The sequence below is a fragment of the Sediminibacterium goheungense genome (assembly GCF_004361915.1).
In the GTDB taxonomy this organism is placed as follows: Bacteria; Bacteroidota; Bacteroidia; order Chitinophagales; family Chitinophagaceae; genus Sediminibacterium; species Sediminibacterium goheungense.
In genome coordinates this window covers 115,344-160,268 of record NZ_SNWP01000014.1, presented here as the reverse complement: position 1 = coordinate 160,268, position 44,925 = coordinate 115,344, and the positions used below count along the sequence as shown (strand labels likewise).

The following is a 44,925-nucleotide window of genomic DNA, read 5'->3' as shown; positions in this document are numbered from 1 at the left end:
CATTGACCATTGACCATTGACCATTGACCATTGACCATTGACCATTGACCATTGACCATTGACCATTGACCATTGACCATTGACCATTGACCATTAACTATTTGCTCTCCGTCCTGTAAACCCCCACTGCATAACTGGCTACTTTTTTAAATCGTAGCCTTTCTTCTTTTACTGAGGCGCGGGAGAGGGGTTTAAAATTGCCTTTTTTATCCATAAACCCAAGCGTGCAGGAAAAGGGGCTACTGTCTTTTTGAATCTGTACGGTTGGTTCAATACCGAAATTGGGTACCATGATGGAATCTGTTATTCGGAGCTCTTTGTACTGCATTCTGACGATGTAATGAAATCTTCGTTTTGTTTCATACACACTTATCGCAAACACCCAGTTATTAAGTTCGTCAGGTACTTTTTCGGCATAAACGGCTACAGGCTCTTTTTTTACGATGGTTCGTTCTGCGGGAATGGTATCAGCACGTATTACCATCGTGGTGGTATCTGTAGCGGTTTTCGTTGTTTCTGTATTACTGTTTTGGCATCCGGCAGTGATACTTATGAATAAAAGGATCAGGTATGTACGATGACTCACGACTATTCGGTATTTTGAAATATAAAATAGTAAAATAATGTGTTTTGCTTGTAAAACACAAAAAAGCTATCTACATTTATACATCCCCCAATGATTAGGCCAGAATATCCCCCCTCACTGGCTTTATTCACTTAGTGATTACACCTATTATTAAGTTATAAATCTTTCTCTTATGACAAAGAAAGTGGGCATTTATATACCTGGGCTTGGAGAAACGTATCGGAAAGAGTCAGCTGAAAAATATGCCCGCCGTTTTATGAATCAGATGAACTACAACCGAATAGACAGCAGTGTTCAATACAGTTGTACAGTTGAGAAAATTGTGTATGACGAAAAAAACGGGTTGTCTACGCAACAAATAATCATCTGGGAAAATAAATTGGATGAAAAGACAGCAGTCTATCGTTTTTATGAATATCAGTATACGGATGTGCTCATTGCTGATTTCGAGAAGAAAAATGTGTTAAGTAAATCGGTAACCCTATTCGGGCATGTAATAGTGAAACTACCTTTAATTTTTTACAGGTTGTTTTATGTTGGAAAGTCAATTGGCTACAATCCACGTTATAGGGGTGAAGCACTTTTTGTATTTCTTCTCTTTTTGCTAATGTCATCAGCTATCCTCTTTTTATTTCCTGTAGCAGTTGCGCTAATTATTCATGCGATGAATGAAAGTGCCAATCTTACCGAACTGCTGAATAAATTAAGTATATCTCCTGAAAAGTTGGAAAAATATTCACAGGTGGCTTTGAATATTACAGCAGTTATACTCATTTTATTACCCGGTGTAAATACCATCATTACCTCATTGGCAACAGAGTTTTCCTGTGCTACCGGATATCTTAACAGCGGTGAACGGAAACAAAAAATTCATGGTCAGTTAGATCAGTTACTCGAATACATCTGCGAAAAGGAAGGTGATGATATTGATGTATGTATGCATACCTATAGTTTTGGTTCCATCATTGCATTGGATTATATTTTTCCTTTTGGCATACCTGCATCCACACGGATACAAAAAAATGTGAAAGGGCTGATTACCATTGGTTGCCCATATGATTTTATCCAGGTATACTTTGGTTCATTTTTTCATGGAAGAGATAGTACACTTTCCAAATCAATATATTGGATCAATGTTTATTCACTTGCTGATGCCTTGGCAAGTAATCTGCGTAAAACCAATACAAAAGGCGATGCAGAATATGGAATACCCGGCAGTTCATTATTACCGGTAAACCTTAACTATGAAGTTACCAATATCAAACCCAACGTATTGTATCAGTTATTCACTTTGTATTCCGTTCGAACACATACCTGTTATTGGGATAAAGATGATGATGCGCAAAGCTGTTTGAGTCTGGTGATAAAACAGTTGCAAAAACAAAATATTATTCATGCATAAAACCATACAGCCATGGCAGTATTTTATAAAAACGAAGAAACCTACCAGTCTGGCACAGGCAATCTGTTTCTTTTTCTGAAAGTAGGAATGGGACAGTATTATAATGCCTTTGTAAAAATCGGTAAAAAAAAGCTGGTTTTTGGCCAGTTTGAAGTAATCCTGATTGGAACAGTCGAGGATTGTCATGGAAAAAAGTTATTTGTAGAAATTAATGCTACCGATGTAAATCCTCATACAGATAATGTTCCGGTAAATATTATCCTGAAAGATGACCAGCAGGAAACTGTATATGACTATTCAGTAGATGCAGATAAAAATGGAGGTACTATATTATTTGAAATAGAATTTACAATTAAATAGCAATTCATGCGTAATATTTACCTTGCCTTGATAGTATTATCCAGTGTCAGTCATACTGTTTTTGCCCAGTCAGACACCATAAAACTGGATCATTTCAGACTACCCACTACACCTGCTGCATCAGTATTAAATCTGGGGGCCTACAGTATAGCACGCCCCACCACACCGCAAGCTGTGGCCACTTCTCTTATCTCAGGTCTGGGAGGAGCTACTTTGAATCCGAATGTAAGCCTTGAATTTTCGCCTTACTGGCTAAAACCAAGAAAGGATATTGATTTTTATGAGTATTACGGTATCAACAGGCGTTTCGGGGATATACCTGTAGCTGATGTTTGGGGCAATATGATGAAAACACTCGCAGTATCAGTCGCTACCAGTAAGCTCAATGATCAACGGGATACACTCACGGGTACCCGACTGGCAATTGGTTTGCGTACGCAATTGTTTTCAGGGAAAATACCCCAACAACTGAAACTGAATATGCGTTTGTATGTGGCCAAAATTGATATGAAAGATCTGATCCAACGTGCAGTTAAAGAAATACTGGACGATAACAGTAAATCTGCCTCATTGAAAAATAAAATAGCTGCAGAAAATGGTATTTTCAATGAGCTTGACAATGCGATGACAGAGTATTTTAAATTAATGAAACAGCAAGAGCCCAATAAATCAGATTCTATTTTAACCCTGGCTCAGGATTTTGTAAAAGAATACCTGGCAATTGCCAGGAAAACGGATTATACAGTGGAAACTGTTTTGCAAAACCTCAGAAAAACGGTACTTGATAAAAGTGCGGAGGCACTTGCACTTCAAAAGATAAAGTCCGAGAACAAAGATAAAGTCGGGTTCATTTGGGAAATAGCCATGGCAGGTGTACAATATTTTCCTGAGAATCAATTTGGAAAATCATTGTATCAGAAAACTGGCATATGGTCTACCATGAGCCACCGTACAACTGATCAGAAATCTGAATTTTCTTTTTTAACAAGATATACTTTTTCAAAAGCCGATTCGGTAAGTAGCAATTTTGATCTGGGTGTAAGTGCCAATAGAATTGTTGATAAAGGATTTAATTACGGACTGGAAATTATTTATCGTTTTTATGATTACAGGTATCCTACAAAAGATATCAGCGGAAACAATATACAGGCCATTCGCTCAGGTTCTACTTTTAGAATGGCCTTGAATATGGAGTATAAAATCAGTGAAGTAATATCACTCAATGCATCTTTAGGCAAAGATTATAATACGCCCTTTGTTGTTAACAGTAATTTACTGGCATTAATTGGAGCTAATATTTCATTACCATCGCTGGCAGGACTGGTCGTTCAACGATGAATAGACAGGATAAAATAAAAAGGGTTGATGCAATATCAACCCTTTTATTTATTGTATCTGTAAGCTTATTTCTTCTCTTCCGTAAGATCCACTTTAATATTCAGTTTTTCTTTACCATCGAGGTATTTAGAAAACTGAGCGGCAACTTCTGCTGAAAGTTCCTGACCATTCACAACAATCTTACCTTCTTTAATTTCTACTGAAACTTTATCACCGGTAGCCAGACCTGCATTTTTCAATTCAGCCACCAACTGATCCATATTCGCGTCGGCACCATTCAGGGTGATACTGGCTGTTTCTCCGCTATTAGTTGCTTTGATTTCAATTCTTTTTTCTACTGTATGATCAGCAGATGCACCATGTAACTGTGCCAGTGTTGGCGCGATAACAAGCGATACGATTGACATCAGTTTAATCAGGATATTCATAGATGGACCTGATGTATCTTTAAATGGATCACCCACCGTATCACCTGTTACAGATGCTTTATGTGGTTCTGATTTTTTGTAGAACATTTCGCCATTGATCTCCACGCCTTTTTCGAATGATTTTTTGGCGTTATCCCATGCACCACCGGCATTGTTCTGGAACATACCCATTAATACACCACTTACCGTAGCACCTGCCAGAAAACCACCCAATGCTTCAGGGCCTAAAAGGAAACCAATAATCAAAGGAGATACAATGGCAATAGCACCTGGCAACATCATTTTCTTGATAGATGCCTCAGTAGAAATGGCCACACATTTATCATACTCTGGTTTACCTGTTCCTTCCATAATACCAGGAATGGTACGGAACTGACGGCGCACTTCCTCCACCATCGACATAGCAGCCTGTCCTACCGCACGAATAGCCAGCGAAGAGAAGATAAAAGGAATCATGGCACCTACAAAAAGAGAGGCCAGTACTTTTGCTTTATAAATATCAATACCCTCTATACCTGCTACACCCACGAAAGCAGCAAACAGTGCCAATGCCGTTAAGGCGGCAGAAGCAATAGCAAAACCTTTACCGGTAGCAGCAGTGGTATTACCTACAGCATCCAGTACATCTGTTTTCTCACGAACTTCTTTAGGTAATTCACTCATTTCAGCAATACCACCGGCATTATCAGCAATTGGACCAAAAGCGTCGATCGCTAACTGCATAGCAGTGGTAGCCATCATACCGGCTGCAGCAATGGCCACACCATATAAACCGGCACACTCATAAGAACCCCAGATACCACCTGCCAGTACCAGAATAGGCAGGAAGGTTGATTCCATACCTACAGCCAGACCACCAATTACGTTGGTAGCATGACCTGTTGATGATTGTCGGATAATTGACATTACAGGACGTTTACCCATTGCAGTATAATATTCTGTAATAATACTCATCAAAGTACCTACGGCCAGTCCTACCACAATCGCACCTAAAACACCATCGCGGGTAAAATCGTGCCCACGGAGAGTCATGGTTTCGGGTAAAATATAATATACCAGACCCGCACAGGCTCCGGCTGTAAGAATAATAGAACCCCAGTTACCCATGTTCAGCGCTTTCTGTACGTTGGCCGTATTGATACCGGCGGCATCGCTAACACGGACAAACCAGGTGCCCACAATAGAGAAAAGAATACCCACACCTGCAATCAGCATAGGCAGCAGGATAGGTGCATATCCACCAAAATTATCAGAAGAAATGGTTTCCTGACCCAATACCATGGTAGCGAGTACAGTAGCCACATATGAACCAAATAAATCGGCACCCATACCTGCCACATCGCCCACATTATCACCTACGTTATCGGCAATGGTAGCCGGGTTACGCGGATCATCTTCAGGAATGCCTGCTTCCACTTTACCCACAAGGTCAGCACCTACATCGGCAGCTTTTGTATAGATACCACCACCCACACGGGCAAATAAAGCGATAGACTCGGCACCCAATGAGAAACCTGTTAATACCTCAATCGTACGCAGCATTTCTTCCGAATTCGCAGCGGCTTCCGGAGCAAACAATTGCTTCAGGATCAGGTAAACACCACCCAGACCCAGTACTGCCAAACCGGCAACACCCAGTCCCATAACAGCACCACCGGTGAATGAAACATTCAATGCTTTAGAAAGACTTGTTCTGGCTGCCTGTGCTGTACGAACATTGGCCTTGGTAGCCACTTTCATGCCAATATAACCTGCAACGGCACTGCAAACAGCACCCAATACAAACGCCAGTGAAATGGACCAGTGCGAATGCGGGTTGCTGCTGGCCATTACACCCAGTAAAAGCGCAACAATTACCACGAAATAAGTCAGTATTCTCCACTCAGCTTTTAAAAAAGCCATAGCGCCCTCAGCAATATATGTGCTGATCTCTTTCATGCGGTCATTACCCGCATCCTGTTTAGATACCCAGTTAAACTTTAAAAAAGTGTAGAGAAGACCTACAACTCCCATTGCCGGAACGGCATAAAACAAGATTTTGTCCATAATCAGTGTGTGTCTGGTAAAGTTTATATTAAAAGTCTGCAAAAATAGGGGTAAAAGGCTAAAAACAGCCTGTCTGATACCGCCCATCTAAAACTATTCTGGAGGCTTATTCTTCCAGCTCTGTACTATCTGTTCTACCGGTAAAGGCAACAGATAGCTTTTTGGCCTGATATATATTGCGGTTATAGCGGTTGCCAAGAACAATGATAGTAGCTGTATCCTTTATAAAACGGGTGAAAACAGTATTATTGCCATGCCACCAGCCATTGTGGTACACAATTTCTTCCGTTGGCGAGTTTAGCAGGCGCCAACCCAAACCATAGTTATGAAAGGATTTAGTTTCAAAACTATAGGGCTGATAAGCAAGTACTTGTGAGTTTTGATTCACATAAGTTCCTTCATGGAGGGCCTTGTCCCAGAGAAACATATCCCTTACTGTCGAGTACACGTTTTTATCACCATAAATACAATCCAGCTTTTCAAGGCCATAGGGCGCATTATTGTATTTATAGGAAGGTATATACCTGGCCGTATCCGCTATACTGAACACATAGCTGTCTGTCATACCCAATGGAGTAAACAAACTGTCTTTCATATATTTTGGATAGGAAAGTCCGGTAACTTTTTCAATAATAAGGGCCAGCATGGCGTAATTGGTATTACTGTAACGGAAAGCCCTGTCGGGTGCAAATAAAGGAGCTGGCTTATATTGAACCATATAATCCAATACATCCTGGTTACTAAGTAATCCCGGCTTTAAAGGGGGCATTTTGATGGTACGTGTTCTGCGTACCCAGCGACCTTTTTTGGTTTTTACCCGGTATGTTTCCACTTTACGGTCTACCATGAAATAAACATAATTGTTCAAACCGCTTCTATGATTCAATAATAGCTGTACAGTTATATTGGGATAGGGAAAAGAAGGAAAGAAATCGGTAACCAAATCATCGAGCTTCAGTTTACCCTGCTCCCGCAACCTCATAATGGCCATGCCGGTAAAAGTTTTCGATACCGATGCAAGGTGAAAAGGCGTATTGGGCGTAATAGGTTCCTTTGTTTTGAAATTGATATATCCCTGATAGTCTTCAAATAAAATTTCTCCATTTTTGGCCACCAGAATACTTCCATTGAAACCACGGTTACCTAACAATTGTTTGTATTGCTTTTCAATTTCTGCACTGTACATAGCTTTATTGGCAGAAGGTATTGGCGCATACGTTTCTACCGATCCTTTTTCAGTAGCCGGTTGTGCAGAACAGGACTGAAACAAACCCATCAAAATAGCGATACTAAAGGCTCTTACGATCATCTGTTAGTTTTTCTTCGCGGCGAAAATAAAAAACAATGTGTTACCGTAATGGTTAAAAAGCGAAAGGTTATGCAGAAAATAAAAACATTATTTTCGCTACATGAGCAAGCAGGCTATTACCAGTTATCCAAAAGAGAGGATTCACATTTTATTCCTTGAAAATATCAGCGACAAAGCAGTTCAGTATTTCAAGCAACAGGGCTATACCAATGTACGTAAACTCAGTGGTGCCCTTAGTGAAGAAGAACTGATAAAAGAAGTAAAAGATGTTCACCTCATCGGTATCCGTTCCAAAACGCAGATAACAGCGAAAGTACTGGATGCCGCAAAAAAATTACAGGCCATTGGTTGCTTTTGCATCGGCGTAAACCAGGTTGATCTGAAATATGCCGGTAAAAAGGGAGTGGTTGTTTTCAATGCGCCTTACAGTAATACCAGAAGTGTGGCTGAACTTGTGATAGGCATATCGGTAATGCTGATCAGAAAAATATCGGATAAAAATATCGCAGCACATAAAGGTATCTGGATGAAAGATGCCAAAGGCAGTTATGAACTTCGTGGTAAAACCCTCGGATTGATAGGTTACGGAAATATTGGTTCTCAGGTAAGTGTGCTTGCAGAAGCACTGGGTATGAAAGTATTGTTTTATGATACTGAAACCAAATTGCCATTAGGTAATGCGATCGCTGCTAAATCGATGAAAGAAGTATTGGGTAACAGTGATATCATTTCACTGCATGTACCCGAAACGCCGCAGACCAAAAACCTGATCAATAAAAACAATATTAAACATTTTAAAAAAGGCGCCATCTTACTGAATTACGCAAGGGGAGAAGTGGTTGATCTCAAAGCCCTGAGTGAAGCGTTGAAAGAGGGTAGTATTGCAGGTGCCGGTATCGATGTATATCCATGGGAGCCGGAAAAAAACGGTGATCGTTTTGAAACACCACTTCAGGGTTTACCCAATGTTATACTAACGCCACATATCGGAGGCTCTACAGAAGAGGCACAGCAGAATATCGGAGAAGACGTAAGTGTAAAATTATTTCAATACCTCGAGCGCGGTATTACCAATGGTTCGCATAGTGTTCCTGCCATTGGATTACCACCGGTTGATGGAGCTCATCGTATTCTGCATATACACAGAAATGTACCGGGTGTTTTAAGTGCGATCAATACCGCCTTATCCAAAAATAACATCAATATAGTTGGTCAATACCTCAAAACCAATGAAGAGATAGGTTATGTTGTTCTCGATGTAGACAAAAAACTCTCTAAAAAAGCTGTTGAATTGCTGAAAGAAGTAAAGGAAACGATTAAGGTGAGAATGCTATATTAAAATGTAGGATATCTGATGGCTGATGTCGGATTTAATCATATCCGACATCAGCCATCAGACATCAGCCATCAGACATCAGCCATCAGCCATTGCTTTCAATATTTTCCTACCCCTGCTTTTGAAAGCCGCTGTTTCCGTATCCCATCTTTCTTCGATGATAAGTTTTAACTCTTGTTTTATTTCAGGGTATTGCTGGGAAAGATTGAATAAGACGGTTAGTGAAAATGCTTTAATAGCAGCGGGCGTTACAGGATTTTCAATAAAGGCAAAACAACTGTTCATCACTTCTCCATGAAAGGATTCCGGTATTTCAATATCTTCAAGTACCCTTACTGCATTGCGTATAACAGCATCATGAACACCTTTTTCCTGTAATCTTTTTACAAGTACCGGTATATAGGGCGCTATCATTTCAGGGTTATTTTTTGCTGCCCAGCTTACACTCCATGCGGCCCTTTGCGATAAACGATAGTCCTCGTCAGTGTAACAGTCCATCAGCTCCCTGAACTTTTTTTTATTTTGAACCGCATAGTTAGCGATGCGAAGCGCCTGTTCTTTGGAATGTTCTCTTGCCAGTTCTTCTCTGATATTCATTTGTAAACTTCGGAAATAAGGTGACTCGAGTTACTGACTCAATATTTTTTTGAGTGTTGCGATTTCTGTTTCGTCTGTAAAATCCTGACTGAAATCTTCCGGTATCAGTGGATTCATATATTCAGTAGTAGAAGGTCGTAATACTCTGGCGGAAGTATGAAATTCTTTGGCGCCGGTGTAATCGATCATTTCTTTGAGATTACGGCTATTAATGCCACTTCCCGGCATAATAATAATTCTATCGTCAGCCTGCTCCACCAGTTGCCGGATAAGTTCTTTTCCATCGGGTGCTTTAGGATGTTGTCCACTGGTGAGTATTCTTGTACATCCACAAGCGATAATGGTCTCAAGAGATGCTAATGGATCTTTACATCGATCAAATGCACGATGAAAGGTAACATCCAGCGGATAGGCAAGCTCAACCAGTCGGGCTGTGTTTTCTTTGTCGATAGAGCCATCTCTGTTCAATAAGCCAAATACTACACCTTCAAACCCCAGTTCTTTACAGAGTGCAATATCTTTTGCAATGATTTCTATTTCTTCGGGTCGATGAAAATAATCACCACCTCTTGGACGTATCATTGGAAAAACAGGGATGCTGATTTTTTCACGGGTGGTTTTTAAATACCCATAGGATGGGGTAGTCCCACCATTGGCATAGTTTTCACACAATTCAATTCTGTCCGCTCCAGCCTCAGCCGCAGCAATCGCAGTTGCTGTATTGAATACGCATATTTCGAGTGGTAGTGACATATCTTGTCGGTGTTATGATCATATACAATTTGTAGCACTCACTTCACCTTCCTGCACCGGACTTAAGTCCGGTGCAGGAAGGTGGAAATGTTTTATCAAATCAACGGCTTCGCATCTACCAGAAAATTTTTATCATCCGCATAACATACTGCATAGTTAAATCCTTTCTGCAACGCAAACCCGCCATATTCTCCATTTTTGGCAATGGCGATAAAACCAGCCTGGATGGCTTTTGCTTTTTCTATCCCTTTTGTTTTCAGTAAACGTTCCATTGCTTTTTTACAGGCTGCTTCTGGAGCCAGGCCTTGTCGCATGAGTTCAACAATGGTATGTGCGCCACAGATCCGGATAATATCTTCACCCTGTCCGGTAGCCACTGCAGCACCCACCTCATTATCAACATACAGACCCGCACCAATAATAGGGGAATCTCCAATACGTCCGCGCATTTTAAAACCCATACCACTGGTGGTACAGCTACCACTAAGGTTACCTTTTGCATCCAGCGCAATCATACCAATGGTATCATGGTTCCAGCCACCATTTTCCAATTTGGCTGGTACCGACGCTTCCTGACGTTTTGTATTTTCAATATTGATAACTGGTTTATATTCACTTTTCTTCAACCAGTTCTCATATGCTTTTTTGGCATCATCAGACAGTTCAGCTTTCTCCAGTGGGAACCCTTCCGATACTGCAAACTGTTGTGCACCTTCACCTACCAGCATTACATGGGGTGTTTTCTCCATCACACGCCTGGCAACCGATATAGGATGTTTGATTCTTTCGAGAAAAGCCACACTGCCACAGTTGGCAAACTCATCCATAATACAGGCATCCAGGGTAACAAAACCATCTCGATCTGGATTGGCACCCAGTCCTACACAACAGTTTAAGGAGTCTTCCGTAATGCGTACTCCCTGTTCAACCGCATCCAAAGCTCTTCCACCTGAACGTAGCACGTTCCATGCTGCTTTATTGGCGGCAATGCCCGCATCCCAGGTAGAAAGTACGACCGGCTTTTTCATCCCGGCTTTCCCTCTGAAAGAAGAAAAACCCAATGTGGTTAACCCCAACGAACTGAGCTGTAAAAAATGGCGGCGATGAAGCATGAAGTAGTGTTTGTTTGTCCGAATGTAGGAAAGACAATTCAAAAGCCAAAAGTCAGCATGCAAAACTTAGTACCGCAGAAGCATAAATCTTTATTTATTGATGGCTACCTGTATAGACAGGTGACCATTTATTCGAAAAACAGTGAAAAATGTAACCTTATTCATGTAAGATGTAAAGAATGCTATGATGAATAGTGGAGCTTTGCTGTATAATGATGATCTGGTTTTATGCCACATTCATTCATTCATTGTTACTTATGTTATATCAAATTAAGGTCAAGTACCCCATTATCATGAAAACTTCTTTATACCTCATGATTATGATGACGGGTATATTAAGTTTTCAAGCCTGTAAAACCGGTAAAAATCCAGATGAACTGCAAAAAGATTCATTAACGGCTGATTCGCTAAAAAAAGCAGAAGCAGCCGCAAGTAAAGTCACCACTACCGTAATTACTACCGGAAAAGCGATTGCCAATCCTGCTAAAAAGAATGGCCGCTGGGAAATCATTGTTGAACGGAATCGTCAATGGGAGGAGGACTACGCCCGGATGATGTTGGAAAAAGATCAACTGGGTATTTATTATCGTACAGAAGTCAAACCTTCATACCCTGGAGGTGAAAAAGCACTCGCAAAATTTATTCAGGAAAATATTGTGTATCCGGAAACTGCACTGGAGAATGGTGTAGAAGGTGAAGTGATGGTGGGTTTTGCTGTAGATGAACGAGGGGTTATTTATACCCCGGTGATTAAGGGCGATCGGGCGGGTTTTGGTCTTGATGAAGCAGCAACCGCTGTAGTATCCAAAATGCCTGTATGGAATCCCGGACAGATAAAAGGACAAAATGTAAAAAGTTATTTTAGTCTGCCCATCAAATTCCGGATTTATTGATAATGTCTATTATTCTGGTTTGAATAGTTACCGGGCGATTCTTCATGTTATGGTGGAGGATCGCTTTTTGTTATAATAACTGGCAGGCTGCTGAAAACGATAGCTTACATTAATAGGTCTTATCTTTCATGTACGCTCAGTTTCCCGATCATCTCGTCGCTGAGCGAATCGCTGTACATTCCATAAGCATTGATCAGGATACCTTTCATGGTATGATCAAGGGATTCAATCACATATAAAACACTGGAATTGGAAGGATCTGTATCTCCTTCAAAACGGTGATGAGCCACAATTTCAAATTGAGAAGGCAATAAACAAATACCGGTATCGGCACATGTAATCTGATCAAAGGCAAGATTAAAATCAGTTGTATAGCCTGAAGCTTTTAAATCATTGATAGCATCTACGAGGTTGTCATAGGTTTTCATAGATACAAGATACAAAAAATGGCTGATGGAGGATGTCTGATTTGAATTATATCAGACATCCTCCATCAGCCATTCTATGCTATAGTATCTATGTGGAAGCATTTTTTGCAGGAAGAAGAGGAGAAGTGAAGATATAGCGTTTGATGTTTTATCAGGCTCTTTTCCGGTAGTTCCATACTGCCCAACCATTCAGTACAAAAGCGAAACCGGTGATGGTAAAAAACTGAGGAAGAATATCTTTCATGCTACTTCCTTTCAGCACCACCATACGCATTACATCAATAAAATAACTCACAGGGTTGAGTTTGGTAATCCACTGTGCCCATTCCGGCATACTGCTGATACTGGTATACAAGCCACCCATCAACACAAAAATCATCATGATAAAAAAAGATACCAGCATGGCCTGTTGTTGCGTATTGGAATAGGTAGATACGAGTAAACCCAGTCCGAGTACCGCTAACAGGTACACCGCTGCAAATGCATATATCGAAAGAAAACTACCTGCAGGCGAAATACCGTACACAACCCTTGCCACAACAAAACCAAGTGTCATTACAATCAATCCCAGTATCCAGAAGGGTATGAGTTTACCCAGAATAAAATGATGTTTGCGTATGGGAGTTACATTGATCTGCTCAATGGTACCAATTTCTTTTTCACGCACAATATTGATGGCGGTGAGATTGGCACCTACCATCGTAAGTAATAGTACCAGAATACCAGGGACCATAAAAAACTTATAGTTCATTTGTGGATTAAACCAGTTGGCATAAGTAATGGCAATCTGCGGTTGCGGTGGCATACCTGAAAAGGGGAGTAGCTTAGACCTGATTTCCTGGTTATAATCCTGTATAATGGTACGTATATAAGCTGCCCCCAGATTGCCTTTGGTACCATTTATGGCATTAACGGCAATAAAAGTACCGGCTGTATTTTCACGGATCAGCTTTTTCTCAAAAGCAACCGGTATTTCAAGTACCAGATCGGCTTTATCGGCTTCAATATCACGCAGGGATTGTTGATAGCTATTGTTTACAGCCGCCAGTTTAAAATAGCCGGAAGCGGTTATTTTATTGATCAGTTGACGGGAATACACAGAGTGGTCATGATCGGTTACCACAAGGTTTATGTTCTTCATTTCATAATCAGCCGCCATCGGTAATATGATCAACTGAATAATCGGCATCATAAAAATGATACGAAGTATGGATGGATCCCGAAAGATCTGACGGAATTCTTTCTGTAATAAAAAACGTAAGGTTCTCATGCCAGTCTGATTTTAAAGTTACGAATGGCCATCGCCAGAAAAAAAGTACACATACCCGCAAGTATCAAAGCTTCTTTCCAGATCGCGTTGAATCCAACACCTTTGATCATAACAGATTTTACAATGATATAATACCATTTGGCAGGTACGATATTGGAAATGACCTGTAAGGGTTTGGGCATATTTTCAATGGGAAACATAAAGCCACTAAACATAACCGTGGGCAGAAACATACCCACCAGTGAAATAAACATGGCTGTTTGCTGTGAACTGGACCTGGCAGATATCAATAGTCCGAGGGATAAGGATACCATTGTGAAAAGAATACTCATACCAATGAGCAGTAACACACTACCCCTGATGGGTACATCGAGTACGTACACACTCAGCAATAAAATACTGATGATGTTGACGATGGATAAAAGCAGATAAGGTACTGCCTTGGCCAATGTAATACTGAAAGGTACCAGCGGCGATACAAGCATGATCTCCATTGTGCCACTTTCTTTTTCTTTTACAATGGTAATGGCGGTCATCATGGTACAGACTAATAATAAAACCATTGCCATAACACCTGGTACAAAATTGTAAGCACCCTTTAACTGTGGGTTATACAACATCCTGAGTTCTGTTTGAATCTGGTAAGCAGCCTGTTGCTGTGGAAAAATAGTCGACTGAAACTGCTGCACAATCGAACCCGCATAATTCACCATGGTATTGGCCAGGTTCGGATCACTGGCATCTGCAATTAATTGCAGCTGTGCTTTATTGGTATGTCTTAACTGATGGTCAAAACCTGGTGGAATTACTACAGCAAGTTTGATCTGTCCTTTCAGGAATGTTTTTTCAATCTGCTGTTCATTTTGGAGGTAAGCACGTAACTCAAAATACCTGCTGGCATCCATTTGTCTGATCAGCTCACCTGAAGACTGATCTTTAGCCAGATCAAGTACTGCAATTCCTTCATTTTTTACTTCATTGGTGAGCGCAAAACCAAAAATGATGATCTGCACAATCGGCATTCCCAATAGTATAAATAAGGTTCGCTTATCGCGCAGGATATGCAGGAATTCTTTTTTTACAAAACTCAGAAATTGCTTCATGCTATGTGCGTTATAAAAATTTTCATATAATCAGATTGGTTAATTGTCTTGTCTTTTTGCACCTCTTGCCAATTGTTGAAAAACTTCATCCATACCACTGGCATGGTATTGTTTTTTGAGTGCTGCCGGTGTATCAAGTGCCGCAATTACGCCATCAACCATAATCGAAACACGGTCGCAATATTCTGCTTCATCAAGGTAATGCGTAGTAACAAACACAGTGATGCCTTTGGCGGCAGCTTCATAAATCATGTTCCAGAACTCACGTCTGGTTACCGGGTCAACGCCACCTGTAGGCTCATCGAGAAATACAATATCGGGCTGGTGAAAAATAGCTACTGAAAAGGCGAGTTTTTGTTTCCACCCCAATGGTAGGGCACCCACCAATGTATTTGCCTGTGCTTCCAGTTCGAGTTGATGAAGCAGGATTTCGGTTTCTTTTTTAATATAGGTATCACTCTTGCCATATATACCACCATAAAAGCGGATATTTTCTTTTACAGTAAGATCTTCATAGAGTGAAAATTTCTGGCTCATATAGCCGATACGCTGCTTAATGGCTTCATTGTCTTTATAAATATCAAGACCCGCCACTGTAGCTTTCCCGGAACTGGGTAATGACAAGCCACAAAACATACGCATGGCCGTGGTTTTACCGGCACCATTGGCGCCCAGAAAGCCAAATATTTCGCCCTTGTCTACTTCAAAGGAAATGGCATTCACGGCAATAAAATCACCAAATCTTTTGGTAAGCATTTCGGCTGTTATAGCTTTTTCTTTAGGCATGGTGTTGCATTAACTGGATAAAACAATCTTCAATATTGGGTGTTACCGCTTTTACTTCAGCATCTTTTCCCAAAAATGGGAGCGATACACCTGGTTGCATCACTGCATGATGGTATTCGCCAAATGGATAAGCTGCGAGTACGCCAGGCGTGTTATGTAATTGCTTTAGCAAAGACAGCATACCCGGTGCTTTCACAGCATATAAAGGTTGGGTAAAGCCACTGATAATAGCTTCCGGTGTATTTACCTGCAGTATACGTCCGTTCTGAATCAAAGCCACACGGTCACACCTGCTGGCTTCATCCATATAAGGAGTTGATACAATAATGGTGATACCTTTCTTCTTCAGCAGTTGTAACATATCCCAGAACTCATTGCGTGAAACGGCATCCACACCTGTTGTGGGTTCATCCAGAAACAATACTTTGGGCTCATGAATCAGGGCACAGCAGAGTGCCAGTTTCTGTTTCATACCACCCGAAAGTTTACCGGCCCTTCTGTCTTTAAATGGTGCTATCTGCTCATATATATCTTTAATCAGGTGATAATTATCTGCTACGGAAGCGTGAAAAATGGTAGCAAAAAAATGCAGGTTTTCTTCCACCGTCAGATCCTGGTATAAAGAAAATTTACCCGGCATATAACCCACTATTTTTCTAACCGCCTTATACTCCTTTACTACATCATACCCCGCAACAGTAGCTGATCCCTTATCGGCCAGTAATAGGGTAGTGAGGATCCGGAACAAACTGGTTTTACCGGCTCCATCCGGACCAATCAACCCGAATAATTCTCCCGTAGCGATATCCAGCGATATATCTGACAATGCCACTACAGGTTGCTTTTTTGAACCGTATTGTTTGGAAACACCCTGTACAATTACACTGTTGTTCATTTATTGATTTTGAAAAGTGATTTCACCATACATACCCAGTTTCAGAAAACCATTGTTCTTCACCTTTATTTTTACGGCATATACCAGGTTGGCCCTTTCTTCTTTTGTTTGTATGGTTTTCGGCGTGAACTCAGCTTTATCAGCGATCCAGGTAATGGTACCTGAATGTTGGTCATAACCATCCTTGCCATTGTCGGTATACACGGTTACTGTTTGTCCCAGTTTAATAGCAGGCAATTGGTTACCGGTAATATACGCGCGAAGCGTGAGTGTACTGAGGTCTGCTATTTTATACAATGCTTTACCCATGCTGGTGATTTCACCCTGCTCCGCATATTTGGTAAGTACTGTTCCCTGAATCGGGTTGATAATCGATGCTCTTTTAATCTGGTCATCAATCTGCTCAGCTTTCATTTTTAAAGGATCGGCCTCACTGAGTATACTACGATTCTGCGTGCGGATATTGTTTACCTGCACAGCCACCTGTTGTTTGGTTACCATCATTTGCTTCTGTAAGGCATCGAGCTGAAAAGAAATATCATCCAGTTGCTTACCGGTAGCAGCATCCATTTTCAGGAGACGCTCAATCCTTGCTTTTTCTTTCTGCAGGTTTTGCAACTGCACTTCCTGTAAAGCCAGCTGGTCTTTTAGTAATTGCAATTGCGGTTGTTCATCCGCTGTTTTTTGGTTGAGTGCCGCAATAGATGCCTGAACCTGTTCTTTCTGTAAAGACAGGTTCAATGCATCAACCTGACCCACCATGGCACCCGCTGCAAGGGTATCGCCTTCCTGAATGGTGAAAGAAGTGAGTTTACCGGGTATTTCTGCCGATACCAGTACTTCGTCTGCTTCAAATGTGCCCTGTGCATCAAACTGATCATCGCCTGTTTTACAGGATGCCAAAAGCAGGAGAGAAGCGGTTCCGAAAAAAAAGTTACTGAGTTTCATATCTATGTTTTATGCTTGTTTTAAGAATGACCGGCGATCAGCCTGAGGTTTGCCTGTGCCTGTATTAATTGTATTTTATGTGTGTTGAGTTGTTGTCTTGCCTGGTCTTCTGCATTTACTTCACGCAGGTAATCACTGGCCGTAATCACACCATTTTCCAATTGTGCAGCGGCAGCCTGTTTAACCGACACCCGCAAAGCAATGATCTCATCATCAGACGCAATCAGTTCCTTTAGTTTACTGATCTCGGCTTCCTGTTGGGTTACCTGTGTGCGTGTCTGCAGCAAAAAAGTTTCCTGCTGCAACTGTACTGTCTGCTGTTGTATGCCCGCCAGTTTCTTTTCTTTGGAAGCCGTGTACCAGCCACCCAGCGACCAACTGAAACGGATACCACCGATACCAAAAGGTTCAAAAGAATTTTTAAGCATATTCAATCCCGGACGTCCATAACCCGCCTGCAGAAAAGCACTGGCCCTGGGTTTATTGCGGATATCGATGAGTGCTGACTGACCTTTGATCAATTTCTGTTGTTGCTGAAAAAGAGTGATTTCCGGACGAGTAATGCTGGTGTCGGATAGGGTGGTGAGTACGGGTTGCAGCAGCACCTGATCATCCGCCAGTGTTTCCTGGATAAACAATCCCAATACCGATAATAGACCACGCCGCGTAGCTTTTAATTCAATGATGCGCTGTCCTGTTTTTAACCGTTCTGCTTTTAAAGCATTGTAGCCCGATTTAAATGCAGTGCCATTGGCAATCTGGGCTTCCACTTTCCGCATACCGGTTTCAATATCGGCTGCCAGCAGATCAGCCTGCTTCAACTGTGCATCTATATAAAGAATACCCAGGAATACCTGTGTAATTCTTTCCCTGAGTTTATAGAGTTCTACTTCCAGTTTCTGGTCTTCGATACCTGCATTGAGTTCCTGTAATGCCTGTTGTTGTTTGTTGAGACCACCATCATAAATCAGTTGAGAAATGTCTGCTGTGAGTCTGTACTGATCTTTGCTGAGCGGATTGATCGTCACACCCGGAAAGGAAATGGCGATAGCCGTAACTTCCGACTGGTAAGATGCCTGACCGTTGATACTGATTTGTGGCAGCATTCCCTTGGTAAGGTTCTCAATACTCAATGCGGCCGTTTGCTGCACGAGTTTTTTCTGTTGCAGTAAAGGATAATGTTCCCTTGCTTTTTCATAAACGGCCTCCAGTTGTAAAGGCGTTTGTGCTACCGAAAAGGCAGGTAGCAGTAAGATTAACCATTTAGTTAAATAGCGCATAAAAAAAATTATTTACGGATTGCGTGTAAAATGAAGTCTGTGGCGGCTTGTTTTCTTTCCTGCATCAGCTGCATAAATTGTTCATTATCGATATGAAGCAGTGTATTTAAAATCGGACGGCTCAAAAAAGGAAATATGCAGATGCCGAGCATATGCATTAATAACTGCTCAAAAGAGATAGGACGAACCTGGCCTGCTTTTATTTCATCTTCCAGTTGTTTTTTAAAAACCGAAAGATCAGGAGCGGCACCACCAAATAGTTTCTGTAGAAAGCTATCTGATTGCTTATTGGCCTCACTGAGTACAAACATGGGAATAAAGGGATTGGCCATGGCCATGGTGATGTATTCTGTACAAAAGCGATCGATTTTTACATAGAAAGAGTCATCTGAGGCAAGTATTTGTTTTACCCTTGGAATAAATCTGCCGGCACTTTCCTGAAAAATAGTCTCGAAAAGCTGCTCCTTGGTACGGAAATAATAATGCAGCAATGCCTTGTTCATACCAGCTTCATTGGCAATATCCTGCATACGGGCACCATCCATGCCTTTCTGAAAGAATACTTTCCGGGCTGCCATCATAATTTTCTGTTCAGTTCCCGGTTCAGTTTGTGTGCTTTCTGCAAGATTATTATCCATTTGGTTTAACCATTTAGTTAACAAAGGTATGAAACCGGAAAATATCAGCAAAAAAAATTGTTATGACTACATAGCTAAATGTGTGGTTTCCGTGTCTCAGCATCTATCAGATAGACTTTCATCTTACTCAAATCCTTTTTCAAATTCATTTTGATTGCTGGCTTCAGGTAATCAATGGCCGCCTTAGTTATATTATTATATGTATAACATTATCAATGCTTTACGGAGCTAAACAGTATATTTTAAGTTTTACAATTATCCTATAATTAACATTATGTTAAATCGCGCACAGCGAAATACGAGCAAATTCAATAGTGCGGCTTCTTTGGTTTTTGACTATGGAACAATTACTAGCTAGCGCATTAATCAACGATTATAGTTTTCAGTATTTCTCCAGAATATTCTTTTCGAGTTCCATTTGTATAAAGGATTTCGATTTTTTTTATTCTGAAATATGAAATTGCTTGATTTCCGGAAAATGCATACTTGTCTATATAACTAGCTTCTTTCATCACATTTACAGGTCCGACTAATGTGAATCTTTTCGATACCACCAAGTCATCTACTGCATTAAATGCTGACAATGTCAAATAAATATATTTTATGATTTTAGAAGAGTAATTAGTAAATGAAATTTCATAGCCACAGTAAAAATCTCCATCTATATATCCTGGATAGGTTACACTTAGCCCGGCTTTCATTAACTTCTTATTCTTAAGGGCATTATCGATTCGATCCAGTTCCTTTTTTGCATTTATGAAGGTATCATACTCTTCTTCTTGCTTTTTTGCTGCAGCGATCATAGCTTCAACTAAATCGTTTTCGTTAAATGAAGGCTCTTTCCCTTCAAAAAGCAAATGACTTTTAGATATGTAGCCAGTTACCCCTTTTCTATATACTAAATAGCTATTTACACCTCCGGGGCCAACAATGAATATGATGCCAGAACCTGCTGCTATTTCTCCGATTTTATTTAAACCTGCAGCTTCTTTGTACACATTTAGCGGCACCTCACTGTAATACTTCGCATATGGCCTTGTGACTTTGAATTGTGAAAAACCTATAAACGGCAGAAGAAATAGAATGAAAAATATTCTTTTCATTGATTGTGTATTTAAGAAAAAAGGGAAGAGAAAGTTTTCTTTGGTGACATATATACAAAATACAAAAAGCCACTCAAATACGGCTTCAAAATTTTTTTGTAAGGCAAATAAAATATTTATAACAGCTCGAGTCATTTATACGAAGCGCAAACTGCCCATCTACCAAGGTGTTTGAAGAAAAAAACTAAATAACTATCCAAATCAGACATCAGAGATCCTACATCTGCGATCTGCCATCCCTTCCGTAATTTTACACCTATGCATATCCTGATCGTAAATAATACCCCCATTCCTGCCCTGAAATATGGTGGTACCGAACGTGTAATCTGGTGGTTAGGGAAAGCATTGGCAAAAGCAGGTCATCAGGTTTCTTATTTGGTACCACATGGTTCGAGTTGTCCCTTTGCAAAGGTGTACCCCTTCAATCCATCACTTCCATTTAATGAGCAGGTACCAAAAGACAAAGGCATCGATATCATCCACCTCAATCATACGGTGAATGAAGAACCTTTATTACCACATATCATGACCATGCATGGTAACCTGAATGTACAGGTTCCGCTGCCGGTAAATACGGTATTTGTTTCAGGCAACCATGCAGCGCGGTTTTGTTCAGATTCTTTTGTGCATAATGGCATTGATCCGGATGATTATGGTGATCCGGCACTCTCCCGTCCACGCTCCTATATTCATTTCCTGGGTGATGCGGCCTGGCGGGTAAAAAATGTGCAGGGCGCCATTGCAGTTTCCCGAAAAGCAGGTTTACCACTGCATGTAATTGGCGGGTACCGCTTCAATTTTAACCAGGGAATCCGTATTACTTTTGATCGGCATGTACGTTTTCATGGCATGAAAGGCGGTGAAGAAAAGAATGAGCTTTTACGAGGTTCCAAAGCCATGTTATTCCCTGTTCGCTGGCATGAACCCTTTGGGCTGGCATTGATTGAAAGTCTGTATTTCGGTTGTCCGGTTTTTGGCACACCCTATGGTTCACTTCCTGAAATTGTACAACCCGGAACCGGTTTCTTATCTGCTATTTCAGGTGAACTGTCTGATGCATTGTCCCATATCGATAGCTACGATAAACAATATTGCCATGATTATGCCATGGCTCATTTCTCTTCGGAACAAATGATGCGTGCTTATCTCTCGAAATATGAAAAAGTAATGAACGGACATACTTTAAACCCCCATCCGCCCGTTTTGAAAGAAATACAGTATGAAAAATTTCTTCCGTTCGAATAGTAGCGTATGGCATATGGGTAATAGCCTATGGTGTTTTTTATTTATTTGTGTATTTGCATTTAGCAGCTGTGCTAAGAAAATTACGGAAACCGGCATGGCTTCTTATTATGGAGATGGTTATCATGGCCGGAAAACAGCCAATGGCGAAACTTTTAATAAACGCAAACTCACCGCCGCACATAAAACCCTTCCTTTTGGCACCGTTGTAAAAGTAAAAAACCTGAATAACGGACAAACCGTAAAGGTTCGCATCAACGATCGTGGTCCGTTTGTGAAAGGACGCATCATCGACCTCAGTGAAAAAGCCGCGCAGAAAATTGATATGAAAAAACAAGGAGTTGCGGAAGTGCAGTTGAAATACCGGAAAAATTAATGGCAGATGTCAGATATCAGATTTATAACATCAAATCTGACATCTGATCTGATATCTGACATCTGCGATAGCATTATTCTGCAGTAACTTTAATAATTCTCCCCGGCCCTTCTACTGACACGTAGATATTGCCATCGGGGCCTTGTTTGATGTTGCGTACACGGCCAATGCCTTCCAGTATTTTTTCTTCTCCTGTAATTTTATCGCCCTGTAGGGTTGCCCTGCTCACATAATTGAATTTCAGTGAACCCGTCAACAAACTACCTTTCCAGCTTTTGAAATTGTTGCTGGTGATAACAGCTAATCCGCTGGGCGCAATAGATGGATCCCAGTATTTTGTAGGATTGGTAATACCCGGTGCGGTTGGATTTGAAGATACGGCTACACCATCATAGTTCTTACCATAACATACCAATGGCCATCCGTAATTATTGCCTTTTTGTATCAGGTTAATTTCGTCGCCACCCATCGGCCCATGTTCGTTTTCCCAGATACGGTTGTTAACGGGATCAAATATCATTCCCTGCGGATTGCGATGTCCGTATGAGAACACGGTAGTAGCCGCTGTATTACCCGGCAATACAGGATTATCCGAAGGTATTTTACCATCGTCGGTCATACGGTGCACTTTTCCCCAGTCGTTTTTGGTATCCTGCGCATTCTGGTTAGCACTACTTGCACCACCATAACTTAGTGTACCACCCTCTCCTATACTCAGGTAAAGCATACCCACACTATCAAACACAATACGACTTCCGTAATGTCCATACCAGGTATTGGCGCTTTGGGTCGTAAACAGATTTTCTGTATTTGTAATGGCATTACCATTCAGTTTAAACCGGGTAAGCCTTAACAGACTTCCGCCTCCTGTATGATTGATGGCATAAGAAATATAGATCCAGCCATTACTGGCATAGGAAGGATGTACTTTAATATCGAGCAAACCGCCTTGTCCATTGGTGTTGATACCTGTAGGCACGCCCGTCAACTCTTCTGTAACACCCGCAACCGTATACCGATATATCCGACCACGTTTTTCGGTAAACAAAATGTCGCCATTGGGCAAAAAGTCCATCCCCCAGATAATTTCATGGTTATTCACCAATGTAGTGGTTTTCAAATTCGGTGAGGTTCCGTCTGGAATAACGGTGGTGGTATCGTTTGATCCATTACAGGAACTGAATAGCAGTACACAGTAAAAAAAACCAATAGTAGCTTGCCTTCTGGTTAACATAAGAAAAGGATATTAATATCTGGCGATATAGCCATATTAAAGATACCCATAGTTGGGGGGTATAAAAAAGCTCCGTTATAAAAACGGAGCTTTTAAGAAAAATTTATAAGCGATTAGAATTTACTATGCATAGCATCATATTCTTTAAATTTCGCCTCGTATTTATCAAAAGCGGCATTGTCTTTACCTCTTACTTTATCACGCTTATAGCTATATAAATTCGCTAACCAGTCAACAGATTTGTTGATCACACTTTTCTCGTTATTGGTTCTGTTGGCTTTGTCTTTTAAAAGCAGGTAAGCTTTCTCCAGCCATTCAATGGCCTGGTCTACCTGCTGAGCTATAGGTGCTTCCAGCGCAGTATTGGCTTTGAGGTAGGGCTCTGTTTCAGCTTTTACCTTGGCATCTGCGGCAGCTTTCTTTTTAGGATCTTTTTCAACGGGTTTCTCCGCATTGATACGTTGTACGGTTCTGATATTATCACGCACTTTGTCGTCCAGTTCACCAAAATTATTATAACAGATGACACCGGCGTTAAAGGCGGCAATAGCGCTTTTATCATTCTTAGCGAATGCTTTTTTAAAGGCATCCAATGCTTTATTATTGTACATTGCTGCACTGGCACTATCTATATCATCTTTCATTTTAGCATTGGCAAAAGCACTACCGTACTGAATATATTTTGCTTCGGTAAGTGTACCTGCTGCTTCTTCTTTCGCATACAGTTCGGTCTTTGCTTTCAGGTCGTAGGTATCAATAAAATCCATCTCGTAGCTTTCCCACTCTTCCTTTAATGAAGGATGGACTTCTCTGGCGATACCCAGATAATTGTAAAACAGCTTTTCGTCTTTTTTACCACGTGTATAGTAGTCAACCAGGAAGCGATATACATCTACATAGTTGGTATCGTTTATTTTATTATCGGCAATCTTTCTATAATAAATGGAAGCTTTTTCCAGTTCCTTTGCATTCTGAAAACAGATGGCAGCATAGAGTATCGAAGTGGTATCCATCGGAATCGTATTGCTGGTCCACTTATTGGCGATAATCTGGTCAATATAAGCCAGGGCATTTACAAATGATTGACCTGCATTTGACCAATCTTTTTGAGCGAAGCGGTTACTCCCCTGTGCAACCAAAGTAGCATACATATCGAAATAAGCTCCGATACCATCTTTTTCTTTGATGACGGCATAGGTAGGATCCAGCTCTTCATACTTTTTCAGCGCAGTAGCAGCTTCTGTTTCAGCGTTTGGATATTTCGCACTGAGTTGTTTGTCTTTAAAGAAAGACGCATAGATCTTAGCCTTCCACACATAGGTTTCAGGTTTTAGCTGTGCCTGTGCCTGGGTCTTAGGATCGGCCAGTAATTTGTCCAGTTCCGTTTTAGCATCTTCAATCCGGCCTAATAAAAAAGCATTCTGCACTTTTTTATAATCCTGTGCAGTAGCAAACTGCAACGACATGGCAATCATGGAAAGCAATAAAAGCTTCTTCATAAAGGGAGGTTTTTATTCTTGGTTTTCGTTCGAATTTGATTCATTGTTTTCCGGGTTTTCTTCACCGGTATTTTCCGTAACAGGGTTCTGTTCAGTTACTTCGCTCTCTTCATCATCTTCTTCAATCTGTGAAATCGCTGCAATTTCATCTCCGTCATCAATACGTATCAGTTTCACACCCTGTGTAGCTCTTCCGGCTTCACGGATATCATTGATACCTGTACGGATGGTTATACCTGATTTACATGTAATGATAAGATCTTCTTTCTCAGTAACATAGAGAATGCCGACTAAACTTCCTGTTTTATCGGTAACATTAATGGTTTTCACACCTTTACCACCTCTGTTGGTGATACGGTATTCATCAATGGCTGTTCTCTTACCAAAACCTTTTTCACTTACTACCAGAATGGTTCTGGTGGTATCTTCCTTATTTACACAGATCATGCCAATTACTTCATCTTTTTCATCATCCACTTCAATACCGGCTACACCAATAGCGCCACGACCAGTTACCCTTACTTTTTCTTCTTCAAATCTGATGGCTCTTCCGCTCTTCACTGCCAGCATGATTTCAGATTTACCATCTGTCATTCTTGCTTCCAGTAATTCATCACCCTCCACAATAGTAATGGCATTCACACCATTTGCACGCGGACGGCTGAAATCTTCCAGCGAAGTTTTTTTGATGATACCTTTTTTGGTACAAAGCACAATATAATGTTGCTGAACAAAGTCTTTATCAGCCAGGTTCTTCACATCAATAATGGCTTTTACCTTATCATCGCCCGGTAATTGAATGAGGTTCTGAATGGCTCTGCCCTTACTTTGTTTTTCACCTTCAGGAATTTCATACACACGCATCCAGTAACAACGTCCTTTTTCTGTAAAGAACAGCATAGTATCATGTGTTGAAGCTACAAACAGGTGCTCCACATAATCTTCTTCCCTTGTTTTAGAGCCCACTGCGCCCCTGCCACCTCTGCGTTGTTGGCGGTATTCAGATGCGGAAGTACGTTTGATATAACCCAGGTGCGAAATCGTAATCACCACATCTTCTTCTTCAATCAGGTCCTCGATACGCATTTCATCTGCCAGGTATTGAATCTCACTTTTACGGGCATCGCCAAATTGTTCCTTCACTTCCAGCAGTTCTTTGCGGATCAGTGCATAACGAAGGTCTTCACTGCCTAACAAAGCTTTCAATTCTTTAATGGTATTGATCAGACCATTGAATTCTTCAATAATCTTCTCACGCTCCATTCCTGTTAAACGTTGTAAACGGAGTTCCAGTATGGCTTTGGCCTGGGCTTCTGATAAACCTTCGGCCTGTGTATATAATTCATTGGTAAGGTCGCTGAAGAGTTCCTGCTTAAGCAACCATTTGCCTTCCTGACTTTTTTTGATCAGGCTTTCTTTGGCCTCATCGGGTGTTCTGCTGGCACGGATCAGCGAAATCACTTCATCCAGATGATCCAGTGCTTTCAGGTAACCTTCTAAAATATGGGCACGTTCTTCCGCTTTTCTTAATTCAAATCTGGCACGACGTATAACCACATCCATCCTGAAATCTATAAACTCCACGATCAGGTCACGCAGGTTCATGATTTTGGGCTTCCCCTTACTCAGTGCCACATTATTGATACCATAGCTGGTTTGCAGTTCGGTGTACTTATACAACTGATTGATGACTACCTGAGCAACTGCATCACGCTTCAGATCAAGTACGATACGGGTACCTTCGCGTTTATTACTTTCGTTGTTTACGTGCGCAATACCTTCTATTGTTTTATCCACTACCAGCTGACCAATACGGTCTGTCAGCTGATCTCTGTTTACCTGATAGGGAACTTCTGTAATGACAATCTGCTCACGTCCGCTGGCCTTGGTATCTACATGGCATTTACCACGCACCACTACCCTTCCTCGACCGGTTAATAATGCCTGACGAACGCCTTCCATGCCATAAATCACACCACCTGTTGGGAAATCGGGTGCTTTTACATGGGCGATCAGTTCTTCGCCGGTAATTTCTTTATTATCAATGTAGGCCACGCATCCATCTACCACTTCGCTCAGGTTATGCGGCATCATATTGGTTGCCATACCCACGGCAATACCCGATGAACCATTCACCAGTAATTGAGGAATACGGGATGGTAATACGGTAGGCTCTTCCAGTGAATCATCAAAATTGAGCTGGAAATCGACCGTTTCTTTTTCAATATCATCCAGCATAGCTTCTGCCACTTTCTGCAGACGAGCTTCTGTATAACGCATGGCTGCCGGCGGATCTCCATCCTGGTTACCAAAGTTACCCTGACCATCTACGAGGGTATAACGCATGGTCCAGTCCTGCGCCATACGTACCAGGGTATCATAAATGGATGAATCACCATGCGGGTGATATTTACCCATTACTTCCCCAACAATACGGGCAGATTTTTTATAAGGCTTGTTGCTGTTATTGCCCAGCTCATTCATAGCATACAACACCCTGCGATGTACAGGTTTAAAGCCATCACGGGCATCGGGCAATGCACGACCTACGATTACCGACATTGAATAGTCGATATAGGCCGTTTTCATTTGTTCTTCGATATTGACCTGTATAATCCGGTCATTATCATTCGTCTGTTCGGGTAGCAGATTTTCTTCCATATTCTCTGGTCTCGTGCTGAATTTTCGGTTGTTTCCGGCTGGTTTTACCCTATTTATTTGCCGGTTGGCGAAGATAGCTTTTTTGGGTGTGAAAGGGGTGTAAAAAGCCTTGTTTTTTAAGGGGTTTTATCCACAAAACTGCATAAAAAAATACCCCGGAAACCGTCACTGTTTCAGTATCGGTTCCGGGGTTGCTATCTTAACTCAAATAAACTGCCTATAAGACTTTCCGGATATCTGAACTGCCGTTTTTGCTGATCTTGGTTTCGGCAGGTGAGCCTTTGTAATGAATATCACTTCCACCACTGGCATGCGCATCTATGGATTTGCTCACATTTACATTCACATCACTACCTCCTGATGAATGTACCTGACAGGTTTCACTACTCAACGCATAGGCATCTACGTCACTACCCCCCGAAGCACTTATTTTAAGCGTGGTTGTTTTCCCCTTTATATCTGCATCACTTCCACCACTTGCCGTCAGAGAAAGCAGGTTGCAGGAAAAATTGCCCTTCAAATCAGATCCACCCGATAACTGAATATTCAGATCTGTGGCTTTTATCTGGTCCTCACAAAACACATCCGATCCTCCGGATGCTGATAATTTGTCGAGTGTTTTTACCGATACATAAGCTTTCAACTTTTTATTACCCCAACTGCCACCCCAACTCCAGCCACTATTCTCCTTTTCATAATAAATTTTCAGCACCCCATCTTCCACTTCCGTAATAATCTTATCACGATACTCCTCTTTGTCGGCACTTACCGCTACCGCTTCCTCAGCCGACTGGCTAAGGTATAAATCTATACCATGTGATACCCTGATGGCATGGAATCCTTTCAGGTTTCTTTTTTGCACATTGGCATCTCTAACGGTCTTTTGCGACCAGGCCTGTATGCCTATGGCGAAACAAGCCATCATCAGAATGATCAGTTTTTTCATGCGTTATTTTTTAGTGTAACGGAACCGGAACGGAAAAGTTACAACTTGTCTGAAAGTCCGTCCCTCTTTCGTCGGGGTGACAGGGAAGTACGGAAGATGATCGTTCTGATGTGTTACCGTTTTTCTACTTCGGTTTTTACGACTTACGGACTTTCTGTCTTCCCGACTTTTCTTAGCTTGCACCCATGCTCACCACCCAACATATTCTCGTTTTTGGCGCAGGCAAATCTGCCACTGTTTTGATTGACTATCTCAAACAAAAGACGACTGCGCATCAATGGAAATTAACCGTTGCAGACAGCGACCTGCAAACAGTCGAGGATAAACTGGGTACAGCTGATGGCTGCAAGGCTGTACAACTGAATATTTTAGATGCCGGCAAAAGAGCTAGCCTCATTCAGGATGCCGATGTGGTCATTTCCCTCATGCCCCCATCTTTACATCTACCTATTGCAGAAGACTGCTTAGCATACGGTAAGCATTTACTCACAGCTTCCTATGCAGACCCTGCCATCAAAGCATTGGCTTCGGAGGTCAGGAATAAGGACATTTTGTTTTTATGCGAAATGGGACTCGATCCGGGTATTGACCATATGAGTGCCATGCAACTGATTCACCGCATTCAAGCGGAAGGGGGAGATATCACCTCCTTGTATTCACATTGTGGTGGCCTGGTGGCACCTGAAAGCGACAACAATCCCTGGCACTACAAAATAAGCTGGAATCCACGGAATGTTGTACTGGCAGGTAAAGCAGGCGCGATTTACAGAGAAAATGGAACAGAGAAAAAATTGAGCTATGCTGATTTGTTCCGTCAGCATACAAGTGTTTCAATACCCTCTCTCGGCACTTTGTCTTACTATGCCAATCGTGATTCGCTGGCTTATATAGATTTGTATGCATTACCGGAAGTAAAAAATTTTCTGAGAACTACTTTACGCCACCCTGATTTCTGCAAGGGATGGGCTGCCATAGTTGCGCTGCAGTTAACCGATGAATCTTTATGGTATGATACAGATGGATTACCGATACAGGATTTTTTAAAACAACATCTTGCACAAAACAAACTTCAGGAATGTTTTGATGCATACATGAATGATCCCTTACTGAATGAACAGTTTAGTTTTCTGGGATTCTTTTCTGAGAAGCCGATCAACAAAGGCAAATGTAGTGCAGCCGATATTCTGCAATGGAGAATGGAAGAGAGCTGGTTGCTGCATCCAACTGATAAGGATATGATCGTAATGTTGCACGAAATTACCTACCTGTTGGATGGAAAATCACGTACCGTAAAAAGCAGTCTCGTGGTAAAAGGAGAAAACCATCTCCGTACTGCAATGGCTAAAACCGTGGGCCTACCACTGGCTATTGCTGCCGTATTGATTGCTGATGGATCTCTCAAAGAAAGAGGTTTGCATATACCGGTTACGCCAGCTATCTATGAACCCGTTCTGACAGTATTGAAGCAGGAAGGCATTCTATTTCAGGAACAACAGATTCTTAATTCTTGAATTCTCGATTTCTTGATGTTTGATTTTTAAAATTCCTCTTTCCCTTTGAGAAACGCAGGGAAGACTTGATCATTTATGTTTCTATTTTTTTCCTTTTTGATTTTTTCCTTTTGACTTTTGGTTTTGTTCCTCTCCTCCCAATACCCATTCATAATCCAACTGTCTTTTTTCAAGATTGGCAGCCACTACCCTGATCATCACCTTATCGCCCATACGGAAGGTTCTGCCGCTTCTTCTTCCTACAAGACTATAATCAGTTTCAATTAAACGGAAATCATCATAATCAGACAAACTGATCAGACTCACCAGTCCCTCACATTTATGTGCGACGGTTTCCACCCAGAAGCCAAAGCTCGAAACACCACTCACCACCCCTTCAAAAGTTTCACCCAGGTAATCGCGCATATATTCTACCTGCTTGTATTTATTACCTGCTCTTTCACATTCCATGGCCGCCCTTTCCCGGTCGCTGCTGTGCTTACATTTTTCCTCCATTTTTTTATCGACCAGGGGTTTACCCTTTAATACAGACTCAAGTACCCTGTGTACCAATACATCCGGATACCTTCTGATCGGTGAAGTAAAATGACAGTAATGTTCAAAAGCCAGACCATAATGGCCTATATTTTCGGTGGTATAAATGGCTTTTGCCATGGTGCGTATTCCCAATTGCTCCAACACATGTTGTTCAGGTTTGCCCCTGACAGCTTCCAGCATACTATTGAAGCTGCGTGCAATGGATTCGGGTGAGCCCAGATCAAATTTATGTCCATATTTTTTGGCGAAATCCATAAAGGGCATCAGTTTCTCTGTATCGGGCTGGTCGTGAACACGGTATGGAAATGGAAGCGGCTTTTTATTGATCTGGATTTTCGAAATGTTTTCCGCTACAGTTCTGTTAGCGAGCAACATAAACTCTTCAATCAACTGATGTGCTTCTTTACTTTCTTTTACAACAATACCCACCGGCTTACCTTTTTCATCCAGTTTAAAACGCACTTCCTGTGAGGAGAAATTGATAGCTCCTTTACTAAAGCGTTTTTTTCGCATTTTTTGTGCCAGATCATTCAGCAGCAATATTTCATCAAGGTATTTACCTTCTTTCTTTTCGATGATTTCCTGCACATCTTCATACGTAAAACGATGATCGGAATGAATGGCTGTTCTGCCAAGCCAATACTGTTTGATCTCTCCTTTGGTATTCATCTGAAAAATGGCCGAAAAGGTGAATTTGTCTTCATGAGGCCGCAGAGAACAGAGTTCATTAGAAATTTTTTCCGGCAACATCGGATTTACACGGTCTGGCAAATACACCGATGTAGCCCTTTTATACGCTTCTTCATCCAGCTCTGTGTCGGGTTCTACATAATAGCTAACATCTGCAATATGTACGCCGATTTCATAGATACCATTAGAAAGTAAGCGTATGGAAAGTGCATCGTCAAAATCTTTTGCATCAACCGGATCAATGGTAAAAGTGAGTATATCGCGACAGTCTTTTCTTTTTTTGAGTTCCTCGCTATCTAATACTTCCGGTAGTCTTTCTGCTTCTTCCAGTACATCTTCTGAAAAGAAAAGCGGGAAACCAGCTTGTGCCAGTAATTCTTTCATAGCCGCATCATTCTCATCCTCGGGTTGCATAACACCCACAATTTCACCAACAGGCTTTTTATCATCCTTGTCCCACTTTACCAGCCTGGCCACTACCCTGTCTTTATGTTTCGCCCCATTCAGTGCAGAAAGCGGAATAAAGAGGTCGGGCATGGGTTTATCAGTATCCGGCACAAAAAATGCGAAATTGGTGGATAGCTGGACATAACCAATGAATTCTGTTTGACGGCGGGTTACTACTTCTGTAATTTTACCTTCTTTTTTTCCCGTACGGCTGTTTTCTTTTATCACTTTCACTCTTACGATATCTCCATTGAGCGCATTCATGAAATCACCGGGGCGAACCAATACATCTCCTGTTCCATTTTCAATGACCACATAACCCATGCCGGAACGGGTTACTTCCAGTTTTCCTTTCAGTACCTGTACCTGTGATGACTTTTGCTTCTGCCGCTGTTTCTGCTTTTGTTTGGATGGTTTCTTACTCATGTCATTGACTTGTAATTAAAGTTCCTGATAAAATCAGTAACCATGGTATTAAATTGTTCACCTTCTCCAAACAAAAACTCGTGACGGATGGGCAAAACATACATTGGCAGGTTAGCCAGTTCTTCACTGAACTTCATCAACCGAACTGCATCTTTCTCTGTAGTCAGGATAATTTTTTCTTTGGCCTGTATCTGTTCAAACTTTCTACGGATATCATTCAGGTCGTCGATTGAAAATATATGATGATCTGAATAATCCTGCTGATAATAAGTATGTGTTCTTTCCAGCAGGTAATCTTTCAACGGTTTTGGATTGGCAATGCCGCACACCAGTAAAACCTCATCTCTTGGTGTTAGCAGCCATTCATCATCGTAATTAAAAATATGATATGGGATACCGTATGCTATTCTCGTAAAAAACACTTTCTGATCCGCCCTGGGTTTCAGACTTCGTATGATTTGCTGCTTTCTTTCATTACTCAGATCCTGCGGACATTTGGTAACCACTATTACAGAAGCTCTTCTGGCAGACATTTTCTCATCTCTCAGATCGCCAGTGGGTAGATAGAAATCATGTACATAGATATTACTGTACTCAGTGAGGAGTATATTGAATCCGGCATCCACAGAGCGGTGTTGAAAAGCATCATCCAGTATAATGGCCTGCAGATCCGGAACATCCTGTAATAATTGAGGAATGGCTACCAGCCTTTCCTCTCCAACCGCTACAGGCACATTCGGGAACTTCATATGAAACAGCATCGGTTCATCCCCTATTTCAAGTGCTGTAGTATTGGCATTGGCCAATGCATATCCTTTTGTTTTGCGTTTATATCCCCTGCTGAGTGTACCTACTTTACACTGTGGAGAGAGTAAATGTAAAAGATATTCTACCATGGGCGATTTACCAGTACCACCTACCGCAAGATTACCTACACAGATGAGGGGAAAATTAAATTTTGCCGATTTCAGGTAATGTTTATCAAACATCCAGTTTCTGATGCGTATGACAAGTGCATAAATCAATGCAACAGGCAAGAGCAATACTCGGAATGATTTCAGGAAAAGGGTATTAAAATTCATAGACTTCCTTCGGCGTAATACAGTATTGTAAAGGTACGTCAAATTCATGGGTGTCTGTAATGAGATCAACCGGCTCAAAATAGCTGAATCCGATTGTAACAGTATCAGGACGACACTGCGGCAGGAAACGATCATAGAAGCCTTTCCCATATCCTACCCTAAAGCCATGGGTATCACAAACCAACATAGGTACAAATACAAGGTCAATCTGCTCCGGATCCAAAACAGGTTCATATAATGGCTCTTCGATACCCCATTCATTTTGCTGGAACAGGGTTGTTTCAGAAACAAGATGAGCTGTTATAGTATGATTCTGCAGGTCGCTTACCGGATAGGCAAATTGAAGCTGCGGAATAAAATGTTCGAGGTAGCCTTCAAATAAAGATATATTAGGCTCTCCGTATTGTTCCATGGGAGCATAACTCAAAACGGTTTGCCAATTACCTATGGGTATCTGCTGAAATCGAATAAGCATAAGATCATCCATCCGCATGCGGTCTTTGGCTGAAATTTTTTGTCGTTCAGCTTTATACTGTTGACGCAACTGCTTTTTGGTCATACTAACTCCCGATTACTTGATACAAACCAGAACGTATTGATTCCGCATATTGCTGAATGACAGCGGAATCTTTATTTTCAAGATACGCAATTGTTCCAAGTGATGGATAACCGGTCCACTCAACGATTTCATTTTCATAATCCAGATACTGGTCATTGAATATCCATCCCATCACATCCAATCCTGCCTGCTTACAATAAGCCGCTGTGAGGCGTGAGTGATTGATACTACCCAGATAGTTCCGGCTCACCAATATGATCCTGGCATCAATGGCTTTGGCAAGGTCTGCAATGGTCTCCTTTTTATTCAAAGGCACCAGCAGCCCTCCAGCACCTTCCACTATCAGGGGTTTGTTATCCATACTTTGTAAAATAGATTGGCAATGGCTACGTAACACTTCCATATCAATTTCTATACCCTCATTAGCCGCAGCTATATGTGGGGATGCAGGCATTGAAAGACAATAGGCTTCTTTATGAATAATGGTATCAGCATTACTGATCAGCGATGCAACGGTTTGCGCATCGGTCCCTGTTTCATAACCTGCCTGCACAGGCTTCCAGTAATCGGCATGTAATGCCTCGGTTACAACAGCTGCCACCAGGGTTTTACCTATATCGGTACCAATTCCAGTGATGAGTATGGGTCGGGGCATGGGAGGTCAATGGTCAATGGTGAATGGTCAATGGTCAATGGTCAATGGCGAGGATTCTATTCACCATTGACCATTCATCATTCACACTTCTTTTTTTATAAAAAATGAAAATAAAGTCGTTCCATAATTTCTTTGAAAGCTAAAGCCTTCAAATTTTTCATAATTATTACGTGGCGTATGTTCAAGTACAAAAAATCCGCCAGAACGGATCATATTACGGCTTACAATGATTTTAGGAATTTCATCAATCGTTCCCAGTGCATAGGGAGGTCCTGCAAAGATGAAATCAAAATCTTCTGTACAACTGTTTAAGTAAGCAAAGACATCCATCTTCAATATCTTATGGTTTTGCATACCCAGCATTTCTGCATTCTTTTTGATGAATGCATGCATAATGGCATCCTTCTCCACAATGGTTAGGTCATTAGCGCCTCTTGAGGCCAACTCATAACTGATGCAACCGGTACCACCAAAAAGATCCAGTGTTTTAGCACCCTCAAAATCCATTCTGTTCTGGAGAATATTGAATAACCCTTCTTTGGCGATATCGGTTGTGGGTCTGGTATGTGGCATATTGGCAGGTGGGCTGATCCTCCTCCCCCCCCATTTTCCGGAAATAATCCTCATGTGGTACTATTAAAAAATGGAGTGAATGTATGTGGGTGATTATGTTCAAGCATGCCAGACAATACAGCCGTCTCCTGTAAATTATGAAAATGCCTGTTATTAAAAAGTTGCTGTAATCTTCTATGCAACTCTCCATGAGGCTCTATAAAACCACTCATTTCAAGTGAAGTATCGTTTACAGACGCTGCATATTCTTTCAAGATAGAGAGCAGGTAAAAACATATATCCTCAGTTGTTTCAAAACTAAATGTCTGAATCATTTGTACCTGTCTGCCAATCATTAAAACCGCAATAAAAGAATTCGGATACACCTGAATTTTTAAAAACTTATCCGTCAGATCGGTGCGTATCAGCAGTTGGTTAATAATGTCTGTATATACATGTTGCGCCTGAAACAGATGGAAATGACGGAGAGCCTGATCAACAATACTACTCTTAACCCGGTAAATCGTAAGCATACCTGCCTGATCAGCAATTTTATCATGTTTTATTTCATGGTTCAATGCATTACCATGTATCAGCGTCAGGTAATCAGCGGCGGCTGCACTGGTTAATTTTTCCATCGGCACCAGCAACACTTCTTTGAAATTATAGCGGATATCTACACTTCCGGAATGACTGTTTAATAAAAGAGAATTGCTTTTTACTTCAAAAATAATATCACTCCATTCATTGATGTCGTTATCCAATTCAAAAAACTCAAAAGCAATCGGCTGTTCCTCTTCTGAAACGGAACAGGCCACATAATGAGATCCTATTTCTACGCGAAGTTTATGCCCTTGTAAGGCTGCAATGGGTGTAGATGGATAGTATGCCCATGTTTTTCTTGCCATAGCATCAATATTGTTTGCAATGATATAAAAAAAGCCCCTGAGTTGTACAAGAGTTTAAATAGTAGCTTTGCGCCGTTCATGGCAGCAAATACATCAAATATCAATTTACAGGTTTCTATCAGTAACCGGCAAATACTGAGTATTGCCCTGCCTATTACCGCATCTATTGTAGTGCCCCAGATTAATTTTATTACCAACAATATTTTTTTGGGTGGATTAGGACAAAAAGAGCTGGCAGTAGCTGGTATTACGGGTGTATATTACCTGATTTTTGCTGTCATTGGTCACGGACTCAATAATGGACTTCAGGCACTTATTTCGAGACGGGCGGGTGAAAACAGGATTGATCAGATTGGAAACCTTTTCTCACAGGGTATCAGGATATCGATTGTATTTGCCATTGCGGGTATTTTGCTTACCTGGTTTATAGCGCCTTTTCTGTTTCGTTTTGCCCTTCATGATACAGAAAGGGTACGAATGGCTGTTGATTTTCTGAATATCCGCATACTGGGCTTACCTTTCTTATACATCTATCAGATGCGCAATGCGTTACTGGTTGGCACCAATCAAAGCCGTTTTCTGATATTCGGTACAGCTATGGAAGCCATTGCTAATATTTATTTTGATTATGGATTGATTTATGGAAAACTGGGGCTTCCTGAACTGGGTTTTAATGGTGCAGCCTATGCATCTATTATTGCTGAGTTTGCCGGCCTGGTTGTTATTTTTCTGGTTATACATCTTCAGGGGATGGGTCAAAGGTTAGCATTGTTTAAAAATATTCGTTACGATTGGGAGAACTGTAAACTCATTTTGAGAATATCCTTCCCGATTATTTTACAGATGGCCATCAGTATCATCAGCTGGGAATTTTTCTATATTTTAATTGAACACCATGGTGAAAGAGATCTTGCGGTTTCTAACACCATGCGTAATATATTCGGTTTTTTTGGTTGTTTCACCTGGGCATTTGGAGCTACCACCAACAGTATGGTTAGTAATATTATTGGTCAGGGGCTGCAACACAGGGTAATAGAACTGGTTGGTAAAATCATGAAATGGAGCGTTGGATTCGCAGTACTGGTATGTGTGCTCCTGAATATATTCCCACAGGCATTTTTATCTTTATATGGACAGGATCAGGCATTTATAGATGCTGCGATTCCAGTAATGCGTATTGTTTCAATGGCATTGGTATTGATGTCTGTTTCCGTTATCTGGTTGAATGCGGTTACAGGAACAGGCAATACAAAAGTGAACCTATACAGCGAAATTGCTGCTATTATCTTGTATTGCCTTTATGTTTATACCACACTGGAAAAATTAAAATTACCCATTGGCTGGGGCTGGGCCAGCGAAGGGATATATTGGATGACTTTGCTGATTCCTTCTTTATGGTATATGCGTAGTGGAAGATGGAAGTCGCATAAAATGTAAAAGACACCCGATAATCAATTGTTAAATAACCCCTATTGATGGGTATAAATAAGCCAGATGTTATTTCTTAGCAAAAAATATACTATGAAAAAAATACCACTATTGATCATCGGATCTATTCTTACAACGGCCAGCTTTGCACAATTTCAAAAAAATGACCGTTTATTATCTGGTCAGGTTTTTTTTAACAATGGTTCGGAAAAAAATATAAATACCAATGCTAAAATCTCCGGTTTAAGCACCGGTATAAATCTTTCCGCATCAAAATTCAGCTCCGCAACCAGGTACAATAGTATTCAGCTATCCTATACATATACAACCAATAAACAGGACAATGGCAGTGGTAATATCAGCAAATTTTCGAATAATCAGATAGGCCTTTCGTTGGGGCGTACCATGTTATCACCCCTCGCATCCAGATTTTATCTCAGCATTCCGATTACAGGTGGTTTTAGTATAGGCCAGGGGAAAAACAGGAATAATTCAATTCTTTCTGCATCCAGCAATTCCTTTTCAGTGGGTGTATCCGCAAGTTTAGGACTTCTTTATCAGACACAAAAAAGATGGGTATTCATGGCAAATATTATTTCACTGGGACAATTATCTTATAATAACTCCCGTATAAAATCCTATAATACTTCCGGCCAGATAGTAAATCAATCCAGAACCAATGCTGTGAGTTTTACAGGTGGCTTTGCGGGAACGCCCTTCAATAACCTTTCGATTGGTGTAGGGTATCTTTTACGATAAAATGAACCATAAAAAAGCCATCTGCCTGAGGCAGATGGCTTTTTTATTACGCACCTTTTAATTTTGTAACAAGGTCGATATATTGCTGCATGGCATCTTCTTTTGTGAGCCCTTTTAATTTCGCCCAAGCTTCATGTTTAAACTTCGCTACAAAGTCAAACATATTTTCAGGGGCTGCTTCGTTATTATCGCCTTCGGTAGCCTGTTTGTAAAGCGAGTATAATTTCAATAAAGTTTCGTTATCGGGTTTTTCAGTCAGTGTTTTACTATTGGCAACAGCTGCTGTAAATAATTCCTGTAATGACATAATAAGGTTTTAACAAGGTTATCTTAATTATTGCATAGACTCCAGCAATTTCGCACCTTCTGCTTTCAGTGCCACATCATCGCCGGTGCGGGTCGGTAATTTTACAAGTTTGTTCAGTACTTCAATCGCTTTTGCCGGCTGACGGCTTTCTTTATAGGCTTTGGCCAGATCAAGGTAATTTGCTACAAAATAGGGATCAAGACTTTTACATTTTTCCATGTATTGTATGGCCTTATCAAGATCACTGGGTGGCAAACCACCATACAACAGTTTTACAGCTGCTTTTTTTAAGCCCGATAAAGTTACCATTTCATAGTGCCATTTACCCATTGTATAATTTGCTTTGGCGTGATCCGCATTTAATGAGAGGGCCTTATCTGCATATTGATATATATCTTTCACATAAGCTACGATCTGTTTGTTTTCAGTTTCCACATCCGTCATTTTACCGGATGTCATAGCCATCACATAAGGCGCATCAGCATTGTTGCTGTCTGCCTGCCAGGCCCTCTTTGCATAAGAAAGCGCTGTTTCATAATACAGCCGTTTAGTGTTTTTGTCGGTTTGCTTTGCTCCGAGGGATACACTTAATTCAGCGGCACGTACCAGCGATTTCAGGTTCGTGGCTTCTATACCGAGTACCTGTTTGTATTTATCAAGGGCTTCATTATCTTTTTGCACCCGCTCCAGATTATTGGCTTCTTTGAGGAGTATATTAATATCCTGTGCATGGATGATATGAACTGAAAATGCAAGTAAACCAATGCCAATCCATTTTTTGATCCTTATACTCATGAGGGTAGGTCTTTACGATGAATGGAAAGTGACACGCCAGTTGCTCCCTGAAATTGTGCAATGGGTGGGTGTAATTTCCGGATAGAGATATTTACCTGTTCTGACAGAGAAAATTGTGCCAGAATATCGAGCGCTATGTTGGAAATCACTGTTTCCAGTAAGGGAGTAGCCTTCTTCATATGCTTTTGTACCAGTTCATAGAGTGACACATAATCAATGGTTTCCCCTATTTCCTTTACAGGCAGTGAAGCCGGATGGTAATCAACACTGATATCCATTACAAAGTCATTGCCCAATACCTTTTCCTCTTCATACAGCCCGTGAAAAGCATGTATTTGTAATTGGTGAAGATGAATTGACAACATAGAAAATATGAAATAAGGAATATGAAATAAGGAATAAGAAAGATAAGCAATGGTAGTAAGCTACCTTTAAAAGGAAATACTTTCTTATTCCTTATTTCTTATTCCGCTGTTTCTCTGTTTCTCAGGCCAGTCCTTTTGAGGTTAGGTAACGTTCCGCATCCAGTGCTGCCATACAACCACTACCCGCTGCGGTTACAGCCTGACGGTAGTTTTTATCCTGTACATCACCTGCAGCAAACACACCTTCGAGGTTTGTTTTGGTAGTGCCGGGAATGGTTTTGATATAACCTGTTTCGTCCATATCAATCCAGCCCTTGAAAATATCGCTGTTGGGCTGGTGACCAATGGCAACAAAGAAACCACTGATGGGTATTTCCTGGGTTTCGTTGGTTTGGTTGTTTTTCACACGAACAGCTTCTACTTTCTTTTCTCCCAATATTTCATCTGTATCTGTGTTCCAGTACACTTTAATATTGGGTGCATTCAACACACGATCCTGCATGACTTTACTGGCTCGCATCTGGTCACGGCGAATAAACATGTGTACAGTGGTACATAGTTTTGACAAATACAGTGCTTCTTCTGCTGCGGTATCTCCTGCTCCGACAATGGCAACATCTTTACCTTTAAAGAAGAAGCCATCGCAAACGGCGCAGGCACTTACACCAAAGCCATTTAAACGTTGTTCACTTTCAAGCCCCAGCCATTTAGCGGAAGCTCCCGTACTGATGATAACTGCATCTGCTTCAATCCATTTTTCTTCATCAATTTCAACACGATAAGGTTGTTTATTGAAATCTACTTTAGTAGCCAGTCCATATCTGATGTCAGCCCCCATACGGGCAGCCTGCTTTTCAAAATGAACCATCATTTCAGGTCCCTGTATACCTTCCGGATAACCGGGATAATTTTCTACTTCTGTTGTTATTGTGAGCTGTCCACCAGGTTGAATACCCTGGTATAATACCGGTTTCATATTTGCGCGGGCAGCATAGATAGCGGCAGTATACCCTGCCGGCCCTGAACCTATAATCAGCACATGTACTTTTTCTGTTGCTTCACTTGCCATACTTATTGTTTTATTATTAGACGAACAAATTTATAGAACCCTTGCAGTAATGTGGTTTCTGTTTTACACAATCAGGGTTTATTTGGGGATAATCAGGGTTCTGTATTGGGCAGCATATCCGCAAAAAGCACCCAGTGCCCCATTGTTGATATTACCAATGACTTTACCGGGTGAGGAAAAAGGGTTTCCGATTGACTGAAAACTGAACTCCCAGGTACGCCAGAAATCATAGGTAGCTTTGGATATATTACAGAGTTTCACGGTTGCGGTATCTCCCCTTTTAAAGAATCCATATTCTTCAAAATCAATTTCTTCATTCCGGTTCACACCTTTATCTATCTGTATTTCATAAGTCTTGCCGTCAATGATATTATCATCGAATACGCTGTTACCACCCGGCAGAAAAGGTTGGTTATTTACACTCGTGAAATAGCGGATATAATTTCCCAGTCCGGGTGGATCCGTTACCCTGCCCATCAGTACTACCTTGGTGGTATCTTGGTTATTGGGTGCTTTTTTCCACCAGAGCGAATCCATGGTTTTGGTGAGCAAAGGAATTTCGGTTTCACTGGTATAAGTGATTCCATCTGATGTAATGGTAAGTTTATACTTTTTACCCTGTTGTCCTAAGAGTAACTGTGTATTAGCCGGATCATTACTGTAATAATAAATGCGGTTGCCATTGGGGCCCCTTACCTGATATTCTTTCATAGCATACACCGTATTCCCTTCCTGAATACTCACTGTTGCGTTGTGTACGAATGAATTAAGCAGTTCTGCTGAATCGATGGTGGAGAAGAAATTGAGCGAACGGCTCAATACAATAAAGGGGGGGCGGTTGTTTTCAATTTCCGCATCTACCACCAGTTTGGCAGCAGATTGATTGGGAACAATATCAATATCTCTTTCACATGCTGTCATTGTCATAATGAGCAGCAGGCATCCTATCCAAAGTTTCATACTACAAATTTATTTCAAATATTCTGATCCGAGCATATCCATAAAAAAACCCTCGTTTTACGGAGGGTTTTTGTCAATTTTTGGTTTTGATTAACCGAGGTATGCTTTCAGTGCGTTACTGTAACGCGCTTTCTGCAGACGCTTGATAGCCCTTTCCTTGATCTGGCGGATACGTTCTTTGGTAAGATCGTATTTCATACCAATTTGTTCGATCGTTACACCATTTTCGCCGTCGAGGCCAAAATAAGCATTTACGATTTCTGCTTCACGTGGACTGAGTGATTTAAGTACACGGCGAATTTCTTCGCGCAGTGAATCTTTCATCACATCATCATCAGTGTCATCGCTACCTTCCAGTAAGTCGCCCATCGCTACATCTTCTGCTTCGTGCACGGGTGCATCGAGTGAAGTGTGTCGTGTGTTACTTTGGAAAATGTTGTTAATCTCGGTTTCGCTCATTTCCAGGATCTCGGCCAGCTCTTCTGTTGAAGGCTCGCGTTCATGTTCCTGTTCAAAAGCCATGTAAGCCTTATTGGCTTTGTTGTAGGTGCCAATTTTGTTTTGAGGCAGGCGGACCAATCTGCCCTGCTCTGCCAACGCCTGTAAAATGGACTGGCGAATCCACCATACCGCGTATGAGATGAATTTAAAACCCTTGGTTTCATCGAAACGCTGGGCTGCTTTTATCAAACCGAGGTTGCCCTCGTTGATCAGATCGCTAAGAGAAAGGCCCTGGTGTTGGTACTGCTTAGCAACAGATACCACGAAACGTAAGTTGGCCTGCACCAGTTTGTCGAGTGCTCGCTGATCACCCATTTTGATCCGTTGGGCAAGCGTGGTTTCCTCTTCAGGTGTGATCATCGGAATTTTGGAGATCTCCTGTAAGTACTTTTCTACTGCCTGGGAATCGCGATTGGTAATCTGTGTTGCAATTTTGAGCTGCCTCATGTTGTGCTATTGACTATTTATATAAACGACTATTAGACCCTGAATGTTGCATAAAAGCTGTCAACTGTTTCGTTAAAATTGCAGCAAAACCGCTTTCAGAAGCTTGCAAAGTTACGCAACCGCCTCCGAATATGCCAGTTTTTGTGGAAAAACTTACATAAATGGGCAAAAAAATCGTCTTTTTAACCGATTCTACTTTCTGCAATCGATTGATCCACAGCCTCTTCTGTTTGATGGGCCTCTTTCAGTCGCTTTAATTTGCGACCATAGGCTATCCGGGTAAACAAAACGAACAGCACCGGAACCACAAAAATAGCCAGGGTAGTTGCTGCCAGCATGCCTCCGAATACGGTCCATCCGATCGTTTTCCTTGATTCCGCAGCTGCCCCACTGGCAAAAACGAGCGGTAAAACACCCAGGATGAAGGCAAAAGAGGTCATGATAATCGGCCTGAGACGTAATTCAACGGCCTGTAAAGTGGCGGCCACCACTTCTACGCCCTTATCTACCCTTTCTTTCGCAAACTCAACAATCAGAATAGCATTTTTGGCCGCTAATCCAATCAGCGTTATCAAACCAATTTGTGCATATATATTGTTGCTGATCGACGGCAACAGGGTTAATGTAAGAATAGAACCAAAAGCACCAATCGGAACAGCAAATAAAACGGAGAACGGAATTGACCAGCTTTCATACAAAGCTGCCAGGAAAAGAAATACAAAGACGATTGATATACCGAAAATATAGGTACTGCTACCTCCTGCTTTAATTTCTTCCCGGCTCATTCCTGTGAACTCAAATCCATAACCGGCAGGTAATTCTTTTGCTGCCAGTTCCTGAATGGCCTGAATAGCCTGTCCACTACTGAATCCGGGTTTGGGTGTACCATTAATGTCAATTGATCTGTATAAATTAAAATGGTTGATCAATGCAGGGTTTTCGATCACAGTAGTGGTAACCAACGATGAAACAGGTATCATACCTCCCTGGTTATTACGTACATAATAATTACCCAACTGTTCTATCGAAGACCGGTAACTGCTATCTGCCTGTGCCACCACACGGAAATTTCTACCATAGATATTGAAATCATTCACGTATGAACTACCCAGGAGTGTTGAAATGGTGTTGTAGACATCTGCAACAGACACGCCTAACTTCTTCGCTTTTTCTTTATCAACATCTACTTTATAACCAGGTGTTCTGGTAGAAAAGAAAGTATAGGCTGAACCAATCTCTGGTCGTTGGTTCAACAATCCTATAAATTTCCTGGCTACCGCTTCAAATTGCTGGATATTATCGGTGCTGGTGGTTTGCTGCAAAGCAAAACTGAAACCCGATGTTTGGCCAAGTCCCGGAATGGCGGGTGGTGAAATGGGTAATATCCTTGCCTCTTTAATATCTGCCACTTTCTTTTGTATGGCAGCAATGACACCCTGCACATGTTCTTCCTTAGATGTTCGCTGATCCCATGGTTTGAGACTCACGAAAATGGTACCGGTATTTGATTTATTGGAGAAACTGATAAAGTTCAGACCCGCAAGTCCACCCGCCACTTTTACTGCAGGTATGGAAACGATCCTTGACTGCAGTTCTTTCATCAACGCAATGTTTCTGGTGGTAGAAGTACCTTCCGGCATTTCATAGGTAACAAATAAACGGCCCTCATCCTCTGTGGGAATAAATCCGGATGGTTTGTTCTTGAACAAAATGTATAAACCGGCAAATAAACAGACCATCATCACCAATACATAAGGTGTTGCCCTGATCCATTTCCCAACACTTTTGGCATATCCACGGGTAACCCTGTCGAAACCCTGATTGAAGCTGATAAAAAAGCGTTCGAGCCAGTTTTTTTTCGTATCTGCTGCTTTGGATGGTTTGAGCATGATACTACAGAGTGCCGGTGTTAATGAAAGTGCCACAAAAGCCGAAATCAAAACAGATACCGCAATGGTAATGGCAAACTGCTGGTATAAACGCCCCACAATACCAGGTATAAAACCTACCGGAATGAATACCGCTGCCAGAATCAAAGCAATGGCAATAACGGGCCCTGATATTTCTTTCATGGCTTTTTTAGTAGCCTCTTTCGGCGACATTTTTCCATGATCAATATTATGCTGCACGGCTTCTACTACAACTATCGCATCATCTACCACAATACCAATGGCCAGTACAAAGGCAAATAGGGTAAGTGTATTAATGGTAAATCCGAATGGAACAAAGAAAATAAAAGTTCCTATTAACGATACAGGAATAGCAAGTACCGGAATTAAAGTGGCACGCCAGTTCTGCAAAAACAGAAAAACCACAAAGACAACAAGCAACAAGGCCTCAACCAATGTGTCAAGCACC

At 41.4% G+C, this 44,925-nt stretch carries 42 protein-coding genes (1 of these 42 cut by a window edge); 10 read left to right on the top strand and 32 right to left on the bottom strand.

Going from position 1 to position 44,925, the window contains the following annotated elements; translation table 11 throughout:
- Positions 1–97: 97 nt before the first annotated feature.
- Complete coding sequence (locus BC659_RS15630; RefSeq protein WP_133475746.1) at positions 98–586, bottom strand: hypothetical protein; 489 nt, start codon at positions 584–586, stop codon at positions 98–100.
- A gap of 172 nt (positions 587–758) precedes the next feature.
- Here BC659_RS15630 and BC659_RS15625 point away from each other — a divergent pair, with 172 nt between their 5' ends.
- From BC659_RS15625 to BC659_RS15615, 3 genes are read left to right on the top strand one after another with little or no spacing between them, the layout of a single operon-like run.
- On the top strand, positions 759–1,988 hold the full coding sequence (locus BC659_RS15625) for a hypothetical protein (protein ID WP_133475745.1): 1,230 nt from the start codon (positions 759–761) through the stop codon (positions 1,986–1,988).
- Between the two features lie 12 nt (positions 1,989–2,000).
- Positions 2,001–2,348, top strand: coding sequence for a hypothetical protein (locus tag BC659_RS15620; RefSeq protein ID WP_133475744.1), 348 nt, complete (start codon positions 2,001–2,003; stop codon positions 2,346–2,348).
- A gap of 6 nt (positions 2,349–2,354) precedes the next feature.
- The gene (locus BC659_RS15615) at positions 2,355–3,686 is read left to right on the top strand and encodes a hypothetical protein (protein ID WP_133475743.1); all 1,332 of its coding nucleotides are present in this window, start codon (positions 2,355–2,357) and stop codon (positions 3,684–3,686) included.
- A 65-nt stretch (positions 3,687–3,751) separates the two neighbouring features.
- Here the strand turns inward: BC659_RS15615 and BC659_RS15610 are convergent, their stop codons facing one another.
- Positions 3,752–6,160: a sodium-translocating pyrophosphatase gene (locus BC659_RS15610; protein ID WP_133475742.1), complete on the bottom strand. Its 2,409-nt coding sequence runs from the start codon at positions 6,158–6,160 to the stop codon at positions 3,752–3,754.
- A 106-nt stretch (positions 6,161–6,266) separates the two neighbouring features.
- Positions 6,267–7,469, bottom strand: a complete 1,203-nt coding sequence (locus tag BC659_RS15605) for a serine hydrolase domain-containing protein (protein WP_133475741.1) — start codon at positions 7,467–7,469, stop codon at positions 6,267–6,269.
- Between the two features lie 100 nt (positions 7,470–7,569).
- Between BC659_RS15605 and serA the strand changes: the two genes are divergently transcribed.
- Positions 7,570–8,808 (top strand): phosphoglycerate dehydrogenase, encoded by a 1,239-nt coding sequence (serA, locus tag BC659_RS15600; protein ID WP_133475740.1) that lies wholly within the window; start codon positions 7,570–7,572, stop codon positions 8,806–8,808.
- A 75-nt stretch (positions 8,809–8,883) separates the two neighbouring features.
- Here serA and BC659_RS15595 read toward each other — a convergent pair whose 3' ends face one another.
- The 3 genes from BC659_RS15595 to BC659_RS15585 all read right to left on the bottom strand — a co-directional run bounded on the left by BC659_RS15595 (position 8,884) and on the right by BC659_RS15585 (position 11,267).
- On the bottom strand, positions 8,884–9,402 hold the full coding sequence (locus tag BC659_RS15595) for a hypothetical protein (protein WP_133475739.1): 519 nt from the start codon (positions 9,400–9,402) through the stop codon (positions 8,884–8,886).
- A gap of 30 nt (positions 9,403–9,432) precedes the next feature.
- Positions 9,433–10,155, bottom strand: coding sequence for a copper homeostasis protein CutC (locus tag BC659_RS15590; protein ID WP_133475738.1), 723 nt, complete (start codon positions 10,153–10,155; stop codon positions 9,433–9,435).
- Between the two features lie 95 nt (positions 10,156–10,250).
- Entirely contained in the window at positions 10,251–11,267 is a 1,017-nt protein-coding gene (locus BC659_RS15585; RefSeq protein ID WP_133475737.1) for an isoaspartyl peptidase/L-asparaginase family protein, read from the bottom strand.
- A 293-nt stretch (positions 11,268–11,560) separates the two neighbouring features.
- Here BC659_RS15585 and BC659_RS15580 point away from each other — a divergent pair, with 293 nt between their 5' ends.
- Positions 11,561–12,160 (top strand): energy transducer TonB, encoded by a 600-nt coding sequence (locus BC659_RS15580; RefSeq protein WP_162847452.1) that lies wholly within the window; start codon positions 11,561–11,563, stop codon positions 12,158–12,160.
- A gap of 119 nt (positions 12,161–12,279) precedes the next feature.
- On the opposite strand, the gene BC659_RS15575 is transcribed toward BC659_RS15580, so the two are convergent.
- From BC659_RS15575 to BC659_RS15530, 9 genes are all read right to left on the bottom strand, one after another.
- On the bottom strand, positions 12,280–12,588 hold the full coding sequence (locus tag BC659_RS15575; protein WP_133475735.1) for a phosphoribosylpyrophosphate synthetase: 309 nt from the start codon (positions 12,586–12,588) through the stop codon (positions 12,280–12,282).
- 151 nt (positions 12,589–12,739) lie between these two features.
- Positions 12,740–13,858 carry an ABC transporter permease gene (locus tag BC659_RS15570; RefSeq protein WP_133475734.1) on the bottom strand — a complete coding sequence of 373 codons (1,119 nt, stop codon included), beginning with the start codon at positions 13,856–13,858 and terminating at the stop codon, positions 12,740–12,742.
- A complete protein-coding gene (locus tag BC659_RS15565; RefSeq protein ID WP_133475733.1) occupies positions 13,855–14,961 on the bottom strand; it encodes an ABC transporter permease in 1,107 nt (368 codons plus the stop codon). Before BC659_RS15565 ends, BC659_RS15570 begins: the two co-directional genes overlap by 4 nt.
- Positions 14,962–15,000: 39 nt before the next feature.
- Positions 15,001–15,747, bottom strand: coding sequence for an ABC transporter ATP-binding protein (locus BC659_RS15560; RefSeq protein ID WP_133475732.1), 747 nt, complete (start codon positions 15,745–15,747; stop codon positions 15,001–15,003).
- Entirely contained in the window at positions 15,740–16,642 is a 903-nt protein-coding gene (locus BC659_RS15555) for an ABC transporter ATP-binding protein (RefSeq protein WP_133475731.1), read from the bottom strand. The genes BC659_RS15560 and BC659_RS15555 overlap by 8 nt, the downstream gene beginning before the upstream one ends.
- Positions 16,643–17,590, bottom strand: coding sequence for an HlyD family secretion protein (locus tag BC659_RS15550; protein WP_133475730.1), 948 nt, complete (start codon positions 17,588–17,590; stop codon positions 16,643–16,645).
- 20 nt (positions 17,591–17,610) lie between these two features.
- Positions 17,611–18,870 carry a TolC family protein gene (locus BC659_RS15545; RefSeq protein WP_133475729.1) on the bottom strand — a complete coding sequence of 420 codons (1,260 nt, stop codon included), beginning with the start codon at positions 18,868–18,870 and terminating at the stop codon, positions 17,611–17,613.
- An 8-nt stretch (positions 18,871–18,878) separates the two neighbouring features.
- Positions 18,879–19,508 (bottom strand): TetR/AcrR family transcriptional regulator, encoded by a 630-nt coding sequence (locus tag BC659_RS15540; protein ID WP_133475728.1) that lies wholly within the window; start codon positions 19,506–19,508, stop codon positions 18,879–18,881.
- Between the two features lie 362 nt (positions 19,509–19,870).
- Entirely contained in the window at positions 19,871–20,611 is a 741-nt protein-coding gene (locus tag BC659_RS15530) for a hypothetical protein (RefSeq protein ID WP_133475727.1), read from the bottom strand.
- A 258-nt stretch (positions 20,612–20,869) separates the two neighbouring features.
- Between BC659_RS15530 and BC659_RS15525 the strand changes: the two genes are divergently transcribed.
- On the top strand, positions 20,870–21,856 hold the full coding sequence (locus BC659_RS15525; protein WP_133475726.1) for a glycosyltransferase family 4 protein: 987 nt from the start codon (positions 20,870–20,872) through the stop codon (positions 21,854–21,856).
- Positions 21,831–22,229, top strand: coding sequence for a septal ring lytic transglycosylase RlpA family protein (locus BC659_RS15520; RefSeq protein WP_246027162.1), 399 nt, complete (start codon positions 21,831–21,833; stop codon positions 22,227–22,229). The genes BC659_RS15525 and BC659_RS15520 overlap by 26 nt, the downstream gene beginning before the upstream one ends.
- A gap of 73 nt (positions 22,230–22,302) precedes the next feature.
- On the opposite strand, the gene BC659_RS15515 is transcribed toward BC659_RS15520, so the two are convergent.
- From BC659_RS15515 to BC659_RS15500, 4 genes are all read right to left on the bottom strand, one after another.
- Positions 22,303–23,463: a PQQ-dependent sugar dehydrogenase gene (locus tag BC659_RS15515; RefSeq protein WP_133475725.1), complete on the bottom strand. Its 1,161-nt coding sequence runs from the start codon at positions 23,461–23,463 to the stop codon at positions 22,303–22,305.
- A gap of 113 nt (positions 23,464–23,576) precedes the next feature.
- Entirely contained in the window at positions 23,577–24,962 is a 1,386-nt protein-coding gene (locus BC659_RS15510) for a hypothetical protein (RefSeq protein WP_133475724.1), read from the bottom strand.
- A gap of 12 nt (positions 24,963–24,974) precedes the next feature.
- Positions 24,975–27,623: a DNA gyrase subunit A gene (gene gyrA / locus BC659_RS15505; RefSeq protein WP_133475723.1), complete on the bottom strand. Its 2,649-nt coding sequence runs from the start codon at positions 27,621–27,623 to the stop codon at positions 24,975–24,977.
- 217 nt (positions 27,624–27,840) lie between these two features.
- On the bottom strand, positions 27,841–28,569 hold the full coding sequence (locus BC659_RS15500; RefSeq protein WP_133475722.1) for a head GIN domain-containing protein: 729 nt from the start codon (positions 28,567–28,569) through the stop codon (positions 27,841–27,843).
- A 185-nt stretch (positions 28,570–28,754) separates the two neighbouring features.
- Here BC659_RS15500 and BC659_RS15495 point away from each other — a divergent pair, with 185 nt between their 5' ends.
- Positions 28,755–30,080 (top strand): saccharopine dehydrogenase C-terminal domain-containing protein, encoded by a 1,326-nt coding sequence (locus tag BC659_RS15495; protein WP_133475721.1) that lies wholly within the window; start codon positions 28,755–28,757, stop codon positions 30,078–30,080.
- Between the two features lie 81 nt (positions 30,081–30,161).
- Here the strand turns inward: BC659_RS15495 and rnr are convergent, their stop codons facing one another.
- The 6 genes from rnr to BC659_RS15465 all read right to left on the bottom strand — a co-directional run bounded on the left by rnr (position 30,162) and on the right by BC659_RS15465 (position 35,936).
- Positions 30,162–32,180: a ribonuclease R gene (gene rnr, locus BC659_RS15490; protein WP_133475720.1), complete on the bottom strand. Its 2,019-nt coding sequence runs from the start codon at positions 32,178–32,180 to the stop codon at positions 30,162–30,164.
- The gene (gene lpxK, locus BC659_RS15485; RefSeq protein WP_133475719.1) at positions 32,177–33,262 is read right to left on the bottom strand and encodes a tetraacyldisaccharide 4'-kinase; all 1,086 of its coding nucleotides are present in this window, start codon (positions 33,260–33,262) and stop codon (positions 32,177–32,179) included. Before lpxK ends, rnr begins: the two co-directional genes overlap by 4 nt.
- Positions 33,252–33,821, bottom strand: coding sequence for a 5-formyltetrahydrofolate cyclo-ligase (locus BC659_RS15480; RefSeq protein ID WP_133475718.1), 570 nt, complete (start codon positions 33,819–33,821; stop codon positions 33,252–33,254). The genes lpxK and BC659_RS15480 overlap by 11 nt, the downstream gene beginning before the upstream one ends.
- Before the next feature lies 1 nt (position 33,822).
- Positions 33,823–34,476: a dethiobiotin synthase gene (gene bioD / locus BC659_RS15475; protein WP_133475717.1), complete on the bottom strand. Its 654-nt coding sequence runs from the start codon at positions 34,474–34,476 to the stop codon at positions 33,823–33,825.
- An 81-nt stretch (positions 34,477–34,557) separates the two neighbouring features.
- Positions 34,558–35,103 (bottom strand): RsmD family RNA methyltransferase, encoded by a 546-nt coding sequence (locus BC659_RS15470; protein ID WP_133475716.1) that lies wholly within the window; start codon positions 35,101–35,103, stop codon positions 34,558–34,560.
- Positions 35,100–35,936 (bottom strand): DUF3822 family protein, encoded by an 837-nt coding sequence (locus BC659_RS15465; protein WP_133475715.1) that lies wholly within the window; start codon positions 35,934–35,936, stop codon positions 35,100–35,102. Before BC659_RS15465 ends, BC659_RS15470 begins: the two co-directional genes overlap by 4 nt.
- Before the next feature lie 78 nt (positions 35,937–36,014).
- Between BC659_RS15465 and BC659_RS15460 the strand changes: the two genes are divergently transcribed.
- Both BC659_RS15460 and BC659_RS15455 read left to right on the top strand, forming a co-directional pair.
- Positions 36,015–37,373 (top strand): MATE family efflux transporter, encoded by a 1,359-nt coding sequence (locus tag BC659_RS15460; RefSeq protein ID WP_133475714.1) that lies wholly within the window; start codon positions 36,015–36,017, stop codon positions 37,371–37,373.
- Positions 37,374–37,457: 84 nt separating this feature from the next.
- Positions 37,458–38,123, top strand: coding sequence for a hypothetical protein (locus BC659_RS15455; RefSeq protein WP_133475713.1), 666 nt, complete (start codon positions 37,458–37,460; stop codon positions 38,121–38,123).
- A gap of 46 nt (positions 38,124–38,169) precedes the next feature.
- Here the strand turns inward: BC659_RS15455 and BC659_RS15450 are convergent, their stop codons facing one another.
- The 7 genes from BC659_RS15450 to BC659_RS15420 all read right to left on the bottom strand — a co-directional run.
- Positions 38,170–38,430 (bottom strand): acyl-CoA-binding protein, encoded by a 261-nt coding sequence (locus BC659_RS15450; RefSeq protein WP_133475712.1) that lies wholly within the window; start codon positions 38,428–38,430, stop codon positions 38,170–38,172.
- A gap of 27 nt (positions 38,431–38,457) precedes the next feature.
- Positions 38,458–39,225 (bottom strand): tetratricopeptide repeat protein, encoded by a 768-nt coding sequence (locus BC659_RS15445; protein WP_133475711.1) that lies wholly within the window; start codon positions 39,223–39,225, stop codon positions 38,458–38,460.
- A complete protein-coding gene (locus tag BC659_RS15440) occupies positions 39,222–39,590 on the bottom strand; it encodes a dihydroneopterin aldolase (RefSeq protein WP_133475710.1) in 369 nt (122 codons plus the stop codon). The genes BC659_RS15445 and BC659_RS15440 overlap by 4 nt, the downstream gene beginning before the upstream one ends.
- Before the next feature lie 121 nt (positions 39,591–39,711).
- A complete protein-coding gene (trxB, locus tag BC659_RS15435) occupies positions 39,712–40,659 on the bottom strand; it encodes a thioredoxin-disulfide reductase (protein WP_133475709.1) in 948 nt (315 codons plus the stop codon).
- Between the two features lie 78 nt (positions 40,660–40,737).
- The gene (locus BC659_RS15430) at positions 40,738–41,619 is read right to left on the bottom strand and encodes a DUF4249 domain-containing protein (RefSeq protein ID WP_133475708.1); all 882 of its coding nucleotides are present in this window, start codon (positions 41,617–41,619) and stop codon (positions 40,738–40,740) included.
- 90 nt (positions 41,620–41,709) lie between these two features.
- Positions 41,710–42,567, bottom strand: coding sequence for a sigma-70 family RNA polymerase sigma factor (locus BC659_RS15425; RefSeq protein ID WP_026770093.1), 858 nt, complete (start codon positions 42,565–42,567; stop codon positions 41,710–41,712).
- 182 nt (positions 42,568–42,749) lie between these two features.
- Positions 42,750–44,925, bottom strand: the 3' portion of a protein-coding gene (locus tag BC659_RS15420) for an efflux RND transporter permease subunit (protein ID WP_133475707.1). The gene runs 1,022 nt beyond the window's last position; the window shows 2,176 of its 3,198 coding nt (coding positions 1,023–3,198); the start codon falls outside the window, past its right edge; it ends in the stop codon at positions 42,750–42,752.

What these genes read in the sequence shown, in the direction of transcription:
- BC659_RS15615 (WP_133475743.1), top strand. Translation starts at nt 2,355, where the DNA reads ATGCGTAATATTTACCTTGCCTTGATAGTATTATCCAGTGTCAGTCAT.
- BC659_RS15560 (WP_133475732.1), bottom strand. Translation starts at nt 15,747, where the DNA reads ATGCCTAAAGAAAAAGCTATAACAGCCGAAATGCTTACCAAAAGATTT.
- gyrA (WP_133475723.1), bottom strand. Translation starts at nt 27,623, where the DNA reads ATGGAAGAAAATCTGCTACCCGAACAGACGAATGATAATGACCGGATT.
- BC659_RS15455 (WP_133475713.1), top strand. Translation starts at nt 37,458, where the DNA reads ATGAAAAAAATACCACTATTGATCATCGGATCTATTCTTACAACGGCC.
- BC659_RS15450 (WP_133475712.1), bottom strand. Translation starts at nt 38,430, where the DNA reads ATGTCATTACAGGAATTATTTACAGCAGCTGTTGCCAATAGTAAAACA.
- BC659_RS15525 (WP_133475726.1), top strand. Translation starts at nt 20,870, where the DNA reads ATGCATATCCTGATCGTAAATAATACCCCCATTCCTGCCCTGAAATAT.
- BC659_RS15510 (WP_133475724.1), bottom strand. Translation starts at nt 24,962, where the DNA reads ATGAAGAAGCTTTTATTGCTTTCCATGATTGCCATGTCGTTGCAGTTT.
- BC659_RS15565 (WP_133475733.1), bottom strand. Translation starts at nt 14,961, where the DNA reads ATGAAGCAATTTCTGAGTTTTGTAAAAAAAGAATTCCTGCATATCCTG.
- BC659_RS15570 (WP_133475734.1), bottom strand. Translation starts at nt 13,858, where the DNA reads ATGAGAACCTTACGTTTTTTATTACAGAAAGAATTCCGTCAGATCTTT.
- BC659_RS15555 (WP_133475731.1), bottom strand. Translation starts at nt 16,642, where the DNA reads ATGAACAACAGTGTAATTGTACAGGGTGTTTCCAAACAATACGGTTCA.
- BC659_RS15610 (WP_133475742.1), bottom strand. Translation starts at nt 6,160, where the DNA reads ATGGACAAAATCTTGTTTTATGCCGTTCCGGCAATGGGAGTTGTAGGT.
- BC659_RS15445 (WP_133475711.1), bottom strand. Translation starts at nt 39,225, where the DNA reads ATGAGTATAAGGATCAAAAAATGGATTGGCATTGGTTTACTTGCATTT.
- trxB (WP_133475709.1), bottom strand. Translation starts at nt 40,659, where the DNA reads ATGGCAAGTGAAGCAACAGAAAAAGTACATGTGCTGATTATAGGTTCA.
- BC659_RS15495 (WP_133475721.1), top strand. Translation starts at nt 28,755, where the DNA reads ATGCTCACCACCCAACATATTCTCGTTTTTGGCGCAGGCAAATCTGCC.
- BC659_RS15500 (WP_133475722.1), bottom strand. Translation starts at nt 28,569, where the DNA reads ATGAAAAAACTGATCATTCTGATGATGGCTTGTTTCGCCATAGGCATA.
- BC659_RS15595 (WP_133475739.1), bottom strand. Translation starts at nt 9,402, where the DNA reads ATGAATATCAGAGAAGAACTGGCAAGAGAACATTCCAAAGAACAGGCG.
- BC659_RS15605 (WP_133475741.1), bottom strand. Translation starts at nt 7,469, where the DNA reads ATGATCGTAAGAGCCTTTAGTATCGCTATTTTGATGGGTTTGTTTCAG.
- BC659_RS15545 (WP_133475729.1), bottom strand. Translation starts at nt 18,870, where the DNA reads ATGCGCTATTTAACTAAATGGTTAATCTTACTGCTACCTGCCTTTTCG.
- rnr (WP_133475720.1), bottom strand. Translation starts at nt 32,180, where the DNA reads ATGAGTAAGAAACCATCCAAACAAAAGCAGAAACAGCGGCAGAAGCAA.
- BC659_RS15575 (WP_133475735.1), bottom strand. Translation starts at nt 12,588, where the DNA reads ATGAAAACCTATGACAACCTCGTAGATGCTATCAATGATTTAAAAGCT.
- BC659_RS15480 (WP_133475718.1), bottom strand. Translation starts at nt 33,821, where the DNA reads ATGACCAAAAAGCAGTTGCGTCAACAGTATAAAGCTGAACGACAAAAA.
- BC659_RS15550 (WP_133475730.1), bottom strand. Translation starts at nt 17,590, where the DNA reads ATGAAACTCAGTAACTTTTTTTTCGGAACCGCTTCTCTCCTGCTTTTG.
- BC659_RS15515 (WP_133475725.1), bottom strand. Translation starts at nt 23,463, where the DNA reads ATGTTAACCAGAAGGCAAGCTACTATTGGTTTTTTTTACTGTGTACTG.
- BC659_RS15540 (WP_133475728.1), bottom strand. Translation starts at nt 19,508, where the DNA reads ATGGATAATAATCTTGCAGAAAGCACACAAACTGAACCGGGAACTGAA.
- BC659_RS15470 (WP_133475716.1), bottom strand. Translation starts at nt 35,103, where the DNA reads ATGAGGATTATTTCCGGAAAATGGGGGGGGAGGAGGATCAGCCCACCT.
- BC659_RS15520 (WP_246027162.1), top strand. Translation starts at nt 21,831, where the DNA reads ATGAAAAATTTCTTCCGTTCGAATAGTAGCGTATGGCATATGGGTAAT.
- BC659_RS15465 (WP_133475715.1), bottom strand. Translation starts at nt 35,936, where the DNA reads ATGGCAAGAAAAACATGGGCATACTATCCATCTACACCCATTGCAGCC.
- BC659_RS15425 (WP_026770093.1), bottom strand. Translation starts at nt 42,567, where the DNA reads ATGAGGCAGCTCAAAATTGCAACACAGATTACCAATCGCGATTCCCAG.
- BC659_RS15620 (WP_133475744.1), top strand. Translation starts at nt 2,001, where the DNA reads ATGGCAGTATTTTATAAAAACGAAGAAACCTACCAGTCTGGCACAGGC.
- BC659_RS15585 (WP_133475737.1), bottom strand. Translation starts at nt 11,267, where the DNA reads ATGCTTCATCGCCGCCATTTTTTACAGCTCAGTTCGTTGGGGTTAACC.
- lpxK (WP_133475719.1), bottom strand. Translation starts at nt 33,262, where the DNA reads ATGAATTTTAATACCCTTTTCCTGAAATCATTCCGAGTATTGCTCTTG.
- BC659_RS15530 (WP_133475727.1), bottom strand. Translation starts at nt 20,611, where the DNA reads ATGAAAAGAATATTTTTCATTCTATTTCTTCTGCCGTTTATAGGTTTT.
- bioD (WP_133475717.1), bottom strand. Translation starts at nt 34,476, where the DNA reads ATGCCCCGACCCATACTCATCACTGGAATTGGTACCGATATAGGTAAA.
- serA (WP_133475740.1), top strand. Translation starts at nt 7,570, where the DNA reads ATGAGCAAGCAGGCTATTACCAGTTATCCAAAAGAGAGGATTCACATT.
- BC659_RS15590 (WP_133475738.1), bottom strand. Translation starts at nt 10,155, where the DNA reads ATGTCACTACCACTCGAAATATGCGTATTCAATACAGCAACTGCGATT.
- BC659_RS15460 (WP_133475714.1), top strand. Translation starts at nt 36,015, where the DNA reads ATGGCAGCAAATACATCAAATATCAATTTACAGGTTTCTATCAGTAAC.
- BC659_RS15430 (WP_133475708.1), bottom strand. Translation starts at nt 41,619, where the DNA reads ATGAAACTTTGGATAGGATGCCTGCTGCTCATTATGACAATGACAGCA.
- BC659_RS15580 (WP_162847452.1), top strand. Translation starts at nt 11,561, where the DNA reads ATGAAAACTTCTTTATACCTCATGATTATGATGACGGGTATATTAAGT.
- BC659_RS15625 (WP_133475745.1), top strand. Translation starts at nt 759, where the DNA reads ATGACAAAGAAAGTGGGCATTTATATACCTGGGCTTGGAGAAACGTAT.
- BC659_RS15440 (WP_133475710.1), bottom strand. Translation starts at nt 39,590, where the DNA reads ATGTTGTCAATTCATCTTCACCAATTACAAATACATGCTTTTCACGGG.